The sequence below is a fragment of the Streptomyces sp. NPDC093225 genome, from assembly GCF_044753805.1.
Lineage (GTDB): Bacteria > Actinomycetota > Actinomycetes > Streptomycetales > Streptomycetaceae > Streptomyces.
This window is the reverse complement of record NZ_JBIVNX010000057.1, coordinates 1-46,240: the sequence shown is the minus strand read 5'-3', so window position 1 is coordinate 46,240 and position 46,240 is coordinate 1. Positions and strand designations below refer to the sequence as shown.

Below are 46,240 nucleotides of genomic sequence, written 5' to 3'. Positions count from 1 at the left end.
GGGGCGGGGGGGGGGGGGGGGGGGGGGGGGGGGGGGGGCCGGGGGGCGGGGGCCGGGGGGGGGGGGGGGGGGGGGGGCCCCGGCCCCCGCGCGTCACAGCTGCGGGATGCGGGCGTTGGCCAGCGGCCGGTACCCGGGGGTGGCGGGCAGGCCGGCGGGGTCCCAGCCTGCCGCGAGCAGCTCGGTGACCACGGCGCCGGCCAGGGCCGCCGCCAGGTCCTCGCCCGGGCAGCGGTGGGCGGCGGCACCGAAGGTGAACACCGCCGGATTCACCCGGCCGGGGAGCAGCGCGTGCGGATCGGGGTTGACGGCCGGGTCGCGGTTGGCCGCGGCGAGCACCACGAGCACCTGCCCGCCGGGCTCCACCGTGGCGCCGCCGTGGTGGAAGGCCCCGGCGGCGAACCGGCGGGTGTTCTGGATCGGGGCGTCGTGCCGGACCACCTCGCGGACCAGCGCGTCGAGGGCCCGCGGGGTGCCGGGGCGGGCGGCGCCGCGGGCCAGCGCGACCAGCGTGTTGCCGATCAGGCCGGCGGTGGCGTCGTACGTCTGGGACAGGAAGCCCACCGCGTTGGCGAGCAGCGGGGCGGTGTCCGGCCAGGAGTCCTGTCGGGCCGCCCGGACCAGCTCGGCCAACAGCGTCTCCCGCGACCCGTCGAGGCCGGGCCGGAGCAGGTCCTGGAGGCGGGCGGCGGCCAGCGCCGCCGCCTTGTACTGCTCCTCCGAGGCGCCCGCGGGGATGCACTGCACGAAGTCCCCGACGAGCCGGGCCGCCTCGGCGTCGGCTCCGTCGGTGAGGCCGAGGAGGCCGGCCACCGTCCGGGCCGGCACCCCGAACATCAGCTCCTGGTACGGGACCCCGCCGCCCGCGGCCAGCACCTCGCGGGTGTGCGCCGCGGCGAGGGCGGCCGCGCGGGCCGTGTCGGCCCGGCCCAGCGCCCGTACGACCAGGGCCTTCAGCCGCTGCTGGAGGCTGCCGTCGGTCATGCGGACCAGGTCCCCGAAGACCTCGCCGGCCGCGGTGCCGGTGACGCCCGTGGGGACCGGCTCTCCGGCGGGGCGCACCCGCAGCTGCGGGGCGGCCAGGACGGCGCGGACCGCCGTCGCGTCGGCGGCCACCCAGGCGTTGAGCGACCCGTCGTACGCGAAGGGGCGGTCGGCGACCAGGTCCGCGTAGTACGGGTACGGGTCGGGGTGCCGCACGGCGTCGATCGGGGTGGTGGTCACGGGGGCTCCTTGCTCGGTGGAACGGGGTGGTGCGGGTGGTGCGGGTGATGCGTGGGACGGGCCGGGTGCGGCCCGGTGGGGGTGTGGTGTCAGGTGGTGGTGCGGGTGGTGCGGCGCATGTCGAGGGAGCCCGCCACGGCCATGCGGAGCACGTCCGTGCTGCCCTCGTAGATCCGCAGCGAGCGGATCTGCCGGTACAGCCGCTCGGTGACGCCGTCCCGGACGATGCCGGCCGCGCCGAGCAGCTGCACGGCGGAGTCGACGATCTGCTGGGCGGCCTCGGTGGCGTGCACCTTGGCCATGTTGGAGTGCCGGGCGAAGGACCGGCTGCCCCGGTCGGTCTCCCAGGCGGCCCGGGCGACGAGCAGGGAGGCCGCGTTCAGCTCGATCTCCATGTCCGCGAGCCGGCCCTTGACCAGTTGGAGGTCGAAGAGCGTGGCCCCGTACGCCTCCCGCGAGCGGGTGTGGGCGAGCGCGGTGTCGAAGGCCCGGCGGGCGAAGCCGAGCGCGGCGGCGCCCACGGTCGTGCGGAACCGCTCGAGCAGGTCCACGGCGACGACGAACCCGCGACCGGCCCGCCCCAGCAGCGCCTCGGCGGGCAGCCGGCAGTCCTCGAAGTGCAGGTGCCCGAAGGACCGCGGGGCGGTCGCGTCCACCGGCTCGACGCGCAGCCCGGGCGTGTCCGCCGGGACCAGCAGGGCGGAGAGCCCCAGCGGTCCCGGGCCCTCGCCGGTGCGGGCGATGACCACGAACACGTCGGCGATGGTGGCGTTCGCGATCCAGGCCTTGCGGCCGTTGACCACGTACGAGCCGTCCGCGCCCTTCTCGGCGGCCAGCGCCACCGCGGCGAGGTCCGAGCCCGCCTCCTTCTCGGAGACCGCGAAGGAGCCGATGAACGTGCCCGCGGCCAGGCCCGGCAGCCAGTCGGCGCGCTGCGCCTCGCTGCCGAACCGGACGATCGGCGTGGCGGCCAGGGCCTGGATGGCGTACGCGAAGTCGGCCAGGTCCTCGGCGTAGGCGAGGGCCTCGCGGCGCAGGCACACCGTCCGGAAGTCCTCCGGGGCGGCGGGCCCGTCCGGGTCCAGGCCGGCCAGCCAGCCGGCCTCGCCCAGCGCCCGTACCAGGCGCCGGCCCGCGGCGTCGGGGTCCAGCTCCCGGGTCTCCTCCCACAGCACCCGCCGGGCGTCGCACCAGGCGCCGGCCTCGGCGGCGAGGGCGCGGTGGGCGTCCTCGTAGAACGGCAGCTGGAGGATCTCGGGGTCGTAACTGGTCATCGTGTCCACGGCTGCGCTCCTCAGATGACCAGATCGGCGTCGGCGTCGGGGACCGCGGCGGCGGTCGCGGCCCCGGCCCGGACCCGCTTCACCAGGGAGTGCTCGACGAAGTGGGCGAAGGAGGCGTAGCCGCGCCAGATGCGGCGCCACTCGCGCTGCACCGCCTCCTCCCCGGCCGACCGGCGGACGTCGTCGAGGTGGGCGACGATGATCTCGGCCGACTGGCGGGCGTGGCCCGCGGAGAAGTTGTCGATCGACAGGTGCGCCTCCTCGTAGGAGATGTCGAGGCCGTGGCTGCGCAGCTTCTGGATCTCGTGCAGGCGCATCTCGCCGAGGCCGAACATCTCGATGCCGAGGTTGTAGCCGAGGATCTCGTTGTAGAGGCTGTCGGGGAACAGCGACAGGCAGACCTGGTGGATCGAGAAGCCGTAGAGGTGGTCGGGCAGGTCGCCCTGGTCCAGGAAGGCCTCCTGGCGGATGTGCGGCAGGTCCATGTCCATGCTGGCCAGGACCCGGTGGATGATCGTGATGTGGTTCTTGGCGACGTCGCCGCGGCCCATCTCGTCGGCGTAGATGGAGAAGAGCATGTCGTCGCCCGTGCGGGAGCGGCGGCCGAGGTTGCCGATCCGGTGCGCCCAGGTGCCGTCGATGAGGCTGCCGAGCGCGAACGTCGACTGCTCGAAGACGACCTCGTCGCGGTCGGGTATCTCGGTGAGCGGCTGGTACGGGTCGACGAGCTTGTCCCAGTAGATCCGCTCGACCCGCTCCATCAGGGCCTCGGGCGTGTAGTCGAAGTACGAGGCGTCGGTGAGCCGGCCGCCGGCGCCGTGCTCGAAGAGCAGCTCGGCCTCGGCCAGTCCGGCCTCGGCGCGGGCCCGCGCCACCGGCAGCACGTTGGGGAACTGCTCGACGTTGACGATCCGGTGGAAGAGGGTCCGGTCGTCGGCGGCCGCGTCCGGTTCGCGCACGGCGATGTCGGCGGGCGCGGCGGCGGCGATGCGGGCGCTCCAGCGGGCGGCCGGCCCGTCGCCGGCGCGCGGGACGAGGTCGTGGTCGAGGTCGGCGGGCTCGCCGGCGGCGATGGAGTGCGCCCAGGCGGTGAAGACGGCGGCCTCGCGCTCGTCGAAGATGCCGAACATCGGCCCGCCGAACTTGATGGACTGCAGGAAGCGGCAGGGGCCGCCGTCGCGTCCGGGCCGCAGCTGGCGGGCGGAGCGGAACTCCTCGACGAAGGCGGCCAGGTCGAGGTGCTCGTCGTCCAGCCAGTCCGTCAGCTTCTGCTTGCCGATGCGGACCGCGCGGTGCTGGCGGCCCGCGTGCGGGGCGTGCCGGGCGACGATCTGCGCGACCTTGGCGTCCAGGGACAGGCCGTCCTGCCAGGCGGCGAGCTCGGTGAGGGCGGCGGTGTGCTCGCGCTCCAGCCGGACGACCAGGCGTACGGCGGCCAGCGCGCGGCGGCGGTCCTCGGCGCCGGTGGCGGAGGCCTCGGTGAGGGCCAGGTACTCCGCAAGGACGGGCCGTACGTCCGCCTCGCCGAGCAGCGGCGCGCTGCCGAGGAGGAGGTCGTCCAGGCCGAGGGCGTGGGCGGCGTAGTGGACGCCGACGACCTCGGGGAGGAAGGCGCCGGGGAGCCGGGACAGGGCGAGGCGGAAGGCGCCGTGCAGGGCGGTGAGCGGGCGGGCGCCGGTCTCGCGGAGGAAGCCCTCGGCCTCGATCTCCGGCAGGAAGACGCCGAGTTCGGCCAGTGCGCGGCGGCGGCGGGCGCTCTCGCCGGCCTGGGCGGTGCCCTCGCCCATGAGCAGCCAGTGGTGGCCGAAGAGCCGGCCGACGATCTCGGCGGGCTGGGTGGCGGCCTGGGAGACGGTGTCGAGCCAGCAGCTGCCGGCCAGGGCGAGGGGGGCGCGCTGGCGCAGGACGGCGGCGCGGACCTCGGGGTCGGCGTGCTCGCGCAGGGCGGCGAGGGCGGGGGCGAGTTCGGCGCGGACGGCCAGGACGTGGGCGGCGACGGCGTCGGCATCGGCGTCCCCGGCGAGGGCGCCCTCGGCGAGGCTGTCGGCGACCTGGCCGTCGTACGCGGGGTCGGAGCCGGCGTCGCAGTCGGCGTCGAGGAAGCCGGCGAGCACGCGGCGGGCGGCGAGCAGGGCGCTCTCGCCCTCCTGGTCGGCGAGCAGGCGGCGGAAGAGCTCGGCGGGCTCGCCGGCGGCGATCGCGGCGGCCTCGACCGCACCGGCCGGGGAGGCCTCGAACGGGGCGCGGGGCAGCGAGGTGGTCAGGTCCGGCAGCGGGTGGGCCGCGGAGCCGCCGGCGGGCTGCAGGGCGGGGGCGCCGGGCGTCGCGGGCGCACCGGCGGCGGGGCGGGCGCGGCCCGCGGGTGCGGCGGCGGCCGGGGTGGTGGCCGCGGGGGTGCCCTCGGCGGTGGCCTCGGCGGGCTGGACGGTCTGGGCGGTCATGGGTCAGAACTCCCCGTGTGCGGTGGCGGGCTTGCGCAGCAGGACGCCGACCCGGACACCGGGGACGCTGGACGCCAGCAGGTAGTGGCCTTCGGGCCTGACGCCGCCGGCCGCGGCCCGGTCCACCAGGTTGATGAGCGGGTCGGCGGCGAAGCAGTGCCCGAAGCGGGTGATGTTGTCGAGGAACAACTGGTCCTTGGTGAAGCCCGCCTGGCGCTCCTTGAGCACGACCACGGGCTTGAAGAGGTTGGGGTGCAGCACCCCGTGGACGTCGCCGGGCTTCATCCCGGCGTCGGCCAGGATCCGCTCGTTGACGGTGCGGGCGAGGTCGGCGCTGATCTCGTTGGACCAGTCGAGCGAGCCGGGGTCCTGGGCGCTGGCGCCGGCGACGATCTCGTACGCGTCCTCGCCGAGCGGTTCGGCGCCGACCAGGCAGGAGGCGGCGCCGTCGCTGAAGAGGGCGAAGTTCTCCATGCGGACGGACTCGTCGCTGACGCGGTCGGTGGTGACCACCAGGACCCGGCGGTACTGGCCGGCGGCGACGAGGGCCTGCGCGGTGCGGACCGCGACCAGGAGGTTGGTGCACCGGTTGAGGGTGATGCCGGTGAAGGCGGTGCCGGCACCGAGGCCGGCGCCGGTCATCACGGTCTCGACGAACTTGCCGTGGGTGCGCGGGCCGCCGGGGAAGCGGGTGGAGCACAGGATCAGGCAGTCGACGGAGGACGGCTCCACGCCGGCGCCGGCGAGGGTGGCGCGGGCGCTCTCGACGGCCAGGTCCTCCAGGCCGCGGGCGGTGCGGCGGATGCTGCCCCAGCCCCAGAGCTGGGCCTTGGGGGGCATCCCGAACTGGCGGGCGCGCTCCGCCAGTCCGGGGATCGTGCTGTGGTCGGCCTCCTGCTCGCCGAGCACGTAGGCCGGGGCGGACAGGTGGACGGCGGGGCGGGCGGGCTGGTCCCCCGGCCGGGGGCCGGGGGCCGCGCCGTGGAGGTCGTGGGTGAGGCTCACGGTGCCGGATCGCTCTCTCGGTCGGCGGCGGGGTTCGGGGTGGCGGCGGGCGCCGGGGGCGCGGCGGTCGGCGCCGGTGCGGCGAGCAGGGCGTTGGCCTCGGCGTACGGCAGGGCGTCGGCGCCGAAGTCGAAGGTGCCGTGCTCGCCGATCTCGCGGGCGGCCCGCACGAGCGCGCCGAGGGCGGCCCGGGACAGGGCCGAGCCGGTGCTGACGCGGCGTACGCCGAGCGCTCCGAGGTCGGCGACGGACAGCCGCAGGGCGCCGCCCATCAGGACGTTGACGGGGCGGGAGACGGCCGAGCAGACGGCCCGGATCGACTCGGCGTCGGGCAGGGCGGGGGCGTAGAGCACGTCCGCGCCGGCCTCCTCGTACGCCCGGAGGCGGCGGAGGGTGTCGTCGAGGTCGGGGCGGCCGAGGAAGAAGTTCTCGGCGCGGGCGGTGACGGTGAAGGGGAAGCCGAGTGCGCGGGCGGCCTCGACGGCGGCGGCGACGCGTTCGACCGCCTCGCCGAGCGGGCGCACGGGGTCCGCGGCGCGACCGGTGGAGTCCTCGATCGAGCCGCCGACGAGGCCGGCGGCCGCGGCCAGCCGGACGGTCTCGGCGACGTCCTCGGGCTTCTCGCCGAAGCCGCTCTCGAGGTCGGCCGTGACGGGCAGGCCGGTGGCCTCGACGATCGTGCGGGCGTTGTCGAGGATGTCGGCGCGGGTCAGGGTGCCGTCGGGGCGGCCGAGGCTGTGGGCGAGCCCGGCGCCGGTGGTGGCGAGGGCGGGGAAGCCGAGGCCGGCCAGCAGGCGGGCGGAGCCGGCGTCCCAGGGGTTGGGGACGACGAAGGGCTGGGGGCCGTCGTGCAGCTCCCGGAAGGCGACGGCCCGGCGGTACTGGGCCTCGGTGGTACGGGGGGTGTGGCTCATGGTCGGTTCCCTCGCGGTGCGTCGCTGCTGCCTGGACCGTCAGATCAGCTCAACGTACTCATCGGCGGTGCGTGCGGCGGCCGTTGCCGCGCGCAGGAGCGGACGCAGGACGTCGGTGACCGCGGCGGGCCGGTCCTCGAAGTAGAAGTGGCCGCCCTCGGTCCAGTGGCGTACGGGCGCCTGGGCGCACTCGCGGGCCCAGGGCTCCACGGACTCCGGGGTCACGTGCGGGTCGTCGGTGCCGTTGACGAGGGTGACCGGGACGCCGAGCGGGGCCGCGGGCCGGTAGGCGTACCCGGCGACCATGCGGAAGTCGGCCTTGAGGTGGGGCAGGAGGAGCTCCTGCATCATCTCGTCCTCGGCGATCTCGGGGGGCAGTCCGCCGAAGAAGCCGACGGCCTCGGTGAAGGCGCGGCCCTCCAGCCGGGCGGCCTCGACGACGCGGGGGGTGGGCAGCAGCGAGGGGGCGGAGCAGCCGGAGACGACCAGGCCGGCGAAGCCGGGCAGGCCGTCGATGCGGCGGGCGACCTCGAAGGCGAGGGCGGCGCCGAAGCTGTGACCGAAGAGGAGGAACGGCAGGCCCTGTGCGGCGGCGGTGGCCGTGACGGCGGCCGCGGCTCCGTCGGCGAGGTCGGCCACGGTGGCGAGGGCGGGTTCGCGGAAGCGGTGGGCGCGGCCGGGGGGGCACACGGCGAGGACGCGGCCGTCGCGGCCGAGGGCGTCCTGCCAGCCGAGGTAGGTGCGGGGGTTCCCGCCGGCGTGCGCGAAGCAGAAGACGAGGGCGTCCGCGGCCGGCCCGCCCAGGGGTCCGGCGGAGGTGTCGGCGGTCAGGAACCAGGTGGAAGGAGTCACGGGAGGCATGTGGTTCGGGCCATTCTCCTCCCGCGCGGTCGGGGCGGGGAGGGGAGTCGGAGAGGGGGCGTCGAGGCCTGGAGCGCGGGGAGCGGGAGGAACCGCTCAGTTCCAGCCGACGTCGTTCGTGCGGGCGCCGGGGGTCGGGCCGTTCCAGCCGACGTCGTTCGTGTGATCGCCGGGGGTCGGGCCGTTCCAGCCGACGTCGCCGGTGACGTCCCCGACCGTGCCGGGGGCGGCGTGCACGACCGGCTTCGGGCCGTTCCAGCCGACGTCCAGGCGAAGGTGCGTGGCGCCGTCGCCGCCGAGGGCGCCCTGCGCCCCGGCCAGTGCCAGGGCCAGACCCGCGGCCGCGAGGACGGCTCCTCGGCGGATTGCGGAAAGCTTGCGGCCACGGAAAGCGCCCACGGTGTTGTCCCCCATTTTCGTGTTCCCCCTCGACGTCGTTTCGCCTTTGGTCCACAAGGAAACGGAACCAAACAGTCCGATCCTTTTCCGTAGAAGTCCCACCGGGCTGGTCCCCGGTTTCCGCTCCTTCGGTGAGACCAAATCTCCCCCGTGTGGAGGAGGTCGGGCGAGGCCTACGATGGCTCCGGTTTCCGCATTGCGGTTACCCACGGGGTCTCAACCACCCCAAAATGCTGCACACCGGACAGATGGGGGTGGGGTCAGGCGTGTCCGAACGTGGCGAACCCGGACAGAACCCTGCGGCGTACCGGCCGCAACCGACGGCCGAAGAGGCCCCGCAGGAATTCCTGCGGGAACTTGCAGCGCACCTGGGCAGACTGGCCGCCGAGGCCTCGGAGCAGGCCGCGTCCGGAGGCTGGCGCGGCCCCGCCCCGACCGCCGCGGCGGGCGACGGAGCAGGTGGGGCGGGTACGGACGGACCGGGCGACGTTCCGGGCGTGCGCTACCTGCACGGCATGCCGACGATCGGCGGGGCGATCGACGAGGCGCTGTCCCGGGTCCGGCGCGAAATCCTCACGGCACAACCGGACGGGGCACGCCCCGGCGCCGTGTTGAAAGACGCACTGGAACGCGTGCGCCGGCAGATAGCCTCCGGAATTTCGATGCGGACGCTTTACCAGCACACCACGAGATTCGACGAGGCGACAAAGGAATACGTGCGCGCCGTGACGGAATACGGGGCGCAGGTCCGCACTCTGGAGGAATTCTTCGACCGGCTCATCATCGTGGACGACGTCGCATTCATTTCCGCGAACGCGGACCGGACCACGGCGATCGAGATCAGTGAGCCGACGATCGTGCGGTTCCTGCGCGACACCTTCGACCGGTCATGGGATCGAGCCAGGGAGTTCCCGTTCGTCCCGCTGCACGCCGCGAAGGCGGCGGACGAGGTGGTCCCGGCGATCCGCGAGTCCATCGGCCGGCTGCTGGTCGAGGGCTACTCGGACAAGGCCATCGCCCGCCGCATCGGCATCAGCGAGCGGTCGCTGCAGGCGCACATCGCGTCCATGAAACAGGAGTTGGGCGCGGGGAACCGGCTCCAGCTGGGGTACGTACTGGGACGCAACGAGGCGACGGTGGTCATCTAGGCGCCCCCAGGGTCCGCCGGGCGCCCCCACGAGCCCGCGCCGCAGCCCGACTCGGGTGGGCTGCGGCGCGGTGGTGCGGGGACGGCCGGGCGGCCGTCAGTCGGCGGTGGGCACGGCCGGGCGGTCGTCGGCCGCGGCGGCGGAGGGGGAGGGGGCGGCCGGGGCGGCCGCCCGGGCCGCCGGGCGGCGGCGCGAGACGGCCACGCCGGCCAGGCAGATGGCCCCGCCCAGCAGCGTCAGCCACCCCGGCACCTCGTCCAGTGCCAGCCACGCGATGAGCACCACGACCGCCGGCACGGCGTAGGTGGTGGCGCCGAGCTTGCCCGCGGTGGTCCGGGCCAGGGCGTACGTCCAGGTGCTGAAGGCCAGGGCGGTCGGGAACAGGCCCAGGTACACCATGTTGAGCGTGGCGCTCGCGGGCGCGTCGCCGAGCTGGTGCAGGAGCTGGCCGGCGAAGGGCAGCGTGGCGGCGGCCCCGACGAAGCAGCTGTACGCGGTGACCTGGATCGGGCTCGCGTACGACAGGGCGGGCTTCTGCAGCACCACCCCGGCGCCGTACGCGAGCGCGGCGGTCAGGCACAGGAGCACCCCGCCGACCGAGGACGAGCCGCCGGAGGAGGTGGACGCTCCGACGACAACGGCGCCCGCGAAGGACACGCCCATGCCGGCCAGCAGCATGGGCGGGAAGCCCTCCTTGAGGAACCAGCCGCTGAGCAGGGCGATGACGATGGGGCCGATGTTCACGACCATGGCCGCGGTACCGGCGTCGACCAGCTGCTCACCCCAGTTGAGCACGACCATGTAGAGCCCGAACCACAGCAGGCCCGAGGCGAGGATGCCGGGCCAGGCCTGGCGCGGTGGCACCGGCACGCGCTTGACGAGCAGGACCAGGCCGAGCACGAGGGAGGCCGTCAACAGGCGGCCGAGTGCGAGGGCGCCGGGTCCGAAGTGCTCGGCGGAGGCACGGATGGAGACGAAAGCGGAAGCCCACAGCACGACCGTGATCGAAGCGGCGGCCAGGGCAGGGTAGTCGGTACGGGGATCGCCAGCCTTGTGGTCCATGCCTGCACGCTACTTGCTCGTGGCGTACTTGACCCGGACACGTCGAGAACCAGCCGCTCCCCGGGTCCGCGGCACCCCGGCGCCCGGGCCCCGCACGGCCGCCGACGTGCCGGTCCCGGGCGGCCCGCACGGGGAATTCGGGCGGACCGTCCGGGGAGTCCGGCGGGCCTCCACCGTCCTTCCGGTGGAATTCCACCGGAATTCCACCGGGTTCGTGTAGATGCCGGCGCCGCGCCCGCCGACAAAAGCCGGGATTCCGTCGACACCGGCCGGCAAAGCCCGTGCCCGGAGTGTTCCGGAACGCCGCGCAGGTCCCTTTCCGGAGCGCCATTCGGGGAGTTCCGGGCGCGGCGTGCACGGATGTGCGCGGTTCCGCCGCAATGATCGCCAGTTGTCACGGCCGGGCCCGGCCGGGCGTACGGGTCGGACGGGCCGCGTCCAGCGAGCGGAAGGACCCCCTCATGTTCAAGAAGGTGCTGATCGGCGGCGCGGGCGCGGTGCTCGTCGCGGCGGCGCTCTCGCCGGCCACCGGAGCCGCGGCGGCGCAGGCCCCGGTGCCGCTGCGCGATCCCGTCCCCGCCGCACGGGTCACCGTCGACCTGGTGCAGGTCAACGGTTCGGGCTGCCGGCCGGGCAGCGCGGCGGTGTCGGTCGCCGCCGACAACACCGCCTTCACCGTCACGTACAGCGAGTACCTCGCGCAGGTCGGCAAGGACGCCAAGGCCACGGACTTCCGCAAGAACTGCCAGCTCGGCGTGCGGGTCAACGTCCCTCAGGGGTTCACCTACGCCGTCGCCAGGACGGACTACCGCGGCTTCGCCAGCCTGGAGCCGGGCGCCACCGGCACGCAGCAGGCGAGCTACTACTTCCAGGGCATGTCCCGCACCACCAGCCACAGTCACACCTTCCACGGGCCGGTGCAGGACAACTGGCAGGCCTCGGACTCGACCGCGATCGAGTCCCTGGAGTTCGCGCCGTGCGGGGCGCAGCGCAACTTCAACATCAACACCGAACTGCGGGTGGACGCCGGGTCCTCCGACTCCGCCCGCACGACCAGCTTCATGGCGATGGACTCCACCGACGGCAGTCTGAGCACGGTGTACCACTTCGCGTGGAAGAAGTGCCCGACCCGTCGCTGAGCCGCGGCCCCGGCCGCCCCCGCCCTCGGACCGCCGCAGGGCCCGCGCGGCTCCTGACGGCACGACGGCCGACGGCAGGACGGCCGGTGGCCCCCTCCCGGTCATGGGAGGGGGCCACCGGCCTTTCGAGCCGGCCGGGTCAGGCGGTCAGTTCGGGCGACTTGACGGCGTCCCCGGCGTCCGCTCCCTCGCCCGTGTCCGCACCCGCGCCCTCGCCCGCGGCCTTGGACTCCCGCATCACCAGCCCGGCGAGGACGGCCGCCGCGACCACGCCGATCGCACTGAGGGTGAAGGTGGTCGACATCGAGGCGGTGAAGGCCTCCTTGGCGGCCCGGACCAGGCCCGCGTCGCCCTGGGCGACGGCGAGCGCGGCCCCGATCGACTCCTTGGCCTGCTCGGGCGCCCCGGCCGGCATCTCGTTCGAGAAGGTGCTGCTCAGGAGCGAGCCGAGGATCGCGATGCCCAGCGCGGTGCCGGCCTGCTGGATGGTGTCGTTCAGGGCGGAGCCGACGCCCGCCTTCTCGGCCGGGATGGTGCTCATCAGGGCGCCCACGGCGGCCGGCATCGCGACGCCCGCACCGAGGCCGAGCAGGCCGAGGGCGACGGCCGGGACGGTGAACCCCGAGTCGGCGGACACGGTGGTCAGCAGGGCGAAGGAGCCGGCCATCAGGCCCATGCCGGTCAGCAGCAGGGCCCGGTTGCCGTACCGCGCGGCGGACTTGGCACCGATCCCGTTGCCGAGCAGTGCGGCGACGGCGAGCGGGACGAAGGCGAGGCCGGCCTTGACGGGCGAGTAGCCGAGGACGAACTGCAGGTACTGGGTGAGCACCAGCAGCAGACCGCCGTTGCCGATCTGGACCAGGGCCAGCGAGAGCGAACCGCCGCTGAAGTTGCGGTGCTTGAAGAGGACCAGCGGGACCATCGGCGAGGCGGTGGTGTTCTCCCAGACCACGAAGCCGGCCAGGGTGACGACGGCGACGACCAGGGTGACGGCGGACCGGCCGCTGAAGGCGCCGTGCTGCGGGATCTCGATGATCCACCAGATCAGGGCGGTCATGCCGGCGGCGGACAGGACCGCGCCCAGCGGGTCCGCCTTCTGCCACGGGGCCTTCGACTCGGGCATCAGGGTGAGGGCGGCGAGCACGGCCAGGGCGACGACCGGGACGTTGATGAAGAAGATCGAGTGCCACGAGAACCGGTCGATCAGGACGCCGCCCAGCACCGGGCTGCCGACCAGGCCGAGCATCGAGACCGAGCCCCACGCGGCCATCGCCTTGGGCCGCTCCGCCTCGTCGAAGACGGTGATGAGGATCGACAGGGTGGAGGGCATGATCAGCGCGCCGCCGACGCCCATGGCGACCCGTACGGCGATGACCTCGCCGGGACCGGTGCAGAAGCTGGCGGCCAGGGAGGCGGCTCCGAAGAGCAGCAGCCCGATGATCATCACCTTGCGGCGGCCGAAGCGGTCGCCGAGGCTTCCGGAGGTCAGCAGGAGCCCGGCGAAGACCAGGATGTACGAGTCCAGGATCCACTGGACGTCCTGGGCGCTCGCGCCGGTGTCCTCGGCCATCGCGGGCACGGCCACCGTCAGGGCCATGCTGTCGACCACCAGGACGAGCGTGCTCAGGCACAGCACGATCAGGATCCACCAGCGCCGCGGATCTCGGTTCTCAGACTGCATCTCGGGGTCCCCCTCCGGTTGCGCACACTGTTCCGTCGCTGCGCACACTGTACGCGTAGCGGAACGGTGTACGCAATCCGATAACGCTGTACGCTGAGTGCGCACGCTGTTCGCGTGGATGCCGCCACCCCAGTGAGGTGGTGCCGCTACCCCCGTGAGGAAGGGGCCCCCATGGCCACCACCAGGACGACCACCCCCCGGAACCCCATCCCCTCGGTCTGGGCCCGTCAGCCGAACAGCCCCGACCAGCCGTCGCTCAGCCGGGCCGCGATCGTCCGGGAGGCCGTCGCGATGCTGGACGCCGACGGCATCGACGCCCTGAGCATGCGCAAGCTCGGCGCCCGGCTGAACGCCGGCGCCACCTCCCTCTACCGCCACGTGGCCACCAAGGACGAGCTGATGGAGCTCGCCGTGGACGAGGTCTTCGGCGAGATCGTCGTCCCCCCGGCGGACAGCCCGGACTGGCGGGCGGCGGTCACCGAGGCCGCCGGCGCCTTCCGCGCCACGGCCCTGCGCCACACGTGGCTCGCCTCCGTCCTCGGCCAGGCCGGCCTCGCCTACCTCGGCCCCAACCTCATGGCGTACGGGGAGCGCCTGTCCGCCCTGGTCACCGCCGCCGGCTTCCCCGAACCGAACCGGGCCATCGACACGGTGCTGACGTACGTGATCGGGATGAGCACCTCCGAGGCCGCCTGGCTGACCTCCGTCGAGCGCTCCGGCGACACCGAGGCCGGCCTGATCGCACGGCTGCTGCCCGACGCCACGCAGGCCGTGGCCGGCCACAAACACCTCGAGGCCGGCTACGCGGCCGCCGCCGAGACCGCCGGCGACCCCGCCGCGATGCGCGACGCCAAGTTCGCCTACGGCCTGGAGGTCATCCTCGACGGCCTGGCCCTGCGCCTGCCGAAGGAGTAGTACCGCCCGACCGACCGCTCGCCCGACCGACCGCCCTGAGCACCGCGTCCGAAACCCGCCAGCGAACCTCCCTCGCCAGGGGCAGGATGGGGTGGTGGGAACCGTAGTGTCGCGCCGTGGGTGGGCGCCGTGAGCGAGTGGGCGTTGTTCGACCTGGCCGAGGCCGATCCGACACCGGCCGGCCCACCGGTCGGGGGGCCGGTGGGCTGGACCGCCGCGGACTGGGAGCGGCTGTACGCCGAACTCGACGAGCGGGGTGCCGCGGTGACGCCCCCGCTGCTGACCCCTGCCGAGTGCGCGGAGCTGGCTTCCACCTTCGAGCGGCGCGACCTGTTCCGGTCGACCGTCGAGATGGACCGGCACGGCTACGGCAGCGGCACGTACCGGTACTACGCCGACCCCGACGCGCTGCCCCTCGTACGGCGGCTGCGCGAGGAGCTCTACCCCGGGCTGGCTCGGGCGGCCAACCGGTGGGCGCGGCTGCTCGGCGAGCCTGCGTACCCCGACCGGCTGGCGGACCTGCACGCCCGGTGCGCCGAGCGCGGCCAGCTGCGGCCGACCCCGCTGATCCTGCGCTACGGCCCGGGCGGGTACGCGGCGCTGCACCAGGACGTGTACGGCGAACTGGTCTTCCCGCTCCAGGTGTCGGTGCTGCTCAGCGACCCGGAGACGGACTTCACCGGAGGCGAGAGCGTCTTCGTGGAGCAGCGGCCGCGCGCGCAGTCGCGGGCCGTGGTGGTCCGGCCGGGACTCGGGCAGGGCGTGGTGTTCCCGGTGCGGGAGCGCCCGGTGCACGGCCCGCAGGGCGTACGACGGCACGCGGTGCGCCACGGGAGCGGCGAGGTGGGCCACGGAGTGCGGCACGTCCTGGGGGTGATCTTCCACCATGCGCGCTGAGACGCTGCGACCGCCGGAGGCGGGACGGGACGGGACGCCCGGACGCCCGACGGGGCAGCCGGGATTGACCGGGCCGACGGGACAGCCGGAGCCGCAGGGACTGACGGGGCTGACGGACGACGGCCGGTACGCGGCCGTGCGCGGCCGCGACGCCCGCTTCGACGGCGAGTTCTTCTTCGCCGTCACCACCACGGGGATCTACTGCCGCCCCAGCTGCCCCGCCACCACCCCGAAGCGGGCCAACGTCCGCTTCTTCACCACCGCCGCGGGCGCCCAGGGGGCCGGCTTCCGCGCCTGCCGCCGGTGCCGCCCGGACGCCGTGCCGGGCTCGGCCGAGTGGAACCTGCGCGCCGACGTCGTGGGCCGCGCCATGCAGCTGATCGCCGACGGGATCGTGGACCGCGAGGGCGTGTCGGGCCTGGCCGCCCGTCTGGGCTACAGCACGCGCCAGGTGCAGCGGCAGCTCAACGCCGAACTCGGCGCGGGCCCCATCGCGCTGGCCCGCTCCCAGCGTTCGCACACCGCCCGGATCCTGCTCCAGACCACCGACCTGCAGGCCTCGGAGATCGCCTTCGCGGCGGGGTTCACCAGCATCCGGCAGTTCAACGACACGATCCGCGGGATCTACGCCGCCACCCCGCGCGAGCTGCGCGCGGCCCGGCCCGCACGGTCCACCCGGTTCGGGCCGGTGGCCGCGCCCGACGGGTCGGGGGGCGTGGCCCGGCGGCTCGCGTACCGGGGGGCGTACGCGGCGGCGGAGGTCTTCGACTACCTGGAGCGGCGGGCGGTCCCCGGGATCGAGGAGGTCACCGGCGGGCGCGGGGCCCGCCTCTACCGGCGCACGCTGCGACTCCCCTACGGCACCGGCATCGCCGAGGTGCGCGAGCCGGCCCCCGAGCCGGGGGCGGGTCCTGGCGCCGACGGGCCGGGCGCCGACGGCCCGGGCGCCGACGGCCCGGGCGCGGGTCCGGCGCGGGGCACGGTCGCCGGGCAGGGCTGGCTGGAGTGCCGGCTGCACCTGAGCGACCTGCGCGACCTGACGACCGCGAGCCAGCGGGTGCGGCGGCTGTTCGACCTCGACGCGGACCCGTACGCGGTGGAGGAACGGCTCGGCACCGGGCCGGACGGCCCCGCCGCAGGACTGGCGGGACTCGTGGCACAGCGGCCGGGGCTGCGATCGCCCGGCGCGGTGGACGGCGGCGAGTTGGCCGTACGGGCGGTCCTGGGCCAGCAGGTGTCGGTGGCCGCCGGCCGGCGGCTGGGGGCCGCGCTGGTCGCGGCGTACGGCGAACCGCTGGAGCGCGCCAGCGGCGGGCTGACGCACCTCTTCCCGCGTCCGGCGGAGCTCGCCGAGGCCGACCTGACGCCGGTCGGGATGCCGACCGCGCGGCGCGCGGCGGTGCGCGCCCTGGCCGGCGCCCTGGCCGGGGGCGCGGTCGTGCTGGACGCGGGCGCGGACCGCCAGGCGGCCGAGGAGGCCCTGCTCGAGCTGCCGGGCATCGGCCCGTGGACCGCCGGCTACATCCGGATGCGGGCCCTGTCGGACCCGGACGTGCTGCTGTCGAACGACGTCGCGGTGCGCGCGGGCATGCGCCGCTCCGGCTCCGCACCCGAGGAGGCGGACTGCTGGCGACCGTGGCGCTCGTACGCGATGCACCACTTCTGGGCCGCGGCAGCGGCACCCTGAGCTGCCCGCGCCGGTCGCGAGCGCTCTCCGGCGGTCGCGGGCGGTCGCGGGCGTCGCGGGCGGTCGCGGGAATGCGACGTCCGAAAGCCGCCAGACTTCCGGTGCCGCGCGCGCGAGTCTGGAGGCAGGACGAAAGGAACCGAGACGATGACCACGCGATACACCACGCTGGAAAGCCCGCTGGGCACGCTGCTGCTGGTCGGGGAGAAGTCCGCGAGCGCGCCGGGGGGTGTCGCCCTGGTGTCGCTGTCCATGGAGGGGCAGAAGGGCGCGGCCGCGGTCCGCCCGGGCTGGGTGCGCGACGACGCCGCGTTCGCGTACGCGGCCGGCCAGCTGGACGCCTACTTCGGCGGCGGCCTGACCGAGTTCGAGCTGGAGTTCGTGGCCTCGGGCTCGCAGTTCCAGCGCGACGTGTGGGAGGCCCTGGAAGCCATCCCCTACGGGACGACGCTGACGTACGGGCAGATCGCCGACCGCATCGGCGCCCCGCGCAGCGCCTCCCGTTCGGTCGGCACCGCGATCGGCGCGAACCCGCTGCTGGTCGTGCGCCCCTGCCACCGCGTCATCGGTGCCAACGGCTCGCTGACCGGCTACGCCGGCGGCCTGGAGCGCAAGCAGACGCTGCTGGCCATCGAGGGCTCGGTGCTGGCGGGATGACGTACGCACCGGCTCCCGCGTCCTCGCCCTCACCTGCATCTTCAGCTGCGTCCTCGCCTGCATCCTCGTCTGCTTCTGCGCCTGCCGGGGCGGTCCGGGAGCAGCTCGCCGACCGGGTCGGGGCCTGCGACTGGCCGGCCCTGGCCGCCGAACTCGACGCGCACGGCTGCGCGTCGACCGACGGTCCGCTGCTCACTCCCGCCGAGTGCCGTGACGTCGCGGCCCTGTACGAGCGCCCGGAGCTGTTCCGGACGACCGTCGACATGGCCCGCCACCGCTTCGGCTCCGGCCGGTACCGGTACTTCACCCACGACCTGCCCGAGCCGGTGGCCGCGCTGCGGGCGGCCCTGTACCCGCGGCTGCTGCCGGTCGCGCGCGACTGGGCGGCCCGGCTGGGCCGGCCCTCGCCCTGGCCGGACGACCTGGACGAGTGGCTCGCGGCCTGTCACGCCGGCGGCCAGGACCGCTCGGCCCAGATCCTGCTCTCGTACGGGGAGGGCGACTGGAACGCCCTGCACCGGGACCTGTTCGGGGACCTGGTCTTCCCGCTGCAGGTCGTGATCGGCCTGGACGCGTACGGGACCGACTACACGGGCGGCGAGTTCCTGCTGGTCGAGCAGCGGCCGCGGGCCCAGTCGCGGGGCACGTCGAGCGTGCTGAGACAGGGGCACGGGCTGGTCTTCACGACCCGGGACCGGCCGGTGGCCACCGCGCGCGGCTGGTCGGCGGGCGCGGTCCGGCACGGGGTGAGCACGGTGCGCTCCGGCCGGCGGCGGGCCCTCGGCCTGGTCTTCCACGACGCGTCATGAGCGGCGGCGGGTACGTGCTGCTGGGCCCCGACGGGCGGCCGTACCGCAGTGCGGTGCCGGGGGCGTTGGGCGGGCACCGGCGCGGTCGGCTGTACGGGCGGCTGGACTGCCCGAGCGCGCTGCGCGCGCTGGCGCGCGGGGGGTACGTGCGCGAGCGGGTCTTCTTCGCGGACGAGGCGAGCGCGGTGGCGGCCGGCTACCGGCCGTGCGCGGTGTGCCTGCCGGAGCGCTACCGGGCGTGGAAGGCGGCCTCCGGTTCGGGCCTGCCGGCGGGATCCCGGGCGGGAGCCGCGTCCGGGCCCCTGGTGAGCCCGCGGGTGGGGGCCGGGCGGGGGGCTGGGCGGCCTACGGGCCGGCGGGCGGGTCCCGGATCCGGACTGCCGCCGAGCCCGTGGGACGGCCTTCGGGCGGCACCCGGTCCCGAGCCGCGGGTGAGTCCGCTGCTGCCCGTCGGCGAGTCGGCGGCGTACGGTGAGCTGCCCGCGCCGGCCCCGTACACGGAGGCCGAACTGGCGGCCCTGCTGGGCCTGCTGACGGCCCCCCGTGCCCGGATCACCACCGTCGTGGTGGGACACGGCCGCGACGCGGCCTCGGCGGCGGCCGCGCGGGCGTTCGCCACGGCCTGGGAGGCCCGCGGCGGCCGGATCCTGGCCACGGTCACCTGGCCGGAGTCGGCTGCCTCCTGGCTGCGCGCCGCCCGCCGCCTGACGGCGGAGGTCCCGGACGCGTGGGTGGTGGCCGCCGCCGGGATCGGCTTCGCCCAACTGGCCCGCCGGTTGCGGCACAGCACGGACTGGGACCCGGCCCGTACGTACGCCTTCGGCTCGCTCGCCGACTCCCGCGTCCCGGCCCTCGCAGGTCCCGGCGTCCTGCACGGCCTGCGCGGCGCGGCCGCGGACGGGACCACGTGGCAGGTCCGGGGGACCTGGGTGTCCTCACCTGCCGGGTGAGGTTGTCGGGTGGACGTGTCGGGTGGACGTGTCGGGTGCGCGCGTCCGGTGCGCGCGTCCGGTGCGCGCGTCCGGTGCGCGCGTCCGGTGCGCGCGTCCGGTGCGCGCGTCCGGTGCGCGCGTCCGGTGCGCGCGTCGCGCCTGAGGGGCCGTCCCGTGGTGTGTGGGTCCCCTCGGCGCTTGACAGGGGCGGCCTGCAGGCCCTGCGGCAGGCCCACCCCAAGGGCTTCGGGCCTTCGGCCGGGCCTGCGGCCCCCCTCGGCCCGGGCCCGCCTCCGGACCAGCCTGCCACCCCTGTCAAGCGCCTCCCCCACACACCACGGGACGGCGCTCTCGCGAGTCGGTGACCCGGGTCTTGGTCACCGGGTGGCGCCATGCGCGGTCGGGGGTCGGGGTCGGGGCCGCGGGAGCCGCGGGGCGGGCCGGTGCCCTACTCGGCCCAGGGGATCACGCGGGTGCCCTCGGTACCGGGGACGGACGCCACCCCGTCGGCGCGCATGGCGACGTGGGCCTCGACGTCCTGCGGGGCGTGGACCCGGCGGACGATGCCGGGCGGCAGGACGAGGGTCTGGCCGGCCGAGACCTTCTCGGTGACACCGCCGCTGGTCACCTCGAGCGTGCCGGAGGCGACCGTCCAGACCTGTTCGCGGCTGACGCAGTGCTCGGGACCGGTCTGGCCGGCCGTCATGGAGACGTTCCAGGTACTGAGTTCCGCGCTGCCCCGGCTGGGGGCCGCCAGGCCGGTCATCCGGGCGTTGGGGGACTCGATGGTGTGCTCGGGGGCGGGGCTGATCACGTGCATGGCGGCCTCCTCGGCTTGCTCGGCGCTCTCGATGTTGTCGGTGCTCGCGACGTTCTCGGCGTTCTCGGTGTTCTCGGCATCCGTGGCGTCCCGGACGGTCTCGGCGGGCGCCTCGGGCGCCTCGGGCACCGCAGCCGGCCGGACCCACTCCACGAGCTGGACGACGACGCCGTTGGGGTCGGTCAGCTGGAACAGACGCTCGCCCCACGGCTCTTCGCGCACCGGCAGGGTGATCGGCGCACCGGCCTCGCGCAGCCGGCGTTCCTCGGCGTCGAGGTCGCCGTCGACGGTGAGGGCGAGGATCAGTCCGCCCGCCCGCTGGTCGCGCTGCTCGGGCGGCAGGACCTCGGTGCCGCGGCGGAGCAGCACCACGTCCGCAGCCGCGTCGCCGCGGGTCAGGGACACGAAGCCGTCGGCGCTTGCGGCGACCTGGTAGCCGAGGTGGGTGGCGAAGAAGTCGCGGGAGGCGTCCACGTCGTCGACGGTCAGCGAGAGGGTGGCGGTGGTGACGTTCACGGCGGCTCCTTGCAGGGCTGTGGCTGGGGCTGGGACTTGCGCTGACCGGTGCGGTGCGGCGGCGGGGCGTACGGGCTCGGTCAGTACGTCCGCCGAGGTGCCCGGTAGGCGGCGCGGAAGCCCTTGCCGCGGTCGGAGGACGGGAGTTCGCGGGCCGGGTACCTCCCGGCGGTCGCCGGGCCCGTGCCCTGGGCGGTGAGTACCGCGGCGGCGAACTTCGTCGTGCCGAGCGTGCTGGTGGAGCTGAGCGTGTGGCGCAAGGGCGACACGTCCTTCCTGTTGTGCCCCGGCGATCCCGATCTCCGGTCGACGACCTTCGAACTATGGACCTTCGCCCGAGGCGATTCTTACGACAGAAGTAACTTTGCACCGAGAGCATTGAACACGTCAAGGATATTTTTACTACCGGGGTAAGATTCCTTCATGACGACGACCACGACGTCCGCGACGAACCCGGGCCTGCGCGAGGCGAAGAAGGCGGAGACGCGACAGCTGATCTCCGACTGCGCCACCCGCCTCTTCATCGAGCAGGGCTTCGAGCGGACGACCATCACCGAGATCGCGACCGCGGCGCGCGTGGCCAAGAAGACGGTCACGAACTACTTCCCGCGCAAGGAGGACCTCGCCCTCGACCACCACGAGGCGTTCACCGAAAGCCTGGCCAGCGCCGTGGCACGGCGCGCGCCCGGCGAGAGCCCGCTGACGGCGCTGCGTCGGTTCTTCCGCACGGCGCTGCGCGAGCACAGCCCCGTGGCCGGGTTCACGGGCCGGGAGTTCGCGCAGATGGTCGCCGACAGTCCCACCCTCAGCGCACGCCTGCGCGAACTGCACGACCTGCGCGAGACGGCGCTCGCCACGGCACTGGCCGAGGCCACCCTGGACTCCGCGCCGGCCATCGCCCCCCGGGCGGCCGCCGCACTCGTCTCCGCGGCCGAGCGGCTGATGTTCCGGCGACTTCAGGAGCTCACCCTGTCCGGACTCGACAACGCCGAGATCGAGGCCGAGATGGCTCCGGAGGCCGACCACGTGTACGGCCTGCTCGTGGCGGCCCTCGGGGACTACCCGGCCGCGGATCCCGCGTAGGACGCGGCGGCCGGGCGGCGAGCGGCCGTGTCGTACGCTCCCCTCCCGACGGGGACCACCGGGGCCGGGGGGAACGATGGGCGGGGTGCGGGCGCGGGTGTCGGCGTACGGGATCGCCGTCGAGCGGCGGGCCGACGGAGACCACCTGCTGCTCACACGGCTGTCCGGGGCCTCGCCGGTCTTCGGGCCGGGACTGTGGCACCTCCCCGGCGGCGGGATCGATCCGGGCGAGCAGCCCGACGCGGCGCTCGCGCGCGAGTTCCACGAGGAGACGGGGCGCGGACTCCGCGACGCCCGCCTGCTGGAGGCCCGTACCTACGCCGCGCACCGGCTGGGCGTGACCTGGCACCTGGTCGCGCTCTTCTACCGCGCGGGCCTCGTCCCGGGCCCGCTCCGGATCACCGAGACGGACGGCTCCACCGCCGACCTCGCCTGGCTGCCGCTCGCGGACCTCGATCCGTCCGCGCTCACGCCGCCGACCCGCGACGCCGTGGCCGCGCTCCGGTCGGGCCGGTGGTGACGGCCCCGCCGCCTATGCGGCCCGTGCCGCCTCGGCGTTGCGGGTCATCCGCTCCAGGACCGCGACCGCGGTGCGGTACTCGTCCGGGGTGATGCCGGCCGCCGACAGCGCGCGGAAGGCGTCGACCCGGCCGGCGACGGCGGTCAGGCGGCCACGGCCCTCGGCGGTGAGCGCGAGCCGCCCCGGCGCGGGCCGGGCGACCCAGCCGTCGGCGAGGAGCGCCGCCACGGCGGCGGCCAGGGCGGGCGCGTCGGCGTTCGCGGCGAGGACGGTGCGGACGTCGGAGTCGGCGGCCTCGGGAGTGCCGTCGACGACGTTGAGGACCTGCCAGGCGAGACGGGTGAGACCGAAGTCGGCCAACAGGCCGTTCATGGCGGCGGTCAGGGCCTTGTCGGTGCGGTTCAGCCAGTAGCCGATGGGCTTCATCAGGTGTCTCCGGGGGCCGAGCGGTCGGACGGACGCCTCAGACGGACGCGGGAGCAGCGGAGGCGGCACCGGCCGGGGCGGCCAGGAGGGCGGTCCAGTCCTGGACGGCGGCCCAGTCGGCGAAGGACTGCCAGCCGACCTCGGGGAACTCGCGGCGCAGCGCGGCCACGTCGACGTCGAGGCCGAAGGCGGCGAAGTACGCGAACATCGCGGCCAGGTCGGTGGAGTGGCCGCGGACGACGTCCAGCGGGACCTCCCGGTGCGTGATCGGACGTCCCGTCGCGGCGGCGAGGACCGCAGCGATCCGAGCGGGGTCGAGTGCGTCCGAGGCGATGTCGATCCGGCGCCCGGCGAAGGCGTCGCGCCGCTGGAGCGCGAGGGCCGCGAAGGTGCCGATGTCGCGGGCGGAGACGAGGGTGAGCGGCCGGTCGGCCGGCATCGGCCAGGCGAAGGAGCCCTCGCGCAGGCCGTCGAGGGACCAGCCGCCGGCGTAGTTGTCCATGAAGGCGGCGGGACCGATCACGGTCCAGGTCAGGCCGGACGCGTAGAGGTGCCGCTCGATCAGGGACTTGCTGTCGTAGTGCGGGACGCCGGTGTCGCGGTCGGCGTGCGCGGCGGAGGTGAACACCACGTGCCCGAGGCGGGCGGCCGCGGCGGCGTCGACGAGGGTCCTGCCCTGCCGCACCTCGGTGTCGATGTCGGTGCCGAACGGCGTGGTGACGGCGAACAGCGAGTCCGCGCCGGCGAGCGCGGCGTCGAGGGAGGCGCGGTCGTCGAAGTCCGCCCGACGGACGTCGGCGCCGAGGGCGCGCAGCGCCTCGGCGGCGGGGTCGGCGGGCCGGCGGGTGAGGGCGCGGACGGTGTGGCCGGCGGCGAGCAGGGCGCGGGCGGTGGCTCCGCCCTGGGCGCCGGTGGCGCCGGTGACGGCGATGGTGGTCACGGGGGTCTCCTCGGGACGGGGGCTTCTTTCCTCTGCGCAGCACACTATCTGCGCCACGCAGAAGATTAGAGGAGGTTGCTGCGTCGCGCAACATTCTGCGTGACGCAGATATGCCTGGCCGGGCCCACGCTCTCCGCCTCCGTCCCGTCTCCGTCTCCGTCCCGCCTCCGCCGCCCCGGCCCCGCCTACGCCCCCTCCACCCCCTCCGGCCCGAACCACCGCGCCAGGGCGGCGCGGAGGGCCTCGGCGTCCGAGGTGGTACCCCGGGCCGACCACACGGCGTAGCCGTCCGGGCGGATCAGGACCGCGCCCGTACCCCATCCGTCGCCGCCGTCCGGCGCGGCGGTGACTACGTCGGCGCGGTCCGACCAGGGAGCGGCGACGGTGCGCAGGCCGACGTGACCGGCGAGGTCCAGCAGTACGGGGCGCCCCCGGTGCAGGAGTTCGGCCACGGTGGTGGCGCCGTCGGAGGTCTTCAGGGGCAGGCTCGGAACGAGCCGCCCGGCGAGCGGGTCGTCGCCCCGGGCGCCGACGTCGTAACCCACCCCCACCCCGCTGATCATGGTGCTGAGCAGGTCGTTGACCTCGTCCATGTGCATGAGCCGGGCGAACAGCTCGCGCAGCGCGTCGACCCGCGGATCGGGGTCCATGAGCGCGACCTGGGCCCGTACGTTGTGCAGCACGGCCGCCGCGACCGGCTGCCGCTCGCTCCCGTACGTGTCCAGGAGGCCCTCCGGGGCGTGGCCGCGCACCTCGGCGGCCAGCTTCCAGCCCAGGTTCACGGCGTCCTGGAGTCCGAGGTTGACGCCCTGACCACCGGCCGGGAAGTGCACGTGGGCCGCGTCGCCGGCGAGCAGGACCCGCCCCTCCCGGTAGTGCTCCGCCTGCAGGGACGCGTCGCTGAAGCGGGAGATCCACGCCGGGCTGTCCATCGGCACGGGCCGCCCGGCGATCCGCTCCACCTCGCTCCGCAGCTCGTCCAGCGTGACGGGCGCGCGCCGGTCCCGGTGCGGCCCGCGGAAGTCGTACGTGCACACCCGGCTCAGGCCGTACGCGTTGGTCCACACCAGCGTCCAGCCGCGGGGGGTGCGCTGCCAGCCGGACGGGGCTCCGAACGGGTCGAGCAGCCGCACCTCGCCCATCAGGGCCGCCACGGTGGGCCCGTCGCCGAGGAAGCGGATCCCGGCGAGGCGGCGTACGGCGCTGCGCGCGCCGTCGCAGCCGACCACCCAGCGCGCGGTCAGGGTGCGCGCGGTCCCGTCGGTCGACCGGGTGGTGAGGACGACGTGGTCGGGCTGCTGCTCGAGGCCGGTGACCTCGGCGTCCCTGCGGAGCCGGCCGCCCAGCCGGACCGCCTCGGCGGCGAACACCTCCTGGGCGTAGGCCTGCGGACTGCCGACGAGTACGGGCCCCTCCTCGACCACCCGTGCCAGGTCGAGGTCGAACATCGCCCCGAAGTGGAACGGAACCGGCCCGTGCACCTCCCGGGACGCCACCCGGCGGCCGGGCTGGACCGCCTCGAGGAGGCCGCGGCGGTCGAGGGTCTGGGCGGTGCGGGCGTGCAGGGTGCTCGCCTTGGAGATCCCGTCCGGGCTGGGCAGCTTCTCCAGCACGGTCACGTCGACGCCGAGCAGGGCCAGTTCGCGGGCGAGGAGGGTGCCGACGGGGCCGCCGCCGACCACCGCCACCTCGGTGTCCACGGCCGGCCCCGCGGTCCCGCCCGCCGTGTGGTCCCGGTGGCCGTCCCCATGGCCGCCCCCGTGGCCGTCCCGCTGGTCCCGCATGGTGGTTCTCCCTCGTCGCCGGTGCGTCGTACGTCGAACACCGCAGGGCGCCGTGCGGTTGCCGGCGCCCCCCCACCCCGGCGACGCCTGCCCGCACCCCGCCGCTCCCGCCCGCCCTTGGCTCGATTCTTCAGAGGCCCTTGCCACGCTCCTGCCATGAGACGGAGCTGTCGCGAACGAAGGGGTGCGTCATGACGACCATGCCGCTGTCCGGGAAGGCGGTGCGCCTGGCGCGCCTGTCCCGCCGAGGTGACGGCCGGTACCTGTTCATTCCGCTCGACCACTCCGTCTCCGACGGGCCGATCGTCCCCGCGGCCGGTTTCCCGGGCCTGGTGGCGGACATCGCGGCGGGCGGCGCGGACGCCGTGGTGGTGCACAAGGGGCGGGCGCGGCTGATCCCGCCGGCCCTGCTGGCCCGCACCGGGCTCGTCGTCCACCTGAGCGCCAGCACGAACCACGGGCCCGACGTCGACGCCAAGGTGCTCGTCGGGGACGTCGAGGAGTGCGTACGGCTGGGCGCGGACGCGGTCAGCGTGCACGTGAACATCGGCTCGGACACCGAGGCCGAGCAGCTGGGCGACCTCGGGGCCGTGGCGGCCGCCTGCGACCGCTGGGGCATGCCGCTGATCGCCATGATCTACCCGCGCGGGCCGCGGGTGGACGACCCGACCCGGCCCGACCTCCTCGCGCACGTCGCGAGCATCGCCGCCGACCTCGGCGTCGACATCGTCAAGACCGTCCTGGCCGCCCCGGCCGAGCGGATGGCGGAGGTGGTCGCGAGCTCCCCGCTGCCGATCATCGTGGCCGGCGGCGGCGGCTCCGACCAGAGCCTCACGTCCTTCGCCTCCTCGGCCATGGCCAACGGCTGCGCGGGCCTGGCCGTCGGCCGCCGCGTGTTCACCAGCCCGTCCCCCCGGGAGGCGGTCCGCCAGCTCTCGGCCGTCGTCCACGCCCACGACACGGCGGCGGGCGGCGCGAACGCGACCACGAGCACGAGCGCGCAGGGGACCTCCTCCGCCCCCCGTCCCGAACGTCCCGAATCCCGTCCCGAACTGGCAGGTGCCCGATGAAATTCGCCTGGATCGACGTCCGCTCCGTGTCCGCCGAGCAGCGGGAGGCGGTGGTCGACGCGGCCATCCACGCCCGTGTCGACGGCATCGTCTCGAACGACCCCGCGCTGCTCGCCACCCTGCCGGCCACGGTCAAGCGCATCCTGGCCGGTGCCGAGGTGCCGGCGGACCAGGGCCTGGACGACCTGATCGTGCTGCGCGACGTGGCCGGCCACGATGGCCTGGCCGAGCTGCGGGCCCGCCACCAGTCCGGCGAGAAGCAGATCGCCGGGCGCGTCAACGTCGTCGACGACCCGACCCTGACGCTGGCCTGCGAGACCGCGATCGCGCTCCCGTACACGCTCGTGGAGTTCAAGGACCCGACGAAGATCCCGCTGGAGATCGTCATCGCGGCCGCCGACCGCTCCCCCGGGCAGCTCGTCTGCCGGGCCGCGGACCTCGAGGAGGCCAAGGTCATCATCGACGTGCTGGAGAAGGGCTCGGAGGGCGTGCTGATCGCCCCGCGCACCGCCAACGACGTCTTCGAGCTGGTCGAGGCGCTGCGCGTGAAGACCCCGGACCTGGACCTGACGACCCTGACCGTCGACCGCATCGAGCACCTGGGCCTGGGCGACCGCGTGTGCATCGACACCACCTCGCACTTCGAGAAGGACGAGGGCATGCTGATCGGCTCGTACGCGCACGGGTTCGTCCTGTGCGTCAGCGAGACGCACCCGCTGCCCTACATGCCGACCCGGCCGTTCCGCATCAACGCGGGCGCCCTGCACTCGTACGCCTTCGGCCAGGACAACCGCACCAACTACCTGAGCGAGCTGAAGGCGGGCAGCGCGGTGCTGGCGGTGGGCGCGGACGGTCGCACCCGCCGGATCACGGTGGGGCGGATCAAGCTGGAGTCGCGTCCGCTGCTGAGCATCCACGCCACCTCGCCGGAGGGCGTCGAGGTCAACCTGATCGTGCAGGACGACTGGCACGTACGGGTCCTGGGCCCGGGCGCCGCGGTGCTCAACGTCACCGAGCTGAAGAAGGGCGACCAGGTCCTCGGGCACGTCGCCACCGACAAGCGCCACGTGGGCTGGCCGGTCGGCGAGTTCTGCGTCGAGAAGTAGCAACCGGAGCCCTTCGATGAGCGATGACGACGCACGTCGGAGGCAGGGCCTGCGGGGCACGGCCCCGCAGGGCGCCGGCTGGTGGGGTGCGCGGCTGCTGGCCGGTGGCGCCGACGGGGCCGTGTGGGCCCGGTCGGCGGCCGCCGGCGGCCAGTCGGTGACCTTCGGCGCGCTGCGCGCCGAGACCGCGCGACTGGCCCGCACCCTGTCCTGCCACGGCATCCGGCCGGGCGCCACCGTGGCCCTGCACGGCAGCCCGGGTTTCACGCACCTGTGGTCGGTGCTCGCGCTGTGGTCGCTGGACGCGCAGGTGCTGCTGCTGGAGCCGGCCCTCAGCGGGCCGGAGCGGGCGGCGCTGCTGGACCTGGCGCGCCCCCAGTACGTGGTGACGCTGGGCGAGTCGCACGGGGACGAGGAGCGCTTCGTGCCCGAGTGCGAGGTGCTGGTGCGGCGCCGGCCCGGCGGCCGGGCCGCCGTCACGGCGCACCGGCTGGTGCAGTTCTCGTCGGGTACGACGGGCCGCCCCAAGCCGGCCGGCCGCACGCCGGGGTCGCTGTTGACGGAGGTGCGCCGGCTGGGCGCGCTGCCGCTGATGCCGCGGGCGGGCGAGAGCGTGGCCGTGTTGGAGCCGGTGGCGCACTCGTTCGCGCTGATCGGCGGGGTGCTGCACGCGCTCGCCGTGGGCGCGACGGTGGTCCTGCCGGCGTCGGCGGAGTCCGGCGCGGTGACCGAGGCGGCCGCCTCGGCGCACGTGGTGCTGGGACGGCCGCGCCACTTCGGGGTGCTCGCCGGGGCCCCGGCGGGCGTGCGGATGGAGCGGCTGCGGCTGGCGGTCTCGGGCGGGGACGTGCTGCCCGGGGCGGTGGCCGGGGCGTTCGCGCGCCGGTACGGGGTGCTCGTCGGGCAGGCGTACGGCACCACGGAGACCGGCATCGTCGCGACCGACCTCGCGGGCGGGCGCGGGCCCGGCGCACTGGGCGTACCGGTGCCGGGCGTGCGCACGCGGGTGGTCGGCGGGGCGCTGCAGGTGCGGCTGGCGGAGGCACCGGATCCGTACGGACCGTCCGCACACGGGCCGTCCGCGTCCGCCGGGGACGCGGGTGCCGCGGACCGGGTGTGGGCGGACGGCTGGCTGGCCACCCACGACCTGGTGGCCCGGGACCCGGCCACCGGTGCGCTGCGGCTGCGCGGCCGCACCGGGCGGGCCGCGTCCGGGGCCGACCTGCTGGACATCGAGGAGGTGCTGCGCGCCCACCGGCACGTCCGCGAGGCGGTGGTGCTGGGGCCGGACCCGGTCGAGGCGCACGTGGCCGGGACGGCGGAGCTGCGGCCCGCGGAGCTGTCGGCCTGGTGCCGGCGGTTCCTGGGCGAGCGCTCGGCACCCCGGCGCTTCCACGTGGTGCCGGAATTGGCGCGGTCGGCGAGCGGCAAGGTGCTGCGCGACCGGGCGCGGCTGCACGAGCGGGGCTGGGCCCCGCGCCCGGCCGCCGCGGCGGGGCGGCGCCGGTGAGCGCGCCGACACCGACGGCCGTGCCGGCCGCCGCACCACCCGTCGCCCCGGCCCCCACCACCCGGACCGACACGAAACGACCGATCGACGTGACCACCACCGCACCCCCTACCGCCGTCACCACCCCTCCCGCCGTCACCGCCACGGCCACCGCCGCGTACGCCAGCGACGACGAGCGCTGGCGGGCGGTCCTGGAGCGGGACGAGGCGGCGGACGGGGTGTTCTACTACGCCGTCACGACCACCGGCATCTACAGCCGCCCCTCGTGCGCGGCACGGTTGGCGCGCCGCGAGAACGTGGAGTTCCACACCTCCCTGGCGGAGTTGCGGGCCCGCGGCTACCGGCCGTGCCGGCGCTGCCATCCCGGCGAGCCCGACCCGCAGCGCCACTATGCCGACACGGTGGCCCGGGCCTGCGCCCTGATGGACGGCGCGGCCGTACCGCCGAACCTCGACGAACTGGCGCAGGCGGCCGGGTACAGCCGGTTCCACTTCCACCGGATGTTCAAGTCCCTGACGGGGGTGACCCCGTACACGTACTGGACGGCCGTCCGGGCGCGCCGGGTCCGCGAGGAGCTCCTCGGCGGCGCACGGACCGTGTCGGACGCGATCTACCGGGCGGGGTTCAACACCAACGGGCAGTTCTACGCCGTCTCCGGGGCGATCCTCGGCATGGCCCCGCAGGCCTTCCGGGCCGGCGGGGCCGGGGTCGCGGTCCGCTCGGCGGTGGGGGCGACCGCGGCCGGGCCGGTCCTGGTGGCGGTGGCGGACCGGGGCGTGTGCGCGGTGCTGGACGACCGTCCCGGCGACCGGGCCCGCGACCGGCTGACGGCGCTGTTCCCGCAGGCCCGCCACGCGCCGGCCGACGCCGTCCTGTCCTCCCTGGTCCAGCGGGCCCTGCTCCGCGCCGAGCCCCCCGAACCGGCCCTGGCGGCCTTCCTCCCCCGGCAGGTGGTGCGCACGTGCCGCGACGAACTGGTCCGGCACGAGGTCCGCGTGTTCCTGACGCCCGACGCCACGGCCACCGGCGCGGGCCTACGAGCGGGATAGGCGCTGTCACACGCCCGTGACAGTCGACGGACGGGCTCGTGAAGTCCGGAGGTCAGTCTTTTAGTGCGAGGACAAAACGGGACATCGGATTACATATCCACCCGGGATCCTCGGACCTTCCCCCCACTCACTGGAGAATTCCTCATGTTCGGCTCTTCCCGGAAGCACCGTTTCGCGACGTTCGCCGTCTCGGCCGCGATCGTCGGCGGCGGCACCCTCCTGCCGACCACCGCGTTCGCCGCGCAGGCCGCGCCGCACGACGCCGGGACCACCGCGTCGGGGACCGTGCACCAGGACCACGCGAAGAGCGGGCACGGGAACAAGGGGAAGAAGCGCAGCGGCGAGAAGACCCGGGTGCAGGACGTGCAGAACATGCCCGGCTGCAAGTTCCTCCAGGGCAAGGTGTACTGCGAGGCCAAGCCCGACAAGCCCACCCCCGCACCGAAGACGGACCCGGCCCCGAACCCGGACCCCGCCCCCAACCCGGCCACGAAGCCGGCCCCCGACCCGGCGGCCCAGGCCAAGGCCAAGGAACTGGGCCAGCCGGTCCCCGCGTAGCCCGCTTCGGCCCCGCGGCGCAGAGCGCCCCAGAGGGCGCCCCGGCGGAATGGCCGTCCCCGAAGCGCACCGCGCCGGGCCCCGCCTCTGACGAGGCGGGGCCCGGCGCTCGCGCTCGCGGTCGCAGTCGCAGTCGCAGTCGCAGTCGCAGTCGCAGTGCGAACCGTCGCAGCCACGGGGCGAACCGGGACGCCCGCCCGCCTCAGGCCGGCAGGCCCGCCCGCATCCGCCGGTCCCTGGGAGCCTGCGTACGTTCCAGGCGGGCGTCCAGCAGGCGGGCCGCCGCGTCGCAGCGGCCGTCCGCGGTCAGCGCGTACAGCAGCGTCTCCTCGACGACCTCGCGCTGCGCCGCGCTGCCGCCGACCCGGCGCAGGACGGGCAGGAGCGCGTCGAGGCCGCGGGCGGCCTCGCGGAAGCGTTCCTCGACGAGCGCGGCGAACGCCTCGCACAGGGGGGCGATGACCTCGCGCTGGACCTCGTCGGCGGCCGCCGCGTGGTCGCGCAGCCGGCGCAGGGCGGCCAGGTCGCCGACGGCGGTGAGGGTGATGGCGGAGTGCAGGGCGGTGAAGGCGGTCGCGGGCCGTTCCAGGACCTCCGCCTCCACCGCGTCCAGGACGTCCGCGGCGGGCAGGTCGCCGGACCAGCTGTCGCTGAGCCGGGCGCGCCACAGCAACGACCCCGAGTCCACCAGGGCCCGTACGCCGGTCACCCGGCCGGGGGCGAGCTGGGTGAACCAGCGCTTGCGCACGGCGGCGGGGTCGTCGAGGGCCAGCTCGTGCAGGGCGATGTGCCAGGAGAAGTGGGCCCGGTGCACGGCGCCGCGGCCCCGCCCGGCGACCCACCGTTCCAGCCAGTCGCGGCCCGCGCGGTGCGCGCCGGTCTCGTAGTGCACGTGGGCGAGCGCGTGCACGGCGTGCCCGGAGGCGGGCTCGGCGGCCAGGGCGCGGTGGGCGAGTTCGCCGGCCTCGTGCAGGCGGCCCTGCTCCTGGCGCAGGAACGCCAGCAGGGAGGTGTGGAACCAGTGGCCGTCGTACGCCGCGGAGGTCTGCTCGACCAGGCGCAGCGCGTAGTCGTCGTCGAGGTCGTCGACGCCGGAGAAGGCGATGGTGGGCACGGCCACGGCGAGGGCGAGCGCGTCGGCCGGGTGCTGCTCCAGGTGCCGTACGAGGGCGGCGTCGCCGTCGTCCCCGTGGACGCGGCGGGTGACGACCTCCACGAAGGAGCGCTCGCGTTCGCACGCGCGCTCCCGGGCGCAGCGCTGCGCCTCCGCCAGGGCCCGGGGTACGTCGACGGCGGCTCCGCACTCGTGTCCCAGCAGGGCGAGGGCCGCGTGCCCGAGGGCGAAGCCGGGGTCGAGGGCGACGGCGCGGGTGAGGGAGTCCTCGGCGCCCGAGCGGACCTTCAGGATGCGGTCCAGTCCGGTGCGGTAGGCGGCGGCCGCCTCGGCATGGGTGGACAGGGCGAGGCCGTGTCCGTCGAGCGGGCGGCGCGTCGCACGGCGCCGGGGGGCGAGCGGTGCGAGCAGCTCCCGGGCCAGGTCCGCCGCCTGGACGCGGATCTCGGGGATGGCGGTGGTCTCCCACAGCTCGCCGCGGCGCGGGGCGCCGAGGGTGTACACGGGCAGGCCGGTGCCCCCCGCCTCGTCGAGCAGGCGCCCGTCGACGGTGGCGACGCCCATGCCGAGCGGGCCGGGCACCGCGGCGCCGGCTTCGAACAGGGAGCGCCACACGGGGGCCTCCAGGCGCGGGCCCGGCCCCGTGCAGTCGAGGACCCAGCCCACGTGCAGGTCGCGCCCGCCGGAGAGGCCGACGTCCAGCGATCCGTCGGCGCGGACGTCGGCCCGGGTGACGGTGCCGGCGTGGACGGCCAGGCGGCGCGCGGTGCGGGCGCGCGCGATGGACTCGCCGGTGGCGGGCGCCATGCGGTGGCGGTGGGTGTTCCACAGCGCACCGTCGCGAGCGAGGAATTCGGCGCGCTCCTCGGGGGTGAGGCGGCGCCACAGTTCCGCAGTGTGCGGGCGCAGGCTGTCGAGCGCGGGGCGCCAGTCGCCGTGCAGGCGCACGGAGCGGGCGATGTGGCGGTAGACGGTGCGGCGCAGCCGTTCGAAGGAAGCGTCGTGGAGGCCTTCGGGGGCGGGCATGGGGCCGGCCGGGGTCAGGGTGTGCGGCTGGGGCATCAGGCCGTTGCGGGACACGGCGTGCACGGTGCGGCCGGGGCGTTCGAGGGTGAGGGCGAGGTCGACGGAGGTCAGGCCGCTGCCGACGAGGAGGACGTCGCTGTCGTCGGCGAGGGGTCCGTCCAGCGCGCCGCCGGCCCAGGGCTCCGCGATGAAGCGGGCGGCGGAACGCAGCTGCGCGGGGGCCCAGGCCGCGGTCGCCTCGGCGGGTCCGGTGGCCAGGACCGCGACGTCGGCGGCGAGCCGCGTCCCGTCGGCGAGCCGGAGGGTCACGCCGCCGTCCGGGGCCCCGGCGACGTGTTCGGCGCGGGTGGTCAGCCGGTGGACGGACACGGTGCCGTGCGCGCGGACGATGGCCTGGGCGAGCGTGTCGGCGAGGTAGGCGCCGTAGCGGTAGCGGGTCGCGAAGTGGGCGGCGGTGACGGTGGGTTCGCCGTGGCGACACAGCCACCGGGTGAAGTGGCCCGGGTCGTCGGGGTAGCCGCTCATGCCGCCCGCGGGCACGTTGAGGCGGTGTCCGGGATCCCGGGTGGAGTAGGCGATGCCGCGGCCCGCTTCGGGGGCCGGGTCGATCATGACGAGGTCGATGGGGGTGCGGCGGCGCGCGGCCGTCTCGCAGAGGTGGACGGCGGTCAGCGTGCCGGCCGCACCGGCGCCGACGACGGCCACCGTGTACCGCTCACGGACTGGACTCACGTATTCCTCCGGCAGTGATCGGCGGCGGGGCCGGCGGGATGGGGCTCCGCCTTCGGGGTCGTGCGCTTTTCCGACCGAGTAGGTAGGAAAAGCGCCCGCTAAGAGGAATCCCACCCGGTGCTCGAGGATCGCTCGGGAACCGGTCGTCGAGGGCCTGATCCGGAACCGGGGCGGGGCAGCGCGGACCGGCCCGGCCACGCGGGGCGGTCAGCGGGCGTCGGCCGCTGCCGCGAGGGCCGGGCGGACCTTGGTGAGGAGGAGCTCGAGGAAGCGGTCGGGGTGGCGGAAGGACGCGAAGTGACTGGCGTCCTCGATGAGGGCGAACTCCTTGACCGGGGCGCTGACCTGGTCGAAGAAGCGGCGGGCCGGGGCGACGGGCGTGATGACGTCGTGCGCGCCCTGGAAGACGAAGAACGGCAGCGCGAAGTCCGTGCCCTCGGCCCGTTCGTCGACGGTGGCGGTCGCCTGCGGCCCGAGGGGCGCGCAGAACTCCATGGCCTTCATGGAGCTGCGGACCTCGCGCAGGGTCAGCAGGGGCGAGGTCAGCATCGAGCCGAGGACCACCTTCTTGACGGTGTCGAGGGTGAGCGGGTCGGAGCCGACGGTGAGCTTGTTGATCTGCGACCACTGGTGCGCGGTCCCCGCCGACCGGTCCGCGCCCATCGCCGTGACCGCGGCCAGGTCCTTGCGCCTGCCGGCCCGGGTGAGCCGGTCGACCAGGGCGTCGTGGGCGGTGCGGTCGCGGCCGCCGTCGACGATGTTCTGGTCGGTGCCGACGTACGCGGCGTACAGCTCGGGGTGGCGGCGGGCCAGCCGCAGGCCGGTGACGGTGCCGAAGGAGCTGGCGAGCAGGACGACCTTGTCGACGCCGAGCCGGGCCCGGACGTGCTGGGTGACCTCCAGGGCGTCGGCCTCCAGGCGCTCCAGGGTCAGTTCGCCCTGGCCGGTCGGTCCGGTGCGCGCGAAGGTCTTGCCGGCGCCGCGCATGTCCCAGCGGACGAGCGTGAAGTGCTGCTCCCAGGAGCGGGTGCGGTGCGCATAGGGCAGGTTCGAGGCGCCGGGGCCGCCGTGCACCTCCAGGAGCACCGGGTTGCGCCGGTCCTCACCGCGGACGGAGACCCACTGGTCGATGCCGCCGATGCGGACGAAGCCGGACTCGTCGATGCCGTGGGAGCCGGTGATGCGCAGCCTGCGGGCGTGGGCGGCGCGCTTGACCTGCCGGTGGACCGCGAGGCCGGCGACGGGTGCGGCGAGGACGGCGGCCGAGGCGGTGGCGAGGACGGCGGCGAACATGGTTACCCCCATAAACTGTTTGCGTCGTAAGCAGTTTTGATGTGTTTAAGGTATACACAGTTTTGGGGGGCGTCAACGGCCTTCCGCAGCGCAGCCACGACCGAGGGGACCGCCATGGCCAGGACCACCACGACGCGCACCGGCACATCCGGCGGACCCGGCAAGGGCAGGGGACGCGAGGACCGGCCGCGCGACCTGCGGGCGAGCGTGGCGCTGCTGTGGGGCGAGCAGGAGCAGCCCACCCGCGGCCCCAAGCCCAGCCTGACCCCGGCCCGGATCGCCGGGGCCGCGGTGGCCCTCGCCGACGCCGAGGGCCTGGAGGCCGTCTCCATGAGCAAGGTGGCCGCCGGCTTCGAGGTCTCCGCGATGGCGCTGTACCGCTACGTGCCCGGCAAGGCCGAACTCGTCGAGCTGATGGTCGAGTCGGTCAGCGCCGAGCGCCCCGACCTGTCGTCCGCGGGCCCCGGCTGGCGGGAGGCCATCACGGCCTGGGCCCGCGTGATGCTCGGGGTCTACCGCGCGCACCCCTGGCTGCTGTCGGCCGTCGCGATGCGGCGCCAGGTCATGGGGCCGAACCAGCTCGGCTGGCTGGACGCGGCGCTCGCCGCGCTGGAGCCCACCGGCCTCACGGCCGCGCAGCGCCACCAGGTGTTCCTGCTGATCGTCGGCCAGGCGCGCGCCCTCGCCCAGCAGTCGGCCGACTTCGACCCCGAGCACGACCGGGAGTGGGGCCGCCTGACCGGCGAGCTGCTCGACCGGCACGCGGCCCGCTTCCCCGCCCTGACCAGGGCCATCGCCGACGGCGCGTTCGGGGCCCCGGCCGCCGACCCGCTCGCCGTGGGGCTGGAGCTCATCCTGGACGGCGTACAGGCGCTCATCGACCGGGAGGACGGGGCCGGGCCCGGCGCGGACCGGTGACCCCGCACGGCCGGAAGCCGGACCGAAGGCCGGGACCTATCCCGCGCGGAGGGCGGCGGCCGACTCCAGGAGACCGTCCCGCTCCAGCCGGTCCAGCACGTCACCCACGGCGCCGGGCGGATGGCGCCAGGAGTCGGCGATCTGCTGGACGGCGGCGAAGACCCGTTTCCGGTCGAGGTCGATCTGGGCGAGGACGAAGTCATCCGCGCAGACCGCTTCCACGTTCCAAGCCGCCAGCGCCGCGTCCGGGAAGTCCTTGGTGTTGTTGGTCACGATGATCTGAGCGCGCGACTTGATCGCGGCGGCGAGTACGTGGCGGTCGTCGCGGTCCGGAAGCTCCACGGCGGGCTCCAGCGGCTCGAAGTCCTTGACCAGACAATCCCGTACGGCGCGGATCATCAACTCGCGGGTCCGAGTCAGCTTGGCGGGATCGAGTTCCGGACGATTCGCCTGGAGGTTGACGAAGACCTCGTCCAGGATTCGATCAGTCCACTTCGCTTGGACCAGCCCCGCCTGCGCTATGCGGATCAGGAGGTCGCGCAGCGTGCTCGGGTACAGGACGCAGGCGTCGTAGACCACGATGAACGCCACGGTTCAGATCAGCCCCATCTCCTGGTTCAGGGCTGTCAGTTCGTCCGCCGCCTCCCGCCGCCGCCGGTCGTCCCGGCGCTGGTACTCGAGCAAGGACTGCGCCTTGATCCGACGGTGGGTGCCGACCTTCCGGTAGTCGATCTCCCCGGCGTCCAGGAGTCCGATCAGGAACGGCCGGGAGACGTTCAACATGTCGGCGGCTTGCTGCGTGGTCAGCTCCGCATGCTCGGGGACGATGGAAACGGCGCGACCGGCCGCCATGTGGCTCAGCACCGTCGCCAACAGTTCCACCGCCTCGCGCGGCAGCTCGAGGTCGGCGTTTCCTTCCTCGATCCGGAACCGGATCCGCTCGGCGTGAGGCGAGCGGGCGAGGGACCTCTTCACGGGCCGCAGCGCCCGGGCCGCGAAGTCTGCGTCCGCCCCGGACGGGGTGGCGGCCCGAGCGGTCGATGGGCTCATGTGCACCCGTCCCTTCGTGCGACGGCCAGGCGGTCCCAGCCGACCCATTAAACGAAGTATCCGCAATATTCGAAGTAAACGCAACACGCCGCCGGCAGGTCCGTCCCCGAAGGCTTCCCGACCGCACCCATCGCGGGCGCGGGAGTCACCCGGACGGGCCGATTCCGGGCGTGGCACGGGGGGTACGGAACGGCCGTCCTCACCCTCCCGACCCGATGGAGCGCAGCCCGTGCCCGAGAAGACCGGCCCCTACAAGGCAGGTACGCCCTGCTGGATCGACCTGATGGTCCCGGACCAGCAGCGCGCGATCGACTTCTACCGCGACCTCTTCGGCTGGCAGGGCGAGATCGGGCCGCCGGAGACCGGCGGCTACGCGGTCTGCTCGCTCCAGGGCAGGCCGGTCGCAGGGATCATGGCCGCCATGAACCCGGACGGCACCACCCCCGACCCGATGCCCCCGGCGGTCTGGACGACGTACCTGGCCACGGACGGGGTCGACGAGACCCTCGCGAAGGCCGGCGACGCCGGCGGCAAGGTCGTCATGCCGGCCGCGGACGTCATGGACCTGGGCCGCATGGCGGTCGTGGCCGACCCGCAGGGGGCGGTGTTCGGCCTGTGGGAGGCGAAGTCGTTCTCCGGTGCCGGGACCGTCAACGAGCCGGGCGCGCTCATCTGGAACGAGCTGAGCACCACCGACACGGACGCCGCGGGCCGGTTCTACGCGGCCGCGCTGCCGATGGCCCCGAAGCCGTCCGAGATGGAGGGCGCCGAGGGCTACACCGAGTGGCTGGTCGACGGTCGGGCCGTCGGCGGCATGATGACCTTGGAGAAGGCGCCGCCCGGGACGCCTCCGCACTGGATGGCGTACTTCTGCGTGGACGACGTCGACGGCGTGGTCGCCGCGGCGGTGCGGGCGGACGCCGACGTCCTGGCGCCCCCGTTCGACATGGTGGCCGGCCGGATGGCCGTGCTGGCCGACCCGCAGGGCGCGGTGTTCTCGGTCATCGCCGCCACGGAGCCGCAGCAACCCGCCTGACCGCGCCGAGGGCCCGGTGCCGTTCCGCGCGTCGTCGCGGATCGGCACCGGGACCGGGGCCGGGCCTCCGGGAGGACGTCAGGACCAGAGGTTCCTGCGCTGCTCGCGGAGGGACGGGAAGGAGTCGAGGTCCGGGACGGTCCAGCCGTCGAGGTCGTACTCCTCCAGGCACTTCTCGGCGAAACCGCGGTACTCGTCCAGCTGCCCGCTGGCGGCCTGCGCCTGCAGGATGTCGGTGCGTACCTGCTCGTGGTTGCCGGAGTAGTTGCGCTCGTACAGCTCGTGCCGGCCGCCGAACTCGGTGCCGACCGCGTCCCACAGGAGCTTCATGAGCTTGACGCGGCTGACGGAGTCGTAGCCGTTCGAACCGCGCACGTACTTGTCGAGGTACGGGCGGATCTCGGGGTTCTTGAAGTCCTCCGCGCTGGAGTTGACGTAGATCAGGCCGCTGGCCACGTCCTGCTGGATGATCTCCTTGATCCGCGGATAGCCGATGGTCATGAACCAGCGGTACGCCATGCCGTAGTCGAGCCGCGGCAACAGCGCGCCGTCCTTCCACTCCTGCGGGTTGCGGGCGGCCGCGTCGGACAGGGCCCAGAACATGTTGCGCCAGGCCAGCACCTCGCCGACGCGTGACTGGATGCCGCGGAAGTCCTTGGAGCCGGTCATGTCGACCGCCTTGAGCAGCAGCCCCGCAATGAAGTCGATCTTGACGGCGAGGCGGATCGCGCCGTGGAAGGTGAGCCGCTCCAGGAAGCCGGACTGCGGGGCGAAGCCGTTGACCTTGTCCACGTCCCCGTAGAGGAAGACGTTCTCCCAGGGGATGAGGACCTTGTCCATCACGAAGATGGTGTCGTTCTCGTCCAGGCGCGAGGAGAGCGGGTAGTCGAAGGGGCTGCCGACGGCCGCCGCGGCGGCGGCGTACGACGGGCGGCAGATCAGCTTCAGGCCCGCGCTGCCCATGGGGACGGTGGCGACGAGGGCGAACTTCTTGTCGCGCAGCGGCAGGCCGTAGTGCGAGATGAAGTTGAAGTGGGTGATGGCGGAACCGGTGGCCACGACCTTGGCACCGGAGACGACCAGGCCGGCGTCGGTCTCCTTCTCCACGTGCACGAACACGTCCTGCACCTGCTCGGTGGGCAGGTGGCGGTCGACGGGCGGGTGGATGATGGCGTGGTTCCAGAAGAGGACCTTCTCCTGCGACTCCCGGTACCAGCGGCGGGCGTTGTCCTCGAAGGGCGCGTAGTACTCCGTGTTCGCGCCCAGGGTGCCCAGGAAGGCGGCCTTGTAGTCGGGGCTGCGGCCCATCCAGCCGTACGTCATCCGCGCCCACTCGGCGATGGCCTCGCGGTCCTCGACGAGGTCCTGGACGCTGCGCGGGGTGCGGAAGAACTTGTGCGTCCAGCCGTCGCTGCCGGTGTCGGTGCGGGTCGTGAGCACGTCCTTCTTCGCCGGGTCGTGCAGGGCGTCGTACAGACGGGCCGTCATCAACGCGGCGTTGCGGAAGGCGGGGTGCGCGGTGACGTCCTTGACGCGGTCCCCGTAGAGGTAGATCGCGCGGTCGTCGCGCAGGCTCTCCAGGTACTCGGCGCCGGTGAGGGGGCGGGTGGTGCGGGCGGCCGGGTCGGGAGCGTGCGGGGCGGGGTCGGTGAGCGTCATGTCCTCTTCTTCCTCGAACGGTCGGGGGTGCGGGTGCCGTGTGCTTCGGGCGGTGCGGGCGCTTCGCCTCGGGTGGTCCGGGCTCTTCACCTCGGCCGCGTGGGCGCTTCGCCTCAGGCGGTCCGGGCGCCGCCGAGGGCTGCGAAGTCGGCCGTCCAGCCGTGGGCGGGCCCGTCGAGCGAGCCGGTCCATGCGGCGGTGGCGGCGGCCGCGGGGCGGCGGAAGCCGCCGAGCGCGCCGGAGTGGAAGACCAGCGGCTCGCCGCCGGGCGCGTCGAAGCGGACGACCCGGCCGACGTAGAGCACGTGGTCGCCCCCGTCGTACGCCGCCCAGGGGGCGCAGCCGAAGTACGCCGCGGCGCCCGCGAGGCGGGGGGCACGGGGGTCGCCCTCCCAACGCGGCTCGGGTTGCGGCCGCGTGCCCCCCGGCCCCGCGGCGCGACCCGGTGCGCCGGCGAACAGCAGGGCGAGGTCGCGCTGGCCCGCCGCGAGGACGTTCACCCCGAACGGGGCGTCGGCGAGCCGGGCGCAGCTGCGGCTGCGCCGGTCCAGGCTGACCAGGACCAGTGGGGGGTCGAGCGAGACCGAGGTGAAGGAGCTGACGGTGGCGCCGTGGACGGCGGCCCCGTCGCGGGTGGCGACCACGGTGACGCCGGAGGCGAACTGCCCGAGGGCGGTGCGCAGGGCGCGCGGGTCGACGTCCGGGGGCGCAGGGGGGCTCGCGTGCGGAGTCACAGGTGTGCTCACGGGTGTGCTCCTCGAATCCTCGGGGGAAATCCGGTGAATAAGGTTCCGGTCGAGCGGGAAAGTCTGTTTCCGAGCCGGACGGAAACCTGTCCGATCATTTTTCCGGGGTTTCCGGAATTTCAATGAGCGGCCGCGCGGGCGACCCCACGCGAGCATTGTTCCAGGACTCTCTGAAGAAACGCTCCAGGGAACTCAATCCCCGTCGAGCGGCTTGACGCATGGCCATTTCGCGTTCTAGTTTTCCGACTTGTCGCTGGTCATCCGGTACTGCCTGTCCCGACCGAGGGGTCCACCATGCGTATTCAGGTAGAAGTGAACGAGGCACTTCAGGACTACGTGGCGAGCATTTCGCTGCGCGAGCCGGAGGTTTTGAAGGACCTCCGGGCCGAGACCTCGAAGCTCCCTCTGTCCCTCATGCAGATATCGCCCGAGCAGGGCCAGTTCATTTCCCTGCTGGTGAAGGCGACCGGAGCGAAGAAGGCGCTGGAGGTCGGTGTTTTCACCGGCTACAGCCTGATCGCCACCGCGCTCGCGCTGCCGGAGGGCGGCACGGTGACCGCCCTCGACATCAGCGAGGAGTGGACCGCGATCGCCCGCGAGTACGCCGAGCGGGCCGGCGTCGCGGACCGGATCGACCTGCGGATCGGCGACGCGCGGGCCTCCCTGGACGCACTGCTGACGCGGGAGGGCGAGGCGGGCAGCTACGACTTCGTCTTCATCGACGCCGACAAGGAGAACTACTGGGCGTACTACGAGGCCGCGCTGGCGCTGCTGCGGCCCGGGGGCCTGGTCGTGGTGGACAACGTGCTGTGGCACGGGGCCGTGCTCGACCCGGCGGCGCAGGACTCCGAGACGGTCGCGCTGCGGGCGTTCAACGCGAAGGTGCGGGACGACGACCGGGTGGAGCTGAGCGTGCTGCCGGTCGCCGACGGGCTGACCTTCGCGCTCAAGCGCTGACGCTCCGCGGGTGGGGCGGGCTCCCCTGCCGGGGTTGCCCCGGGGGTCGTCCTAGGAGTTGCCCTGCGGGGCCGGTCCCCTGCCCACCCTTCCTCCGTTCCCCGGGGCTCCGCCCCGGACCCCGCGCCCCGAACGCCGGCGAGGCTGAGTCCGGCGGGGACTGAACCCGACCTCACCGAAGGAATTTTCGACCATGTCGCAGAACAGAGCCGGGCTGCACCGGCGACGCTTCCTCATCGGAGCCGCCGGTGTGGGCGGGGCCGCCGCACTCGGGCTCGACGGGACGGCGTCCGCGGCGGACCCCGCCGCCGCGGACGCCGTACCCGCCCTCGCCACCGTCGGTGCGGTGACCGTCACCTCCGCCGACCAGCAGTACCCGGACCTGGTCCGGGCCCTGAACGCCCGGTACGTGGCCAAGCCCGAGTCGGTGCGCATGGTCGACGCCCCCTCGCAGGTGGCGCCGATCGTCCAGGAGGCCGTCAAGGGCAACAAGCGCCTGACCATCCGCAGCGGCGGCCACTGCCTGGAGGACTTCGTCTACAACTCCAGCACGCAGATCGTCCTCGACATGTCGAAGATGAACTCCGTCTACTACTACTCCCAGCTCAACGCGGTGGCGGTGGAGGCCGGCGCCCGGCTGCTGGACGTGTACGAGAAGCTGTACTCCTGCTACGGCATCACCATCCCCGGCGGCATCTGCTACTCGGTCGGCGTCGGCGGGCACGTCGCGGGCGGCGGCTGGGGCATGCTCGTACGCCGCAACGGGCTCGTCGTGGACCACCTGTACGCCGTCGAGGTGGTCACCGTCGCGGCCGACGGCAGCGTCAAGACGGTCATCGCCACCCGCGAGGCCACCGACCCCAACCGCGACCTGTGGTGGGCCCACACCGGTGGCGGCGGCGGCACGTTCGGCGTCGTCACCCGCTACTTCTTCCGCTCCCCCGACGCCACCGGCACCGACCCGAAGGGGCTGCTGCCCAAGCCGCCGGCCGAGGTGCTGTTCAGCGCGGTGTCGTGGGCGTGGAGCGACCTCACGCAGGACGAGTTCACCCGGCTCATACAGAACTACGCGTCCTGGCACGTGACCAACATCGGCGCGAACAGCCCGACCCGCTTCCTGACCAGCTTCCTGCTGCTCAACCACAGGTCGAACGGTCAGATCGGCCTGGTCACCCAGGTCGACGCCACCGCCCCGGACGCGCGCAAGCTGCTGGACGACTACCTCGCGTACATGAGCGCGGGCATCACCACCGACGCCGGCGCGCTCACGCAGCCGATGGGCGAGATGTCGGCCATGCCGCAGTTCGCCGAGCCGCGCCGGATGCCGTGGCTGCAGGCCACCCGCTTCTCCAGCACCACGAACCCGCTGCTCAACGACCCCACGCTGCGGGCCGAGTACAAGTCGGCGTACATGAAGGCGACCTTCCCCAAGGCCCAGGCGGACGCCCTCTACAAGCACCTGACCCGCACCGACATCGACAACCCGAAGATCAACATCCAGCTCACGCCGTACGGCGGCCGGGTCAACGCGCTCTCCGACACCGACACCGCCTGCGCGCACCGCGGCGCGGCCTTCAAGATGCTGTGGTCGGTGCTCTGGAACGATCCGGCCGAGGACGCGAAGTACATCGCCTGGACGCGGGAGAGCTACGCGGAGACGTACGCCGACACCGGCGGCGTACCGGTGCCGAACGCGGTGACCGACGGCTGCTACGTCAACTACCCCGACGCCGACCTCAACGACCCGGCGTACAACAAGTCGGCCGTGCCGTGGCACGACCTGTACTTCAAGGGCAACTACGCCAAGTTGCAGCAGGTGAAGAAGAAGTACGACCCGCGGGACTTCTTCCGGCACACGCAGTCGGTGCGGCTGCCGGCGGCCTGAGGCCGGGTCCCGCGCGGGACTCCCCGGGCATCCGAGTACGAGCGCAATCGGCTGGGTGCCCGGGGCACACCGTGATCTTTAGCGTGAAACGCGTTGAAATTCTTGAACTTTGGAGGGGGAACCATGGCCAAGGCCAAGGCCGAGGGCACGGGCGGCATCGGCAGGCGCGGCTTCCTGGCGGGCGGTGCGGCGACCTCCGGCGCCGCACTGCTCACCGGGACGGCCGGTGCCGTCGCCGCCCCGGCCCGCGCCGCCGACGGCACCGCGGTCGCGCTCGCGGAGCCGATCACCGCGGTGACCCCAGGCGACAAGCGGTACAAGGACCTCGTACGGGGCTGGAACCAGCGCTGGGTCGCCAACCCCGAGACCGTCTTCCTCGCCGAGACCACCGCGCAGGTGCAGCAGGTGGTCCAGACGGCCGTGAAGGGCAACAAGCGGCTGACCGTGCGCGGCGGCGGGCACTGCTGGGAGGACTGGGTCTTCAACCCGGACGTCCGGGTCATCCTCGACATGACCAAGATGAACAAGGTGTACTTCGACTCCGCGAAGAACGCCATCTGCGTCGAGGCCGGCTCCCAGCTGCTCAACGTGTACGAGCGGATGTACCGCACCTGGGGCGTCATCGTCCCGGCCGGCATGTGCTTCCAGGTCGGCGCCGGCGGCCACGTCAGCGGCGGCGGCTGGGGCCTGCTGTGCCGCCAGCTCGGCCTGGTGGTGGACCACCTGTACGGCGTCGAGGTCGTGTCGGTCGACGCCGACGGCACCGCGCGCGTGCACGTGGCCACCCGCGAGGCCGAGGACCCGCACCGCGACCTGTGGTGGGCGCACACCGGCGGGGGCGGCGGCAACTTCGGCGTCATCACCCGCTTCTGGTTCCGCTCCCCCGGCGCCACCGGCACCGACCCGGCCAAGCTGCTGCCGCAGCCCCCGTCCGAGGTGCTGCTGAGCGCGGTGTCGTGGCCGTGGGCGGAGATGACCAAGGACCGCTTCGCGCGCCTGGTGAAGAACTACGGCGAGTGGCACGCCAAGTACCTCAAGCCCGGCACCGCCAACGACAACCTGGTCAGCATGCTCGCGCTGAACCACAAGTCCAACGGGTACATCGGCCTGGTCACCCAGGTGGACGCCACCATCCCGAACGCCCAGCAGGTCCTCGACGACTTCCTCGCCGAGATGACCAAGGGCCTCGACGTCGCGCACCAGCCGCTGGCCACCCACATGGGCGAGCTCTCCGCGATGCCGGAGCTGGCCAAGCCGCGCCGGATGCCGTGGCTGCAGGCCACCCGCTACATGGGGACGACGAACCCGACGCTGAACGACCCGAGCCTCAAGGGCGACTTCAAGTCCTCGTACTACAAGACGGCGATGCCGGACGCGCACATCGACGCGTTCTACCAGCACCTGACCCGCGACGACCTCGTCAACACCACCGCCTCGGTGCTGCTGAGCTCGTTCGGCGGCAAGGTCAACGCGGTGGCCCAGGACGCCACGGCCGCCGCGCACCGCGACGCCGCGTACAAGGCCGCCTGGATGATCTGGTGGACCGACCCGGCGGACGAGGCGATCTCGCTCAAGTGGATCCGCGAGTTCTTCCACGGCGTGTACGCCGACACGGGCGGCGTGCCGGTCATCAACGACGTGACCGACGGCTGCTACGTCAACTATCCGGACATCGACCTGCACGACCCGCAGTTCAACAAGTCCGCCACGCCCTGGCACGAGCTGTACTACAAGGGCAACTACGCGAAGCTGCAGCAGGTCAAGAAGAAGTACGACCCGCGCAACGTCTTCCGCCACAGCCAGTCCATCCAGCTCCCGGCCTCGTGAGCGGGACCTCCCGGTGAGTGACGAGACGACGACGTACGGCCCCCGGCGCACCGACGCCGGGGGCCGTACGGCCGTACCGGGCCCCGCCGACGCGTCGCGGGCGGGGCGGCCGGCGTCCGCGGCCGACCGGCCGGGCGACCGGCGCGGCGGCTGGCCGGCGGTGGCGGCCGTGGCGCTGGGGTCGCTGGCCCTGGTGCTCTCGGAGCTGCTGCCGGTCGGGGCGCTGCCGGCCATCGCGGCGGACCTCGGGGTGAGCACCGGCACGGCGGGCCTGCTGGTGGTCGTGCCGGGCCTCGCGGCCGCCGTGGCCGCGCCCGTCCTGACGGTGGCCTCCCGGCGCTTCGACCGCCGGCCCGTCCTGTGGACGTTGGCCGCGCTGACGGTGGTCGCGGACGTGGTGTGCGCGCTGGCGCCGAACCTGGCCGCCGTGCTGGCCGGCCGGCTGCTGCTGGGTCTGGCCCTGGGCGGGTTCTGGGCGGTGGGCGCCGCGGCGGCGGGCCGGCTGGTACCGCCGGCGGCGGTGCACCGGGCCTCCTCGCTGGTCACCGCCGGCATCTCGGTGGGTACGGTGGCCAGCCTGCCGCTCGCGGCCCTGGCCGCGCGCACCGGCTCCGCCGGCTCCGGCGACGGAACCGGCTGGCGGGTGGCGTTCGCGGCCGCCGGGGTGCTGGGGCTGCTGGCCCTCGGGGCGCAGCTGCGGTTCCTGCCCCGCCTGCCGGCCGGTGCCGTGGCGGGCGTACGCGCACTGCTGGCCGTACCGCGGCGGCCGGCGGCCCGGGCCGGGCTGCTGGCCACCTGCCTCGTGTTCCTGGGCCACTTCGCGGCGTACACGTACATCGCGCCGTACCTGCAGCGGAACGCGCACCTCGGTGCGGGGGCGGTCGCCGGGCTGCTGCTGGCGTACGGACTGGCCGGCATCGCGGGCAACTTCCTCGCCGGTCTGACCCTGGCCCGTACGGTGCCGGGCACGGTGTGCGGCGCGTCCGCGGCGCTGGCCGCCGTCGCCGGGGCGCTCCCCCTGTGCGCCGGTTCGCCCCTGCTGGTGGCCGTGCTGGTCACGGTGTGGGGCGCGGCGTTCGGCGCGGTGCCGCTGAGCCTGCAGACGGCGCTGGCGGGTTCGGTCCCGGAGGCTCCGGAGAGCGCGCTGGCGGTGTTCGTGACGGCGGTCCAACTGTCCCTGGCGGCGGGCTCGCTCCTGGGCGGCCTGGTGGCCGACGGCCCCGGCATCCCGACGGCCCTGGCCACGGGCGCGGCACTGACGGGTTCGGCGGCGGTGGCGGCGGTGCTGTTGCGGGGGCGCCCGGTGCGGGGGAGCGCCGCCTGACACCCCGTGGAGTGTGGGGCGCGCCGCTGACACCCTGCCCCGTGGTGTGCGGGGGCGGCCGGTCAGGAGGAGCACCGTCCGACACCCCGTCGAGTGCCGGGGTGCTCCCTCCGCCACCCCGCCCCGTGGTGTGTGGGGGAGCCGCTTGACGCGTCGTGGCAGGCTGGTCCGGAGGCAGGCCCGGGCCTGGGGTGGCCGCAGGCCAGGCCGAAGGCCCGAAGCCCCAGGGGTGGGCCT

At 74.4% G+C, this 46,240-nt stretch carries 41 protein-coding genes; 21 read left to right on the top strand and 20 right to left on the bottom strand.

The window, feature by feature from the left end; translation table 11 throughout:
* Positions 1-93: 93 nt before the first annotated feature.
* The 7 genes from ACIQCH_RS33300 to ACIQCH_RS33270 form a co-directional block, all read right to left on the bottom strand.
* Positions 94-1,224 (bottom strand): cytochrome P450, encoded by a 1,131-nt coding sequence (locus tag ACIQCH_RS33300; RefSeq protein WP_402587166.1) that lies wholly within the window; start codon positions 1,222-1,224, stop codon positions 94-96.
* Positions 1,225-1,313: 89 nt separating this feature from the next.
* Positions 1,314-2,498 (bottom strand): acyl-CoA dehydrogenase family protein, encoded by a 1,185-nt coding sequence (locus ACIQCH_RS33295; RefSeq protein WP_402587171.1) that lies wholly within the window; start codon positions 2,496-2,498, stop codon positions 1,314-1,316.
* Positions 2,499-2,518: 20 nt separating this feature from the next.
* The gene (locus tag ACIQCH_RS33290) at positions 2,519-4,948 is read right to left on the bottom strand and encodes an iron-containing redox enzyme family protein (RefSeq protein ID WP_402587164.1); all 2,430 of its coding nucleotides are present in this window, start codon (positions 4,946-4,948) and stop codon (positions 2,519-2,521) included.
* Positions 4,949-4,951: 3 nt separating this feature from the next.
* Positions 4,952-5,953, bottom strand: a complete 1,002-nt coding sequence (locus ACIQCH_RS33285; protein WP_402587162.1) for a 3-oxoacyl-ACP synthase — start codon at positions 5,951-5,953, stop codon at positions 4,952-4,954.
* Entirely contained in the window at positions 5,950-6,867 is a 918-nt protein-coding gene (locus tag ACIQCH_RS33280) for an isocitrate lyase/phosphoenolpyruvate mutase family protein (RefSeq protein WP_402587160.1), read from the bottom strand. The genes ACIQCH_RS33285 and ACIQCH_RS33280 overlap by 4 nt, the downstream gene beginning before the upstream one ends.
* A 39-nt stretch (positions 6,868-6,906) precedes the next feature.
* Positions 6,907-7,719: a thioesterase II family protein gene (locus ACIQCH_RS33275; protein WP_402587158.1), complete on the bottom strand. Its 813-nt coding sequence runs from the start codon at positions 7,717-7,719 to the stop codon at positions 6,907-6,909.
* Between the two features lie 105 nt (positions 7,720-7,824).
* Complete coding sequence (locus tag ACIQCH_RS33270; RefSeq protein ID WP_402587156.1) at positions 7,825-8,127, bottom strand: hypothetical protein; 303 nt, start codon at positions 8,125-8,127, stop codon at positions 7,825-7,827.
* A 230-nt stretch (positions 8,128-8,357) separates the two neighbouring features.
* Here ACIQCH_RS33270 and ACIQCH_RS33265 point away from each other — a divergent pair, with 230 nt between their 5' ends.
* Positions 8,358-9,275, top strand: coding sequence for a LuxR C-terminal-related transcriptional regulator (locus tag ACIQCH_RS33265; protein WP_402587154.1), 918 nt, complete (start codon positions 8,358-8,360; stop codon positions 9,273-9,275).
* 96 nt (positions 9,276-9,371) lie between these two features.
* Here the strand turns inward: ACIQCH_RS33265 and ACIQCH_RS33260 are convergent, their stop codons facing one another.
* Complete coding sequence (locus tag ACIQCH_RS33260) at positions 9,372-10,337, bottom strand: DMT family transporter (protein ID WP_402587152.1); 966 nt, start codon at positions 10,335-10,337, stop codon at positions 9,372-9,374.
* Positions 10,338-10,798: 461 nt separating this feature from the next.
* Here ACIQCH_RS33260 and ACIQCH_RS33255 point away from each other — a divergent pair, with 461 nt between their 5' ends.
* Positions 10,799-11,476, top strand: a complete 678-nt coding sequence (locus ACIQCH_RS33255) for a DUF4360 domain-containing protein (protein ID WP_402587150.1) — start codon at positions 10,799-10,801, stop codon at positions 11,474-11,476.
* 139 nt (positions 11,477-11,615) lie between these two features.
* Here ACIQCH_RS33255 and ACIQCH_RS33250 read toward each other — a convergent pair whose 3' ends face one another.
* On the bottom strand, positions 11,616-13,157 hold the full coding sequence (locus ACIQCH_RS33250) for an MFS transporter (protein ID WP_402587148.1): 1,542 nt from the start codon (positions 13,155-13,157) through the stop codon (positions 11,616-11,618).
* 171 nt (positions 13,158-13,328) lie between these two features.
* Between ACIQCH_RS33250 and ACIQCH_RS33245 the strand changes: the two genes are divergently transcribed.
* The 6 genes from ACIQCH_RS33245 (at position 13,329) to ACIQCH_RS33220 (ending at position 19,072) form a co-directional block, all read left to right on the top strand.
* On the top strand, positions 13,329-14,072 hold the full coding sequence (locus tag ACIQCH_RS33245) for a TetR/AcrR family transcriptional regulator (protein ID WP_402587146.1): 744 nt from the start codon (positions 13,329-13,331) through the stop codon (positions 14,070-14,072).
* A 129-nt stretch (positions 14,073-14,201) separates the two neighbouring features.
* Positions 14,202-14,969: a 2OG-Fe(II) oxygenase gene (locus tag ACIQCH_RS33240; protein ID WP_402587144.1), complete on the top strand. Its 768-nt coding sequence runs from the start codon at positions 14,202-14,204 to the stop codon at positions 14,967-14,969.
* Positions 14,970-15,078: 109 nt separating this feature from the next.
* Positions 15,079-16,656 (top strand): DNA-3-methyladenine glycosylase 2 family protein, encoded by a 1,578-nt coding sequence (locus tag ACIQCH_RS33235; RefSeq protein ID WP_402587170.1) that lies wholly within the window; start codon positions 15,079-15,081, stop codon positions 16,654-16,656.
* A 147-nt stretch (positions 16,657-16,803) separates the two neighbouring features.
* A complete protein-coding gene (locus tag ACIQCH_RS33230; protein ID WP_402587142.1) occupies positions 16,804-17,313 on the top strand; it encodes a methylated-DNA--[protein]-cysteine S-methyltransferase in 510 nt (169 codons plus the stop codon).
* On the top strand, positions 17,310-18,122 hold the full coding sequence (locus ACIQCH_RS33225) for a 2OG-Fe(II) oxygenase (protein ID WP_402587140.1): 813 nt from the start codon (positions 17,310-17,312) through the stop codon (positions 18,120-18,122). The genes ACIQCH_RS33230 and ACIQCH_RS33225 overlap by 4 nt, the downstream gene beginning before the upstream one ends.
* Positions 18,119-19,072 carry an Ada metal-binding domain-containing protein gene (locus tag ACIQCH_RS33220; RefSeq protein WP_402587139.1) on the top strand — a complete coding sequence of 318 codons (954 nt, stop codon included), beginning with the start codon at positions 18,119-18,121 and terminating at the stop codon, positions 19,070-19,072. The genes ACIQCH_RS33225 and ACIQCH_RS33220 overlap by 4 nt, the downstream gene beginning before the upstream one ends.
* A 430-nt stretch (positions 19,073-19,502) precedes the next feature.
* On the opposite strand, the gene ACIQCH_RS33215 is transcribed toward ACIQCH_RS33220, so the two are convergent.
* Together ACIQCH_RS33215 and ACIQCH_RS33210 are read right to left on the bottom strand one after the other, a co-directional pair.
* Positions 19,503-20,390: a VOC family protein gene (locus ACIQCH_RS33215; protein WP_402587137.1), complete on the bottom strand. Its 888-nt coding sequence runs from the start codon at positions 20,388-20,390 to the stop codon at positions 19,503-19,505.
* Between the two features lie 80 nt (positions 20,391-20,470).
* Positions 20,471-20,650 carry a hypothetical protein gene (locus ACIQCH_RS33210; RefSeq protein WP_402587135.1) on the bottom strand — a complete coding sequence of 60 codons (180 nt, stop codon included), beginning with the start codon at positions 20,648-20,650 and terminating at the stop codon, positions 20,471-20,473.
* Between the two features lie 163 nt (positions 20,651-20,813).
* On the opposite strand from ACIQCH_RS33210, the gene ACIQCH_RS33205 reads away from it, so the two are divergent.
* Together ACIQCH_RS33205 and ACIQCH_RS33200 are read left to right on the top strand one after the other, a co-directional pair.
* On the top strand, positions 20,814-21,473 hold the full coding sequence (locus ACIQCH_RS33205; RefSeq protein ID WP_402587133.1) for a TetR/AcrR family transcriptional regulator: 660 nt from the start codon (positions 20,814-20,816) through the stop codon (positions 21,471-21,473).
* A gap of 85 nt (positions 21,474-21,558) precedes the next feature.
* Positions 21,559-21,993, top strand: a complete 435-nt coding sequence (locus ACIQCH_RS33200) for an NUDIX hydrolase (RefSeq protein ID WP_402587131.1) — start codon at positions 21,559-21,561, stop codon at positions 21,991-21,993.
* Between the two features lie 12 nt (positions 21,994-22,005).
* Here the strand turns inward: ACIQCH_RS33200 and ACIQCH_RS33195 are convergent, their stop codons facing one another.
* The 3 genes from ACIQCH_RS33195 to ACIQCH_RS33185 all read right to left on the bottom strand — a co-directional run bounded on the left by ACIQCH_RS33195 (position 22,006) and on the right by ACIQCH_RS33185 (position 25,143).
* Positions 22,006-22,419 (bottom strand): MarR family transcriptional regulator, encoded by a 414-nt coding sequence (locus tag ACIQCH_RS33195; RefSeq protein ID WP_402587129.1) that lies wholly within the window; start codon positions 22,417-22,419, stop codon positions 22,006-22,008.
* A gap of 37 nt (positions 22,420-22,456) precedes the next feature.
* Complete coding sequence (locus ACIQCH_RS33190) at positions 22,457-23,359, bottom strand: NmrA/HSCARG family protein (protein ID WP_402587127.1); 903 nt, start codon at positions 23,357-23,359, stop codon at positions 22,457-22,459.
* Positions 23,360-23,544: 185 nt separating this feature from the next.
* A complete protein-coding gene (locus tag ACIQCH_RS33185; RefSeq protein WP_402587125.1) occupies positions 23,545-25,143 on the bottom strand; it encodes an FAD-dependent monooxygenase in 1,599 nt (532 codons plus the stop codon).
* Positions 25,144-25,343: 200 nt separating this feature from the next.
* Between ACIQCH_RS33185 and ACIQCH_RS33180 the strand changes: the two genes are divergently transcribed.
* The 5 genes from ACIQCH_RS33180 to ACIQCH_RS33160 all read left to right on the top strand — a co-directional run bounded on the left by ACIQCH_RS33180 (position 25,344) and on the right by ACIQCH_RS33160 (position 30,436).
* A complete protein-coding gene (locus ACIQCH_RS33180) occupies positions 25,344-26,213 on the top strand; it encodes a 2-amino-3,7-dideoxy-D-threo-hept-6-ulosonate synthase (protein ID WP_402587168.1) in 870 nt (289 codons plus the stop codon).
* Positions 26,210-27,319 (top strand): 3-dehydroquinate synthase II family protein, encoded by a 1,110-nt coding sequence (locus ACIQCH_RS33175; protein ID WP_402587123.1) that lies wholly within the window; start codon positions 26,210-26,212, stop codon positions 27,317-27,319. Before ACIQCH_RS33180 ends, ACIQCH_RS33175 begins: the two co-directional genes overlap by 4 nt.
* 16 nt (positions 27,320-27,335) lie before the next feature.
* Positions 27,336-28,829, top strand: a complete 1,494-nt coding sequence (locus tag ACIQCH_RS33170) for a class I adenylate-forming enzyme family protein (protein ID WP_402587121.1) — start codon at positions 27,336-27,338, stop codon at positions 28,827-28,829.
* Positions 28,826-29,878, top strand: coding sequence for a bifunctional transcriptional activator/DNA repair enzyme AdaA (locus ACIQCH_RS33165; RefSeq protein WP_402587119.1), 1,053 nt, complete (start codon positions 28,826-28,828; stop codon positions 29,876-29,878). The genes ACIQCH_RS33170 and ACIQCH_RS33165 overlap by 4 nt, the downstream gene beginning before the upstream one ends.
* A gap of 144 nt (positions 29,879-30,022) precedes the next feature.
* Positions 30,023-30,436, top strand: coding sequence for a hypothetical protein (locus tag ACIQCH_RS33160; RefSeq protein ID WP_402587117.1), 414 nt, complete (start codon positions 30,023-30,025; stop codon positions 30,434-30,436).
* A 202-nt stretch (positions 30,437-30,638) separates the two neighbouring features.
* On the opposite strand, the gene ACIQCH_RS33155 is transcribed toward ACIQCH_RS33160, so the two are convergent.
* Together ACIQCH_RS33155 and ACIQCH_RS33150 are read right to left on the bottom strand one after the other, a co-directional pair.
* Positions 30,639-33,308 carry an FAD/NAD(P)-binding protein gene (locus ACIQCH_RS33155; protein WP_402587115.1) on the bottom strand — a complete coding sequence of 890 codons (2,670 nt, stop codon included), beginning with the start codon at positions 33,306-33,308 and terminating at the stop codon, positions 30,639-30,641.
* Positions 33,309-33,515: 207 nt separating this feature from the next.
* Positions 33,516-34,601 carry an alpha/beta fold hydrolase gene (locus ACIQCH_RS33150; RefSeq protein ID WP_402587113.1) on the bottom strand — a complete coding sequence of 362 codons (1,086 nt, stop codon included), beginning with the start codon at positions 34,599-34,601 and terminating at the stop codon, positions 33,516-33,518.
* Positions 34,602-34,715: 114 nt separating this feature from the next.
* Between ACIQCH_RS33150 and ACIQCH_RS33145 the strand changes: the two genes are divergently transcribed.
* The gene (locus ACIQCH_RS33145) at positions 34,716-35,519 is read left to right on the top strand and encodes a TetR/AcrR family transcriptional regulator (protein WP_402587111.1); all 804 of its coding nucleotides are present in this window, start codon (positions 34,716-34,718) and stop codon (positions 35,517-35,519) included.
* Between the two features lie 36 nt (positions 35,520-35,555).
* Here ACIQCH_RS33145 and ACIQCH_RS33140 read toward each other — a convergent pair whose 3' ends face one another.
* Positions 35,556-36,110 carry a PIN domain-containing protein gene (locus ACIQCH_RS33140; RefSeq protein WP_402587110.1) on the bottom strand — a complete coding sequence of 185 codons (555 nt, stop codon included), beginning with the start codon at positions 36,108-36,110 and terminating at the stop codon, positions 35,556-35,558.
* Between the two features lie 3 nt (positions 36,111-36,113).
* Complete coding sequence (locus tag ACIQCH_RS33135) at positions 36,114-36,569, bottom strand: helix-turn-helix domain-containing protein (protein ID WP_402587108.1); 456 nt, start codon at positions 36,567-36,569, stop codon at positions 36,114-36,116.
* A gap of 229 nt (positions 36,570-36,798) precedes the next feature.
* Here ACIQCH_RS33135 and ACIQCH_RS33130 point away from each other — a divergent pair, with 229 nt between their 5' ends.
* Positions 36,799-37,605, top strand: a complete 807-nt coding sequence (locus ACIQCH_RS33130) for a VOC family protein (RefSeq protein WP_402587106.1) — start codon at positions 36,799-36,801, stop codon at positions 37,603-37,605.
* A gap of 78 nt (positions 37,606-37,683) precedes the next feature.
* Here ACIQCH_RS33130 and ACIQCH_RS33125 read toward each other — a convergent pair whose 3' ends face one another.
* Together ACIQCH_RS33125 and ACIQCH_RS33120 are read right to left on the bottom strand one after the other, a co-directional pair.
* Positions 37,684-39,264 carry a 4-hydroxyphenylacetate 3-hydroxylase N-terminal domain-containing protein gene (locus ACIQCH_RS33125; protein ID WP_402587104.1) on the bottom strand — a complete coding sequence of 527 codons (1,581 nt, stop codon included), beginning with the start codon at positions 39,262-39,264 and terminating at the stop codon, positions 37,684-37,686.
* A gap of 113 nt (positions 39,265-39,377) precedes the next feature.
* Positions 39,378-40,010, bottom strand: a complete 633-nt coding sequence (locus ACIQCH_RS33120) for a flavin reductase family protein (protein ID WP_402587102.1) — start codon at positions 40,008-40,010, stop codon at positions 39,378-39,380.
* Between the two features lie 294 nt (positions 40,011-40,304).
* Between ACIQCH_RS33120 and ACIQCH_RS33115 the strand changes: the two genes are divergently transcribed.
* From ACIQCH_RS33115 to ACIQCH_RS33100, 4 genes are all read left to right on the top strand, one after another.
* The gene (locus ACIQCH_RS33115) at positions 40,305-40,967 is read left to right on the top strand and encodes a class I SAM-dependent methyltransferase (RefSeq protein WP_402587100.1); all 663 of its coding nucleotides are present in this window, start codon (positions 40,305-40,307) and stop codon (positions 40,965-40,967) included.
* Positions 40,968-41,160: 193 nt separating this feature from the next.
* Positions 41,161-42,852 (top strand): FAD-binding oxidoreductase, encoded by a 1,692-nt coding sequence (locus ACIQCH_RS33110; RefSeq protein WP_402587098.1) that lies wholly within the window; start codon positions 41,161-41,163, stop codon positions 42,850-42,852.
* 123 nt (positions 42,853-42,975) lie between these two features.
* Positions 42,976-44,679: an FAD-binding protein gene (locus ACIQCH_RS33105; protein WP_402587096.1), complete on the top strand. Its 1,704-nt coding sequence runs from the start codon at positions 42,976-42,978 to the stop codon at positions 44,677-44,679.
* Between the two features lie 13 nt (positions 44,680-44,692).
* Positions 44,693-46,003, top strand: a complete 1,311-nt coding sequence (locus ACIQCH_RS33100; RefSeq protein WP_402587094.1) for an MFS transporter — start codon at positions 44,693-44,695, stop codon at positions 46,001-46,003.
* The last annotated feature ends 237 nt before the right edge of the window (positions 46,004-46,240 follow it).

Excerpts from the sequence above, each read along its gene's own strand:
- ACIQCH_RS33290 (WP_402587164.1), bottom strand. The coding sequence starts at position 4,948 with ATGACCGCCCAGACCGTCCAGCCCGCCGAGGCCACCGCCGAGGGCACC.
- ACIQCH_RS33135 (WP_402587108.1), bottom strand. The coding sequence starts at position 36,569 with ATGAGCCCATCGACCGCTCGGGCCGCCACCCCGTCCGGGGCGGACGCA.
- ACIQCH_RS33225 (WP_402587140.1), top strand. The coding sequence starts at position 17,310 with ATGACGTACGCACCGGCTCCCGCGTCCTCGCCCTCACCTGCATCTTCA.
- ACIQCH_RS33150 (WP_402587113.1), bottom strand. The coding sequence starts at position 34,601 with ATGTTCGCCGCCGTCCTCGCCACCGCCTCGGCCGCCGTCCTCGCCGCA.
- ACIQCH_RS33265 (WP_402587154.1), top strand. The coding sequence starts at position 8,358 with ATGCTGCACACCGGACAGATGGGGGTGGGGTCAGGCGTGTCCGAACGT.
- ACIQCH_RS33220 (WP_402587139.1), top strand. The coding sequence starts at position 18,119 with ATGAGCGGCGGCGGGTACGTGCTGCTGGGCCCCGACGGGCGGCCGTAC.
- ACIQCH_RS33180 (WP_402587168.1), top strand. The coding sequence starts at position 25,344 with ATGCCGCTGTCCGGGAAGGCGGTGCGCCTGGCGCGCCTGTCCCGCCGA.
- ACIQCH_RS33205 (WP_402587133.1), top strand. The coding sequence starts at position 20,814 with ATGACGACGACCACGACGTCCGCGACGAACCCGGGCCTGCGCGAGGCG.
- ACIQCH_RS33170 (WP_402587121.1), top strand. The coding sequence starts at position 27,336 with ATGAGCGATGACGACGCACGTCGGAGGCAGGGCCTGCGGGGCACGGCC.
- ACIQCH_RS33160 (WP_402587117.1), top strand. The coding sequence starts at position 30,023 with ATGTTCGGCTCTTCCCGGAAGCACCGTTTCGCGACGTTCGCCGTCTCG.
- ACIQCH_RS33230 (WP_402587142.1), top strand. The coding sequence starts at position 16,804 with ATGACCACGCGATACACCACGCTGGAAAGCCCGCTGGGCACGCTGCTG.
- ACIQCH_RS33110 (WP_402587098.1), top strand. The coding sequence starts at position 41,161 with ATGTCGCAGAACAGAGCCGGGCTGCACCGGCGACGCTTCCTCATCGGA.
- ACIQCH_RS33280 (WP_402587160.1), bottom strand. The coding sequence starts at position 6,867 with ATGAGCCACACCCCCCGTACCACCGAGGCCCAGTACCGCCGGGCCGTC.
- ACIQCH_RS33185 (WP_402587125.1), bottom strand. The coding sequence starts at position 25,143 with ATGCGGGACCAGCGGGACGGCCACGGGGGCGGCCATGGGGACGGCCAC.
- ACIQCH_RS33195 (WP_402587129.1), bottom strand. The coding sequence starts at position 22,419 with ATGAAGCCCATCGGCTACTGGCTGAACCGCACCGACAAGGCCCTGACC.
- ACIQCH_RS33145 (WP_402587111.1), top strand. The coding sequence starts at position 34,716 with ATGGCCAGGACCACCACGACGCGCACCGGCACATCCGGCGGACCCGGC.
- ACIQCH_RS33245 (WP_402587146.1), top strand. The coding sequence starts at position 13,329 with ATGGCCACCACCAGGACGACCACCCCCCGGAACCCCATCCCCTCGGTC.
- ACIQCH_RS33295 (WP_402587171.1), bottom strand. The coding sequence starts at position 2,498 with ATGACCAGTTACGACCCCGAGATCCTCCAGCTGCCGTTCTACGAGGAC.
- ACIQCH_RS33175 (WP_402587123.1), top strand. The coding sequence starts at position 26,210 with ATGAAATTCGCCTGGATCGACGTCCGCTCCGTGTCCGCCGAGCAGCGG.
- ACIQCH_RS33125 (WP_402587104.1), bottom strand. The coding sequence starts at position 39,264 with ATGACGCTCACCGACCCCGCCCCGCACGCTCCCGACCCGGCCGCCCGC.
- ACIQCH_RS33255 (WP_402587150.1), top strand. The coding sequence starts at position 10,799 with ATGTTCAAGAAGGTGCTGATCGGCGGCGCGGGCGCGGTGCTCGTCGCG.
- ACIQCH_RS33260 (WP_402587152.1), bottom strand. The coding sequence starts at position 10,337 with ATGGACCACAAGGCTGGCGATCCCCGTACCGACTACCCTGCCCTGGCC.
- ACIQCH_RS33105 (WP_402587096.1), top strand. The coding sequence starts at position 42,976 with ATGGCCAAGGCCAAGGCCGAGGGCACGGGCGGCATCGGCAGGCGCGGC.
- ACIQCH_RS33115 (WP_402587100.1), top strand. The coding sequence starts at position 40,305 with ATGCGTATTCAGGTAGAAGTGAACGAGGCACTTCAGGACTACGTGGCG.
- ACIQCH_RS33250 (WP_402587148.1), bottom strand. The coding sequence starts at position 13,157 with ATGCAGTCTGAGAACCGAGATCCGCGGCGCTGGTGGATCCTGATCGTG.